At 39.0% G+C, this 57,671-nt stretch carries 52 protein-coding genes and 1 pseudogene (1 of these 53 running past the window's edge); 37 read left to right on the top strand and 16 right to left on the bottom strand.

What is annotated here, in order from left to right; genetic code table 11:
- The 3 genes and pseudogenes from FY049_RS16505 to hisC all read left to right on the top strand — a co-directional run.
- Positions 1–187, top strand: a pseudogene (locus FY049_RS16505) (DUF4272 domain-containing protein) (its annotated part extends 212 nt beyond the left edge of the window); the annotation flags it as partial.
- Positions 188–315: 128 nt separating this feature from the next.
- On the top strand, positions 316–1,617 hold the full coding sequence (hisD, locus tag FY049_RS16500; RefSeq protein ID WP_167321150.1) for a histidinol dehydrogenase: 1,302 nt from the start codon (positions 316–318) through the stop codon (positions 1,615–1,617).
- A gap of 175 nt (positions 1,618–1,792) precedes the next feature.
- Positions 1,793–2,890, top strand: coding sequence for a histidinol-phosphate transaminase (hisC, locus tag FY049_RS16495; protein WP_446084021.1), 1,098 nt, complete (start codon positions 1,793–1,795; stop codon positions 2,888–2,890).
- On the opposite strand, the gene FY049_RS16490 is transcribed toward hisC, so the two are convergent.
- Complete coding sequence (locus FY049_RS16490; protein ID WP_446084020.1) at positions 2,887–4,233, bottom strand: anthranilate synthase component I family protein; 1,347 nt, start codon at positions 4,231–4,233, stop codon at positions 2,887–2,889. The genes hisC and FY049_RS16490 overlap by 4 nt on opposite strands.
- Positions 4,234–4,497: 264 nt before the next feature.
- On the opposite strand from FY049_RS16490, the gene filA reads away from it, so the two are divergent.
- The 6 genes from filA (at position 4,498) to filF (ending at position 12,645) form a co-directional block, all read left to right on the top strand.
- The gene (gene filA, locus FY049_RS16485; RefSeq protein WP_224964208.1) at positions 4,498–5,397 is read left to right on the top strand and encodes a putative pilus system protein FilA; all 900 of its coding nucleotides are present in this window, start codon (positions 4,498–4,500) and stop codon (positions 5,395–5,397) included.
- A 209-nt stretch (positions 5,398–5,606) separates the two neighbouring features.
- Entirely contained in the window at positions 5,607–6,440 is an 834-nt protein-coding gene (gene filB / locus FY049_RS16480; protein WP_034613839.1) for a putative pilus system C39 family peptidase FilB, read from the top strand.
- Between the two features lie 54 nt (positions 6,441–6,494).
- The gene (filC, locus tag FY049_RS16475) at positions 6,495–7,721 is read left to right on the top strand and encodes a putative pilus system protein FilC (protein ID WP_224964207.1); all 1,227 of its coding nucleotides are present in this window, start codon (positions 6,495–6,497) and stop codon (positions 7,719–7,721) included.
- Between the two features lie 13 nt (positions 7,722–7,734).
- A complete protein-coding gene (gene filD, locus FY049_RS16470) occupies positions 7,735–9,399 on the top strand; it encodes a putative pilus system OmpP1/FadL family transporter FilD (RefSeq protein ID WP_224964206.1) in 1,665 nt (554 codons plus the stop codon).
- Entirely contained in the window at positions 9,399–10,688 is a 1,290-nt protein-coding gene (filE, locus tag FY049_RS16465; protein ID WP_446084019.1) for a putative pilus assembly protein FilE, read from the top strand. Before filD ends, filE begins: the two co-directional genes overlap by 1 nt.
- Positions 10,689–10,698: 10 nt before the next feature.
- Complete coding sequence (filF, locus tag FY049_RS16460; RefSeq protein ID WP_446084018.1) at positions 10,699–12,645, top strand: putative pilus system protein FilF; 1,947 nt, start codon at positions 10,699–10,701, stop codon at positions 12,643–12,645.
- 105 nt (positions 12,646–12,750) lie between these two features.
- On the opposite strand, the gene FY049_RS16455 is transcribed toward filF, so the two are convergent.
- Entirely contained in the window at positions 12,751–13,299 is a 549-nt protein-coding gene (locus FY049_RS16455; protein WP_224964203.1) for an NUDIX hydrolase, read from the bottom strand.
- 125 nt (positions 13,300–13,424) lie between these two features.
- Between FY049_RS16455 and FY049_RS16450 the strand changes: the two genes are divergently transcribed.
- The 9 genes from FY049_RS16450 to FY049_RS16410 all read left to right on the top strand — a co-directional run bounded on the left by FY049_RS16450 (position 13,425) and on the right by FY049_RS16410 (position 22,045).
- Positions 13,425–14,039: a CoA pyrophosphatase gene (locus FY049_RS16450; RefSeq protein WP_056515624.1), complete on the top strand. Its 615-nt coding sequence runs from the start codon at positions 13,425–13,427 to the stop codon at positions 14,037–14,039.
- A gap of 59 nt (positions 14,040–14,098) precedes the next feature.
- A complete protein-coding gene (locus FY049_RS16445; protein ID WP_446084017.1) occupies positions 14,099–14,632 on the top strand; it encodes a gamma carbonic anhydrase family protein in 534 nt (177 codons plus the stop codon).
- A 168-nt stretch (positions 14,633–14,800) separates the two neighbouring features.
- Positions 14,801–15,466 carry a tRNA (adenosine(37)-N6)-threonylcarbamoyltransferase complex dimerization subunit type 1 TsaB gene (tsaB, locus tag FY049_RS16440; RefSeq protein WP_151956454.1) on the top strand — a complete coding sequence of 222 codons (666 nt, stop codon included), beginning with the start codon at positions 14,801–14,803 and terminating at the stop codon, positions 15,464–15,466.
- Positions 15,467–15,498: 32 nt separating this feature from the next.
- On the top strand, positions 15,499–16,323 hold the full coding sequence (locus tag FY049_RS16435; RefSeq protein WP_004723699.1) for an undecaprenyl-diphosphate phosphatase: 825 nt from the start codon (positions 15,499–15,501) through the stop codon (positions 16,321–16,323).
- Positions 16,317–17,135: a class I SAM-dependent methyltransferase gene (locus FY049_RS16430; RefSeq protein WP_446084016.1), complete on the top strand. Its 819-nt coding sequence runs from the start codon at positions 16,317–16,319 to the stop codon at positions 17,133–17,135. The genes FY049_RS16435 and FY049_RS16430 overlap by 7 nt, the downstream gene beginning before the upstream one ends.
- Before the next feature lie 121 nt (positions 17,136–17,256).
- Positions 17,257–18,675: a C13 family peptidase gene (locus FY049_RS16425; protein WP_446084015.1), complete on the top strand. Its 1,419-nt coding sequence runs from the start codon at positions 17,257–17,259 to the stop codon at positions 18,673–18,675.
- Between the two features lie 122 nt (positions 18,676–18,797).
- Positions 18,798–19,634 (top strand): S-formylglutathione hydrolase, encoded by an 837-nt coding sequence (gene fghA / locus FY049_RS16420; RefSeq protein WP_004723693.1) that lies wholly within the window; start codon positions 18,798–18,800, stop codon positions 19,632–19,634.
- Between the two features lie 159 nt (positions 19,635–19,793).
- Entirely contained in the window at positions 19,794–20,900 is a 1,107-nt protein-coding gene (locus FY049_RS16415) for a YjgN family protein (RefSeq protein WP_446084014.1), read from the top strand.
- 20 nt (positions 20,901–20,920) lie between these two features.
- Positions 20,921–22,045 carry a M48 family metallopeptidase gene (locus FY049_RS16410; RefSeq protein ID WP_446084013.1) on the top strand — a complete coding sequence of 375 codons (1,125 nt, stop codon included), beginning with the start codon at positions 20,921–20,923 and terminating at the stop codon, positions 22,043–22,045.
- A 76-nt stretch (positions 22,046–22,121) separates the two neighbouring features.
- On the opposite strand, the gene FY049_RS16405 is transcribed toward FY049_RS16410, so the two are convergent.
- Entirely contained in the window at positions 22,122–22,325 is a 204-nt protein-coding gene (locus FY049_RS16405) for a hypothetical protein (RefSeq protein ID WP_262782370.1), read from the bottom strand.
- Here FY049_RS16405 and rpe point away from each other — a divergent pair.
- From rpe to FY049_RS16385, 4 genes are all read left to right on the top strand, one after another.
- Positions 22,324–23,010, top strand: a complete 687-nt coding sequence (gene rpe / locus FY049_RS16400; RefSeq protein WP_034613857.1) for a ribulose-phosphate 3-epimerase — start codon at positions 22,324–22,326, stop codon at positions 23,008–23,010. The two genes, FY049_RS16405 and rpe, sit on opposite strands and share 2 nt — an antisense overlap.
- Positions 23,011–23,418: 408 nt before the next feature.
- Entirely contained in the window at positions 23,419–23,829 is a 411-nt protein-coding gene (locus tag FY049_RS16395) for a hypothetical protein (protein ID WP_262782369.1), read from the top strand.
- 55 nt (positions 23,830–23,884) lie between these two features.
- The gene (locus tag FY049_RS16390) at positions 23,885–25,825 is read left to right on the top strand and encodes a multicopper oxidase domain-containing protein (RefSeq protein WP_446084012.1); all 1,941 of its coding nucleotides are present in this window, start codon (positions 23,885–23,887) and stop codon (positions 25,823–25,825) included.
- Positions 25,812–26,729: a copper resistance protein B gene (locus FY049_RS16385; protein WP_446084011.1), complete on the top strand. Its 918-nt coding sequence runs from the start codon at positions 25,812–25,814 to the stop codon at positions 26,727–26,729. Before FY049_RS16390 ends, FY049_RS16385 begins: the two co-directional genes overlap by 14 nt.
- 50 nt (positions 26,730–26,779) lie before the next feature.
- On the opposite strand, the gene FY049_RS16380 is transcribed toward FY049_RS16385, so the two are convergent.
- Positions 26,780–27,271, bottom strand: coding sequence for a DUF6985 domain-containing protein (locus FY049_RS16380; protein WP_034617607.1), 492 nt, complete (start codon positions 27,269–27,271; stop codon positions 26,780–26,782).
- A 218-nt stretch (positions 27,272–27,489) separates the two neighbouring features.
- Between FY049_RS16380 and FY049_RS16375 the strand changes: the two genes are divergently transcribed.
- The 4 genes from FY049_RS16375 (at position 27,490) to FY049_RS16360 (ending at position 29,445) form a co-directional block, all read left to right on the top strand.
- Positions 27,490–27,807 (top strand): DMT family transporter, encoded by a 318-nt coding sequence (locus tag FY049_RS16375; protein WP_004723678.1) that lies wholly within the window; start codon positions 27,490–27,492, stop codon positions 27,805–27,807.
- 109 nt (positions 27,808–27,916) lie between these two features.
- Entirely contained in the window at positions 27,917–28,234 is a 318-nt protein-coding gene (locus FY049_RS16370; RefSeq protein ID WP_034617609.1) for a DMT family transporter, read from the top strand.
- A 36-nt stretch (positions 28,235–28,270) separates the two neighbouring features.
- Positions 28,271–28,753 (top strand): methylated-DNA--[protein]-cysteine S-methyltransferase, encoded by a 483-nt coding sequence (locus FY049_RS16365; protein ID WP_056515584.1) that lies wholly within the window; start codon positions 28,271–28,273, stop codon positions 28,751–28,753.
- Positions 28,754–28,788: 35 nt separating this feature from the next.
- Positions 28,789–29,445, top strand: a complete 657-nt coding sequence (locus tag FY049_RS16360) for a nuclease-related domain-containing protein (RefSeq protein WP_446084010.1) — start codon at positions 28,789–28,791, stop codon at positions 29,443–29,445.
- Positions 29,446–29,553: 108 nt separating this feature from the next.
- On the opposite strand, the gene FY049_RS16355 is transcribed toward FY049_RS16360, so the two are convergent.
- Together FY049_RS16355 and FY049_RS16350 are read right to left on the bottom strand one after the other, a co-directional pair.
- Positions 29,554–30,099: an XAC2610-related protein gene (locus tag FY049_RS16355; RefSeq protein WP_333664776.1), complete on the bottom strand. Its 546-nt coding sequence runs from the start codon at positions 30,097–30,099 to the stop codon at positions 29,554–29,556.
- Positions 30,100–30,204: 105 nt separating this feature from the next.
- The gene (locus tag FY049_RS16350) at positions 30,205–30,972 is read right to left on the bottom strand and encodes a hydroxymethylpyrimidine/phosphomethylpyrimidine kinase (protein ID WP_056515576.1); all 768 of its coding nucleotides are present in this window, start codon (positions 30,970–30,972) and stop codon (positions 30,205–30,207) included.
- A gap of 102 nt (positions 30,973–31,074) precedes the next feature.
- Between FY049_RS16350 and FY049_RS16345 the strand changes: the two genes are divergently transcribed.
- A complete protein-coding gene (locus FY049_RS16345) occupies positions 31,075–31,722 on the top strand; it encodes an HAD-IA family hydrolase (protein ID WP_418655391.1) in 648 nt (215 codons plus the stop codon).
- Positions 31,723–31,889: 167 nt separating this feature from the next.
- On the opposite strand, the gene FY049_RS16340 is transcribed toward FY049_RS16345, so the two are convergent.
- Positions 31,890–32,021, bottom strand: a complete 132-nt coding sequence (locus FY049_RS16340) for a hypothetical protein (RefSeq protein WP_335954228.1) — start codon at positions 32,019–32,021, stop codon at positions 31,890–31,892.
- Positions 32,022–32,052: 31 nt separating this feature from the next.
- Positions 32,053–32,517 carry an Lrp/AsnC ligand binding domain-containing protein gene (locus FY049_RS16335; RefSeq protein WP_004723670.1) on the bottom strand — a complete coding sequence of 155 codons (465 nt, stop codon included), beginning with the start codon at positions 32,515–32,517 and terminating at the stop codon, positions 32,053–32,055.
- Between the two features lie 139 nt (positions 32,518–32,656).
- Between FY049_RS16335 and FY049_RS16330 the strand changes: the two genes are divergently transcribed.
- From FY049_RS16330 to FY049_RS16305, 6 genes are all read left to right on the top strand, one after another.
- Positions 32,657–33,916 (top strand): D-amino acid dehydrogenase, encoded by a 1,260-nt coding sequence (locus FY049_RS16330; RefSeq protein WP_004723669.1) that lies wholly within the window; start codon positions 32,657–32,659, stop codon positions 33,914–33,916.
- Positions 33,917–34,000: 84 nt separating this feature from the next.
- Complete coding sequence (alr, locus tag FY049_RS16325) at positions 34,001–35,125, top strand: alanine racemase (protein WP_166781905.1); 1,125 nt, start codon at positions 34,001–34,003, stop codon at positions 35,123–35,125.
- A gap of 10 nt (positions 35,126–35,135) precedes the next feature.
- Entirely contained in the window at positions 35,136–35,507 is a 372-nt protein-coding gene (locus tag FY049_RS16320) for a RidA family protein (protein ID WP_004723667.1), read from the top strand.
- A gap of 185 nt (positions 35,508–35,692) precedes the next feature.
- Positions 35,693–37,123 (top strand): amino acid permease, encoded by a 1,431-nt coding sequence (locus FY049_RS16315; protein WP_004723666.1) that lies wholly within the window; start codon positions 35,693–35,695, stop codon positions 37,121–37,123.
- Between the two features lie 252 nt (positions 37,124–37,375).
- A complete protein-coding gene (locus FY049_RS16310) occupies positions 37,376–38,485 on the top strand; it encodes an acyltransferase family protein (RefSeq protein ID WP_262782356.1) in 1,110 nt (369 codons plus the stop codon).
- A gap of 5 nt (positions 38,486–38,490) precedes the next feature.
- Positions 38,491–39,012 (top strand): SMI1/KNR4 family protein, encoded by a 522-nt coding sequence (locus tag FY049_RS16305; RefSeq protein WP_446084009.1) that lies wholly within the window; start codon positions 38,491–38,493, stop codon positions 39,010–39,012.
- A gap of 34 nt (positions 39,013–39,046) precedes the next feature.
- On the opposite strand, the gene hemJ is transcribed toward FY049_RS16305, so the two are convergent.
- The 8 genes from hemJ to FY049_RS16265 all read right to left on the bottom strand — a co-directional run bounded on the left by hemJ (position 39,047) and on the right by FY049_RS16265 (position 52,286).
- Complete coding sequence (gene hemJ / locus FY049_RS16300; RefSeq protein ID WP_004723664.1) at positions 39,047–39,499, bottom strand: protoporphyrinogen oxidase HemJ; 453 nt, start codon at positions 39,497–39,499, stop codon at positions 39,047–39,049.
- Between the two features lie 81 nt (positions 39,500–39,580).
- A complete protein-coding gene (locus FY049_RS16295; protein ID WP_004723663.1) occupies positions 39,581–40,813 on the bottom strand; it encodes a beta-ketoacyl synthase N-terminal-like domain-containing protein in 1,233 nt (410 codons plus the stop codon).
- A gap of 302 nt (positions 40,814–41,115) precedes the next feature.
- A complete protein-coding gene (locus FY049_RS16290) occupies positions 41,116–41,286 on the bottom strand; it encodes a hypothetical protein (RefSeq protein ID WP_004723662.1) in 171 nt (56 codons plus the stop codon).
- Positions 41,262–45,104, bottom strand: coding sequence for a DUF4132 domain-containing protein (locus tag FY049_RS16285; protein WP_446084008.1), 3,843 nt, complete (start codon positions 45,102–45,104; stop codon positions 41,262–41,264). The genes FY049_RS16290 and FY049_RS16285 overlap by 25 nt, the downstream gene beginning before the upstream one ends.
- A 129-nt stretch (positions 45,105–45,233) precedes the next feature.
- Positions 45,234–47,387, bottom strand: coding sequence for a hypothetical protein (locus FY049_RS16280; protein WP_446084007.1), 2,154 nt, complete (start codon positions 47,385–47,387; stop codon positions 45,234–45,236).
- Positions 47,384–48,568: a VWA domain-containing protein gene (locus FY049_RS16275; protein ID WP_105714309.1), complete on the bottom strand. Its 1,185-nt coding sequence runs from the start codon at positions 48,566–48,568 to the stop codon at positions 47,384–47,386. Before FY049_RS16275 ends, FY049_RS16280 begins: the two co-directional genes overlap by 4 nt.
- Positions 48,565–51,192 (bottom strand): DUF5682 family protein, encoded by a 2,628-nt coding sequence (locus tag FY049_RS16270; protein WP_446084006.1) that lies wholly within the window; start codon positions 51,190–51,192, stop codon positions 48,565–48,567. The genes FY049_RS16275 and FY049_RS16270 overlap by 4 nt, the downstream gene beginning before the upstream one ends.
- 2 nt (positions 51,193–51,194) lie before the next feature.
- The gene (locus FY049_RS16265) at positions 51,195–52,286 is read right to left on the bottom strand and encodes an ATP-binding protein (RefSeq protein WP_004817563.1); all 1,092 of its coding nucleotides are present in this window, start codon (positions 52,284–52,286) and stop codon (positions 51,195–51,197) included.
- 312 nt (positions 52,287–52,598) lie between these two features.
- Here FY049_RS16265 and FY049_RS16260 point away from each other — a divergent pair, with 312 nt between their 5' ends.
- The 4 genes from FY049_RS16260 (at position 52,599) to fusA (ending at position 57,578) form a co-directional block, all read left to right on the top strand.
- Complete coding sequence (locus FY049_RS16260; protein WP_446084005.1) at positions 52,599–54,080, top strand: EcsC family protein; 1,482 nt, start codon at positions 52,599–52,601, stop codon at positions 54,078–54,080.
- Positions 54,081–54,227: 147 nt separating this feature from the next.
- Positions 54,228–54,602, top strand: a complete 375-nt coding sequence (rpsL, locus tag FY049_RS16255; protein ID WP_004648013.1) for a 30S ribosomal protein S12 — start codon at positions 54,228–54,230, stop codon at positions 54,600–54,602.
- Between the two features lie 179 nt (positions 54,603–54,781).
- Positions 54,782–55,252 (top strand): 30S ribosomal protein S7, encoded by a 471-nt coding sequence (gene rpsG / locus FY049_RS16250; RefSeq protein WP_004655203.1) that lies wholly within the window; start codon positions 54,782–54,784, stop codon positions 55,250–55,252.
- Between the two features lie 187 nt (positions 55,253–55,439).
- Entirely contained in the window at positions 55,440–57,578 is a 2,139-nt protein-coding gene (gene fusA / locus FY049_RS16245) for an elongation factor G (RefSeq protein WP_004723654.1), read from the top strand.
- Positions 57,579–57,671 lie beyond the last annotated feature (93 nt).

Raw genomic sequence — 57,671 nt, 5'->3', positions numbered from 1 at the left:
TAGCGAAGAAATTTTAGATCAGGCTGATTTAATCTATCGTTATGATTGGGCATGTGTAAATGCGCGCTTAAAGCAACAGGATGCACCTGAAAATTTAAATTCATCTATTGTTGTGGAACGGCATGGTGCATTGAACTGGCTGATTCAGGCTGATAGTGACTGGGATCATCCTGATGTGAGTACCTAAATAAAAATTTGCTGTGTCAAAAGTTTTTTGCAATCAAACTTTCCTATTAAAGTAAGTTGAAATGTTGCGGTGATGTTGCCCACAAGATACTCAAAACAAGGTAAACTAAATCTTTCTTAAACAACCTTGTGGGTAAATTGATGCGACGTTTATCGACTCAAGAGCAGAACTTTAAACAAGTCTTTGCTGACTTGTTAGCTTTTGAAACAGTGAGTGATCCTGAGCTTTTAAAAACAGTAGACCAAATTATTGCAGATGTGCGTCAACATGGCGATGCACATGTACTTAAACTCACTCAACAGTTCGATCGACATCCAGCGCATCAATTTTCAGATTTAGAACTGACACAAGAACAACTTAAAGTTGCATTTGAGGGTTTAACTTCAGAAGTGCGTGAAGCTTTGGAAATGGCGGCCAATCGGGTTCGCTCATTCCATCAGGCTCAAAAACAAGACGGTTGGTCCTATGTGGATGAATTAGGAAATACCCTGGGTCAAAAAGTTACCCCTTTAGACCGTGTTGGTATTTACGTTCCAGGTGGTTTGGCTTCTTATCCATCCTCTGTGTTGATGAATGCTTTACCCGCGCACGTGGCTGGGGTAGCAGAAATTATTATGGTGGTACCTGCGCCAAATGGTGATTTAAATCCTTTGGTATTGGCAGCTGCTTATTTAGCGGGTGTAAGTCGTGTGTTTACGATTGGCGGTGCGCAAGCAGTTGCCGCACTAGCTTATGGAACAGAAACAATTCCAGCAGTGGATAAAATTACAGGACCAGGTAACCGTTTCGTTGCTGCGGCAAAACGTGCTGTTTTTGGTCAAGTCGGTATTGACATGATTGCAGGGCCTTCTGAAATTTTGGTTTATGCAGAAGGTCACAATGACCCGAAATGGTTGGCGATGGATGTTTTGTCACAAGCTGAACATGATACGGTGGCACAAGCGATTTTTATTACGCCTGATGAACAGCTGTTAAATGATGTCGAGCAAGCCATTGAAGAACATTTGGCTGCACTACCCAAAGCTGAAATTGCACGAACTTCGATTGCAAATCGTGGTGCTTTGGTCTTGGTTAAAGATCGTCAAGAAGCCATTGATTTGATTAATCAAGTTGCGCCTGAGCATTTGGAATTGTGCTTAGATGACGCTGAGCAGATGTCAGAAAGTATTCGCCATGCAGGTGCAATCTTTATGGGGCGCTATACACCAGAAGCGATTGGTGATTATTGTGCGGGACCTAACCATGTCCTACCTACTTCTGGTACAGCACGCTTTTCATCACCTTTAGGTGTTTATGATTTTCAAAAACGTTCAAGTTTGATTATGTGTTCTGAGCAAGGAGTTAAATCGCTTGCCAAGGCCGCAGATATTCTTGCACAACAAGAAAATTTAGATGCGCATGCCCGATCAGCAAGATATCGTTATCAGTAATTCACCAATGGCCCAGTATCCGTAAAAAATCCTTCTCCCTTATGGAGAGGGTGTGGATGAGGGTGTAAAAATTTAACTGACTTAGTTTGGGGATTCTATTGAAATACCCAAACCCTCTCCTAGAGTGAGAGTGCTTATATAAAGTAAGTCAAGTGAGAAAAAATACGAGATAAAAATGCCAAATATTAGCCCTGAGCAAATGCGTTTTTGGAGCCCTGATGTACGTGAATTAGAACCGTATGTTCCGGGTGAGCAGCCTAAAATCCAAAACTTATTAAAACTGAATACCAATGAAAACCCCTATCCACCATCGCCAAAAGTGGTTGCAGCGGTTCAGTCCGTACTTATAGATTCAGCAGATGTATTACGACTTTATCCAGATCCAGATGCATCGGCACTCAAACAAGCGATTGCGAAACAACAACATGTAGATGTCGCAAATGTCTTTGTTGGTAATGGATCTGATGAGGTTTTAGCCCATATTTTTAAAGCATTTTTTGTTCAAGATAAGCCGATTCTATACCCGGATATTACCTATAGCTTTTATCCTGTTTATAGTCAGTTTTTTGGAATTTCAACCCAAACTAAAATCTTGCCGTTAAATGATGATTTTGAAATTGATGTGGCTGATTATAAACAGCCGAATGGTGGGATTATCATTACCAACCCCAATGCACCAACCAGTATTGCATTAGGGCTGTCTGCAATTGAACAGGTCTTGCAAGCCAATCCTGATTCGGTGGTTGTGATTGATGAAGCATATGTGGATTTTGGTGCTGAGTCAGCTGTGCATCTGGTTGAAAAATACGAAAACTTAGTGGTTTGCCAAACGACTTCAAAATCTCGTTCTTTGGCAGGTTTACGCGTTGGTTTTGCAATTGCACAGCCACATTTGATTGCCGCATTGGAAGCTGTTAAAAATAGTTTTAACTCCTATCCAATTGATCGTTTTGCAATAGCTGCAGCTGTCGCATCATTTGAAGATCAAGAATACTTTGTAGCACAATGTCAAAAAGTCATTGTGAGCCGTGACAAACTGGTGGCAGATTTAGCGGCGCTTGGGTTTAAAGTATTACCATCTTCAGCCAACTTTATTTTTGCGTGTTTACCCTCAAAAGATGCTGGTGAACTGGCAAAAGCATTGCGTGAACGTGGCATTATTGTTCGATATTTTAATAAGCCACGGATTGATCAATTCTTACGTATCACTATTGGTACAGATGAACAAAACCAACGCCTTGTTGATACATTAAAGCATGAGATTTTAGTCTAGGATTCATGTTGAGGTTGATGCCATGTTGTATTGAGTAAATCAAGCATGGCAGCAACTTTATCAAAACATTCCTGATATTCTGCATCACAATCTGAAGCGATGGTGATTCCACCGCCTGCCCACAATGAAACATCATCTTGATATTTTTGAATTGAACGAATCAAGATGTTCCAAGAACCGGTTCCATCAAAATTAAAATAGCCCAGTGATCCGCAATAAGCGCCTCTTGGCGCACTTTCAAGTTCTTCAATAATTTGCATGGCGCGAATTTTGGGTGCACCAGTAATTGAACCACCTGGCAACGCTGAAAATAAGACATTAAATGGATTGACATCCGGTTTTAGGATGGCAGTCACCTCACTCACCATATGATGTACTTGGTTAAAAGATTCAATATTAAACAGTTTTGGGGTTTTTACTGAGCCAGTTTCAGCATAGACACTTAGATCATTGCGTAATAAGTCCACAATCATGACATTCTCTGCTTGATCTTTTTTAGATTGAATCAAAGCATTTTTTGATTGCGCATCTAAAGTTGGATCGTCATAACGAGGCATTGTCCCTTTTATGGGTTTGGTGATAATTTTACGATCAGCTTCGAAATCAATAAATAACTCAGGTGAGCAACTCAGTAATTCAAAATCATTGATTTTTAAATAACCCGAATAGGGAGCATCTGTGAGTGTCCAAAAGTTTTCGGCGGTATCTAAAAGTAAACCTTGTGCTTTTGCAGTGAATTCCTGAGTTAAATTAATTTGATAGCAATCACCCGCTTTTATATATTCTTGGACTTGTGTAAATGCTTGATCATATTGTGGCTTTGTCCACGTCGCAGTACAGTTTGATAAAAGTTTAAAGCTTTGATTTTGTGTGACTGGTCTGGTTAATAAATCTTGTATAAAGTTGAAAAACTCTTCTGCACAGGCTTCTAAACTATAAAAAAAGAATTGTTCATTTTCTCGTTTGATAAATGTTTTATAAACACCCATGTAAAAATTAGGTTGAGACTTGGTTGTAGCATCAATGTGTTGCTGAGAGGCATAGTTGTAGTCAATAAAACCCATATATCCACCCTGAAAAGCATGCTGTTTCGGGGCAGATTGAGAGCTGAAGTTAAAGAAGTGACTTAAATGAGGATCGGCTTTATCTTTTTGATAATGGGTAAAATGATTTCTGGTATAGCAAGAAAGTTGTTGCTGGATTGAGATACAGTATTGTTCAGGTGAAAAAGCAACAATATCTTCGCCCGCGTTTTTTAAATAGATACAACCGAATAATGCATCAATACGGTATAATAAATCTGTAGTGCTATTTGATGAAAAATCTAATAACTTCCGAAACATAGGGAGGGTTAACTCAAGCGCGAAAAGGGTTTATAAAGCACTATTCTACCTGAAAATAGCACTTATAAAAGTGTTTACCGTTTATCGGTTTAATTGGGTTTTTGATAAACAGCAGTTGAACAAAAAGTAACATACCGTTAATTTAAAAGGGCAAAACGGACTACTCAAGGATTGGTGTTCTAAGTTGTAAAACAACTAAAAACAACAGGGAACTATGGAGAGTGGTTAAAAATGAAAAAAAATGCTCTTGGGAGAGTACAGATTATGAAATTATTTACTAAACTTGCTTTAGTTTCTGCAGTGGCTATGAGTTCAAACGCAATGGCAATGCAAGCAATGGATGATGCAGCGCTGAGTGCAACCACTGGTCAGGATGGTATCAGTATTGGTATTGACGCATCTAAAGTTGAAATTGCAAAACTACATGTTTTTGATGGTGATGGTTTGGCGGTAAATGCAACTACTGGTGGTACTGGGAATGCTGGTGCGATTACTTTAAATAATGTAGTTGTAACTAAAACAGGCGCTACGGGTAACTTAGCTGACTTGGTCATTGATACTGATGGCGGCTCTGCTGGTAAGCCATTCTTAAACGTTGCCGCTGCAATTAATGCATTAAAAATCGAATTAGGTAAAATTGAAGTAAACGATACTACTGGTGCGGCAGGTGCATATAAGCCTGGTACTGGATCAGCTGAAATTTTAAGTGGTTTGACTGTGAATGTAGGTTCTACTACTGCAAATATTCAATTGGGTAATACGCCTCAAGGTGCAATGATTAAATTGAATGGTTCGATGATTGGTGGTTTATCAATCAGTAACTTAGCCTTGAAAGATGCTTCTGCAGCAGGTGGTGGTTATATCGTACTGGGCGGCATTAAAGTGACTGACAGTGGTTCTAGTAATTTGGCTTTAGATGCTGATGTTGCTGTTACTACACAAGGTTTGGCTGTAACTGCAATGAAAAGTACAACAGGTACAGACATTTACCTAACTAAAGTTGTGTTGGGTGGTGGTACAGGCTTTGTACCAGGCACGCCTGGAACCCCAGGTACTGGAACAGGTTCTGGTTCAATTGGTGATGTTGCGATTACAGGTATGAAATTCTATAACGGTGGTTCAGCAACGCCGAATGGTGTAAAACTGACGATTTCTGGTCACTAAGTCTAGAATTAAAATTTCAGAAAAGACGCATGCAAAGCATGCGTCTTTTTTTTACAAAAAAGCTGGGAAAAAGCGACAAAAGTTGAAAAAAAGACTGTTTTTTTTTTCAAAAACCGTTATCTTCATAATCACAGGGACGTAGAGTGTTCACTCTAAAAATAAAATCAGCACTTTAGGCAAAATACTGCCGAAACTTGATAGTTAAAATTATGATAGAAATTACTTTAGGTTCGGCATTAATGTATTATTTTGCCAACCACGCCTTAGATGTGAAACCCAAGCCAAAGGATGCGATTTACTACACTGAGCTTGCGGATTCCAGAGATAAATCATTTACACGTAATCACCGTGAAATGGTGCATGTTAAACCTGCTTTAGAAAATCAATTCCGTGGCATCGTACGTCAAGGATATGACTATAGTTGCGGTTCCGCTGCGTTAACAACACTGTTAAATGGCTATGTTGGGACGAACTTAACTGAACAACAAACCATGGAAGGCTTATTACGATTTGGAGAATACAACCGTATTATTGAGCGACGAAGTTTTTCATTGCTGGATATGAAGCGTTTTGTTGCTGCAATTGGATATGAAAGCGGTGGCTATAGAGGCGAGTTCACAGACCTAATCAATCAAAATCAACCGGTGATTGTGCCAATCTCTTATGCGGGTTTTAAACATTTTGTTGTATTTAAAGCTTATAAAGATGGCCGTGTTTATGTGGCAGATCCGGCCTTGGGGAATATTAGTTTTGATCAAGAGCGATTTAAGCAAATTTGGGAAAATAACACCTTATTTGTGATTAATGCGCCAAAAGATCAACAACGCAACCTGTTGGCACTACAAGATGCGGATATGCGCCATGTAGATGATGCAACAATTAACCGTTACGCTTTAGTTGAAGCGCAATATTCAACAGATTATACCAATAAATTAGCAGATAAGGCCTCGACAATGCGTAAGGTGATTGACCAAGATACCAAGTCTGCAACATACAATCAGCCAATTACATCTTATATGCGACTCTATTATAAACGTAAGTAAAAGATGGATTAAAAAATTACATAACTGAATTGGAATTTTTGGAATAGGAAGAATATGAATAATCAGTGGATGAAACGGACTTTACTTGCGGTGAGTATTCAGTTTGCAATTGGAAGTTTATATGCAGCTGAAACAGAGCCAAGTGCGGATGTAGTAGCAGATCAGGCTGTGAGTACAGACAATGCCAGTTCAGCAACCAGCAGTCAAACAGCTCCAGTTGCAGAGGTGGCACAAGCTACAGAAGATGTAAAAATTAATAAAGATGAAACAAAATCTTTAGCACCTAAACCAGGCACACAAGCTGCGGAAGCATTACAGAAGAAAGAAGGTGATGCTTCTCAAGAAACCAATTTACAAGAAGTTTTTACATCGAACGAACGTCAGTACTCTTTAATTAAAAAAGGTGAATTCTCAACTTTTTATGATTTGGATTATTCCTACTATCGTGATTCACAGTTAAATTTAGGAATCAATGAGGGCACAGCTTATCAGCTTCGTGTTGATGAAGATGCCAGCCATACGATTAGTAATACATTTACTGCACAGTATGGGATACGTGATAATTTAACTTTTACTGCATCTATTCCTTTTATTGCCAAATCAGATAGTTTAAAAGATGCTACGGCTGCGGGTCTAGGGGATATTAACTTTGGCGCACGTTGGGAACCTTTCCCGCTGAAAGCAGGGCGTTTACCACTTATTTTATTTGGTAGCTTATCGACCAAAACTGGTGATAGTCCATATGAGATAAACCCAGAAAAAGACCTTTCAACAGGTAAAGGCTATTATTCTGTAGGTGTTGGCGCAAGTACCCGTAAATATATCGACCCTGTTGTACTGTTTGCATCTGTTTCTGCCAATTATGGATTTAAAGAAACTGGTTTGAATCAAGTTCGTGGTGGGGGTAATGCCAATGGCGCTGGTGGTGATCAGTCCTATCAACGCGTTTTAGAAGAGTTTGATCCTGGTATGACCGGTGGTTTCTCTTTTGGTTTTGCCTATTCGTTTAACTACGATGTTTCGATGACCATGTCATATCAACAATCATTCAATATGAATACTTCATTTAAATATAGAGCTCAAGAAGGACTTGCAGATTCATATAAGGCAGCAGACCAATCTAGCGGGATGTTTTCCATTGCTTTAGGGGTACGTGTCAATCCAGATACGATTGTCAATGGTACGTTGGGGATTGGCTTAACAGAAGACTCACCAGATATTTCGCTTGGTCTATCTTTCCCATTGGATATTTTAGGCTTCGGTAAGAAGAAAGCTCACTAAAGGAGTGTAAAGTATGAAAAACATACGTTTGCGCCCAATAGTTACAGCGATTTTATTAACAGGGTGTTCAACTCAAGTATTTGCGGCGTTAGGACTTAACCTATCGGTAGATATACGCTCACTAACCATGGGGAATGCAGTAACTGCAGACCCACCAGGAATTAGTGCCATTCATTTTAACCCTGCAGCATTAACTAAACTTAAGGGCTTGCAAACTGACGTACAAGGGATTGTTGCAAACTTTGATATACAGCGTGAATTTTCTGCTCCGCCTGGTTATAACGTATTTGGTTATTCTGATGATCCATTGATTTGTAATGACGCACCAGACAATCCTTCGGGCCTTTGTACCGATTACAAAGATTCAGTACGTGGCGATGTCGAATATGCCAGTTTATATGTTCCTATTCTAAAGAAAGTGGTGGATTTAGGGCCTGGCTGGCCTGTTTTAGCACCAACAGGGGGGATTTCCTATAACCCACCTGGTTCAAAACTGACCTATGCAACTGCTGTATATGCACCAATGGTGGCTGGTTTTGGATCAGAAGACGGTAACCCTGGTAACTACATGGGGCAACAAGTTGCTATTGAACGTATAACCTACTTATCTCCATCTATTGCATACCAAGTCAGTGATGAATTGTCTATTGGTGCTTCGATCGGGATGTCATACAACGCGATGGCATTAAAAACCGATCTAAGATTTCCAAATGAAATGATTGGTGTTCTACGACTGATTGATGAATCGGTTTGTGGGCCTTTCCGAAATAATTCAAATGTGATTACTGACCTTCTATTATTTGGTATTTGTAATGCTGATGAGGGAATGAATCCATTTGGTCAATTCGGTAAGATGCAGGTTAGTCTTGAGCAGAGTTTAAGTCCAAGCTATAACTTAGGTTTAATGTGGGAACCTACGGATAACTTTGGTTTTGGTATGGTGTATCAAAGCTCTGCCAAAATGCGTATGAAAGGTAAATATTTTATCGATAATGCCAACGCACCGCGAGAACTTATAAAAGGTTTAAACTCTTCAGCAACAGGACAAATTCTTGCGGCGATTTTAGGTTTTCCAGGTTATATTCCGCCGACTGAATCTGGTTTGATTTCAATGGATTTGGAATATCCTGCTCATTTCCAAACGGGTATAAAATATAAGATTTTACCTGATTTACAGGTAAACTTTGATGTAGGTTGGACTGACTTTAAAGCATGGGAAAAGTTTCAGTTTGAATTCGATCGACAGATTTCAGCATTAAAAATTGCCAAATTATTATCCAATCAAGTTACAGATACCTCATTGGCCTTTCCTTTAGGCTTTCAGTCACCATGGAGCTGGGGAATTGGTATTGAATATTCAGCAAATGATCGTTTAAAGCTTCGTGCAGGTTATGAACCTCGTGCCAGTGCGATTCCAGATAATAAACGTAATACCATGGTGCCGATTAACAATGCGCAATTATTTGGTTTAGGTTTAGGTTATCGTTTTGATGAAGATAGTGATATTGACTTATCGATCGGTTTCTTACGTAGCCGAGATAATATCCCTGCAAACAGCAGTAGTTTGGCAAACAAGACTGGGGTAGATAACTTGTTACTCAACCCATATGCCGGTTTAAATGTAAAAACCAATACAAAAGTTACAATTCTAGGGCTTAACTACAGAACGAGATGGTAATGCGTTTGAACGTTGAAAAAAAAACAGTCGTAACTTCTTTGTGGCTAGCGTTAAGTTTTAGTCTAGCCACATCAGTTTCTTATGCTGCCAATTTTTATACAATTATTGGCCCTGATGGGCACCCAATGATTGTTCAGAAGCCTGAAACAGTTCCAAAAGTAGTAGTAAAGCAAAAAGATAAACAAGTACAAGAAGTTAAGCCAATACAAGAAGCTAAAAAAATACAAGAGGCTCAAGCTGCTAAGCCTAATGTACCAGTGATTGAAGTACCTCCCGTAGTTAAACAAAGTCAAAAAGAGATCGAGCCTAAAAATGAACCATCAGTGGTTACTACTGCTCAGCCTGCACGTCAACCCGCTTTAATGGAGCATAAAGCTAAAATTCAAAGTCCTGTTCAGATACCAGATCAGCCTTTAGCACCAGCATCACAGACAATAGTGCCTCAGCTTGTTGTGGAAAAACTGCCACAGCAGCCTGCTGATATTACTCAACAAACCAATAATGTTAATAAAGTAGAAAAAGCAACTCCAATAGACCAAAATGCAGCCAAGACCAATAAAGAAGTTGCACCGAAAAGTAATCAAACTATAGAGGATCAGCATTTCACGGTCATTGATGGTGAAAAATATGTAAATAACGAGTATTTAGAAGATCGCGAATTCAATTTAGAGGGTAAAAAAAGATTCTATATGACGCCAGAGATTGGCGCAGTACATGGACGCTATGAAACTATTGAGCGACAAAAAGGTTTAAGTGCGAGTCTTTTAAACCGTATTCGTGGTAATTCAGAATCTGAAGAAAAAAAGCCTGTTGTTTTATCTTCAACCTATTTCCGCTTACCTAAAGATGAGGTTGTTCAAAACTTAGAGCAGGCGTGCTTCTCTGGTAAAAAAATAGTCAAAGCAAAAGATTTATCAATCAAAAATCAAGAAATTGGACTTTGGCCAGTTGCTCCCATTAAAGAAAATTTTGCTTATGAAGTAGTGAAATTAGATCCTAAAGTGCAAAATGTATTATTAACATCCTATGCATCGTCTTCAAAAGTTCAAAGCTATTATTGGCCTTTGGTGGTGTTTTTAGATGGACAAGGTTGTGTCCTCGAGGGCGTTAGCGGTTTTAAAAGTGAAGAATCTCACGACAATAATTTACAATATGCAGCGATGGAAGGCGTTTTAAGAAAACCTGATCAGGCTGTATATCTATTTTTAACACCATTATCCTCAGCATTAGATGTGGAAAATAAACAGTTAACAAATCATGGACAAATTAAGCTGAGTGTAATTCAGTAAGGATGAAAATATGAAAAAAAGATTATTAACCCCTTTGGTTTTAACCAGTTTAGGTTTAGCGCTCGCAGGTTGTGGTGGTGAAAGCTCAACAGTCAATGAAGACCCGTATAAAGGCATAAAAACCTATTCAAATGGTTGTGATGCAGATTCCACAGAAAAATGTTTAGGTTTTTATGTAGACTATCCTGTGGATGGCTTAAATTTTGATTGTAGTACAGATACTAAAAATCATTATGTGACTAAACTCGAGGGTGGCTTAGCACTCGGTGGTTGTTTAATTGGTGATAAAGCGAAGTTCTTTATACAAGGTTCTCAATCGGAAAGAAAAATTATTTTAGGTGATGTTGACCTTGCCAAAATTCGTCCTTTAAAAGTGCGTGGTCAACCTGCAGCAATTGGCTTGATTGATATTGCAAGTGCTATGACAGGCAAGCCACCAACCAGTATGACCATGAGTGATGATACATTTAAAGTAATGGTTGGGTTGGTTCGCGTTTTCCAAGCGATTGGATTGGAGCAAGATGCCAATCAGATTGGCGATGTACAACCAATTGAATTAACAGATAATATTAAAAATAATTTAAAAGCAGTTGATGCCGATATTGTTGTAAGTGATTTTATTAATGGTGGTTATGTTGCAAAACTAAAACCATGGGTCAATGTAGAGGCAGTTGATGAAACTTCTGCGAGAGAGACTGCACAACGCTTGATTCAACAGTCATTGGTTAATATTTATTCGACAAACTTCCTTATTTTCAGTGGTGCGAATGTTGATATTCAAGGTTTTACAGGTAAAAGTGAGTTAAGTACCAAAAATGAATCTATTGCCAATATGTATGTCGTCACTGACCGTCAAGGTTATACCTCTGGCTATGCAATGCAATGGGTAGGTGTACCTCAAAAAGTAGAAGGCAGTACAATTGCCGACTCACTGTTAAAATTCTTATTGCTCAATCAAGTTGTTCCACAAAAGCTCAATGTAAATGGTCAACCAGATTGGATTAATCCACTCACCCGTAAAATTACCTCTCCACTTGTGTTTAAAAAAGATCAAAGTTCGACGGATAAGCTTGAAATTTATCAGGGTGCTTTGCTGAATAATACTAGTGTTGCAGGTACTGAATATATGTATAAGCGAGTAACAGGTGCAACCACGGCACCTACAGATCCAACGGTATATGGGAAATGGCGTCAAACTTTAAATGGTGATCAGCTTTCTGGGGGGATTGATATCTATAAAACTAATCCTGCCAATTACTTAGATCGAAAAGTTTTCCTCACTAAAAATACCGTGAAAACAGGTGAAAAATATTATTTCCCACTGTATGCGAATATTACATTTACCTTTGACAACAAAGAAGTTAATCCAAATACGCAAACACTCGGTATTGTGATTGATGAAAATGGAGATGTTCGTACCAACTTAGGAAAAAATAATGCACTAAATTCAACTACATGTGCTGATGTAGATCCAAGCACTTATATAGATAAAGAAACTGGGGTACAACAGTATCGTATTGGTACCACAGGTACAGCTTATATTAATGGCAATGTTGAAAAATCGATTACAATGCGTATGATCCTTGCAAACCCAGTATTTGGTAATCTTGATGGTGCATTGGCAGGTTTAAATGAAACATTAGTTATTACACCAACAAGTGGTGCATCTAACGATGAATTAGCCAAGGCTTCGGTTTCTTCTGGTGGTATACGTTTAAATCTTCAACGATTAATCAATGAGCAAAATACCACCAGTGGTGTAAACATTACCAGTTGGTCGGGGAATACGACGCTGCCAGCGACTTGGGTGAATTTACATGCGGTTTATCAGTCAATTTATAACAATGTAGAAGCTAATAAAGAGAAAGTTACACCTGAGCAAAAAGAGCTAGCGAAGCGTTTATCAGGGACTTTAACTGTAAGTTTACCGCAGTGTTATACCATTAAAACCAAGTAATTTATGTTAATTAAAAAAACCTCGATTCAAGTGATTTGAATTGAGGTTTTTTGTGCCAATATTTTTTTAATGCTCAACCATTGGTCGAAGCAATATCTGGTTTTATTATCCTGTCTGATCTAATCGGGTACCCAATGTTTCTAGATGCATTGGAAATGTATTGGTTTTTCGGTCTTCAAAATAATGTCTTAACGTGTGTTCTACACTTGGAAAAGCTAAATCGTTCCAAGGAATCTCATGCTCTTCAAATAAACGACTTTCAATGGTTTCTTCACCTGCACCAAATACGCCATCTTTTATTTGTGTTTTAAATAAAACATAAACTTGTCCGATACGTGGAATATTATACATGCAGTAAAGCTGTTCAATCTCAACCTCAGCTTCTGATTCTTCACGTGTTTCGCGTGCTGCACCTTGTTCCATGGTTTCAAAAAGTTCCATATAACCAGCAGGTAAGGTCCATAGTCCATAGCGTGGTTCTATTGCACGACGACAAAGTAAAACTTTATTTTCCCAGATCGCTAAAGCACCACAAATCACTTTAGGGTTAACATAATGAATGGTGCCGCAGTGTGTACAAACTTTACGGATTTTTTGATCACCTAAAGGAATTTTTTCTATGGTTGGATGACCACAAGCACTGCAAAAACTCATAAGCTTCATTAAAAATGTGAGATAACTCAGCATAACTGAAAAATTCTACTTTCGCATCATTTATAGCCTTATCGATAAAATTTCCTATATGATAGAACGAGAACAAAAAAGATAGAGTGAGATCAATGAAGGATGATGAGCTAACCCAAGTATTGCAAAATCGATTACGTTTTGGCAAAAGAACTTATGCCGCCAATGCCGCAGTGCTCATTGCAATTACTCAAGAAGCTGATCCTAAAATTTTACTGACCAGACGTTCTGCTTATTTATCAAATCATGCAGGAGAGGTTTCTTTTCCAGGTGGAAAGCGTGACCCAAATGATACCAGTAATATCGTTGTGGCTTTGCGAGAAGCATGGGAAGAAACAGCACTCAATCCATTTGATGTCAAGCTGATTGGTGATTTACCCATGGAACGGGCAAAAAGTGGAATGACGGTAAAACCTGTTGTTGGGTTAATCCCGCCAGATATTCAATTGATTGCTCAGCCAAGTGAAATTGATCGTATATTCTATGCGCCGATTAAAAAAATGATGGAATCACAGCCTATTCCTTATGAAGTACGTTTGGCACATCAATCGGTTTATTTTCCCAGTCTAAGAATTGAAAATGAAATCATTTGGGGTTTAACCGCCAGAATTCTAATTTCATTATTTAAATATGGTTTGGACTATCAAAAGAACTGGCCATTTTTATTGAATTCTCCATCATTTAAATCACAAATATTCAATAAAAAGTAATGCTGAAAAGTTATGATCCAAGTGAATGGTCTTAAAATATCTCAAAGGAATGTAATACCATGATGTATAAATTTAAAGGTTTTGTGCCAAAAGCGTTACATGCACCTTTTGATGGTTGGGTTGCGGATAATGCGACGGTGATTGGTCAGGTCGAATTGGGACAACAAGTCAGTGTCTGGTTTGGTGCAGTCATTCGTGCAGACAATGCCAAAATTCATATTGGGAATTTTAGTAATATTCAAGAAAATGCCGTTTTACATACAGATACAGGAATTGAATTAACCGTTGGCGATTATGTAACCATTGGGCATCAAGCTATGTTGCATGGTTGCAGCATAGGCGATAACAGTCTAATTGGTATTAACGCCGTGGTTTTAAATCATGCTGTGATTGGTAAAAATTGCATCATTGGTGCAAATAGTTTGATTCCAGAAGGTAAAGTTATTCCCGATAATTCCTTGGTGGTGGGCTCACCAGGTAAAGTCGTGCGAACTTTGGATGAGAATGCGGAGAATTTATTAAAAATGAGTGCCTTGCATTATGCGTCCCATTACAAGAATTTTATTGATTTAGAAGAATTTAAATTTGATTAAAGTCGTGGTTCTAAAATTATCAATTAAATGCCAAGCACAATGTCTTGGCATTTTTATGGATAATTTTGATCTAATGTATTTTATCTGACTGGCTTTATCTCTAAGCCCTCGCGCTATTGAAATGAGTGGAGTATCATAGGCAGCATTTTTAACACAGTAAGGTTGTGCATGAAATTGCTGGCATTGGAAACTGCCAATGAGCAGTGTTCCGTTTCGATTGTTGATGAAACTCAAACACTCTATTTTCAACTTGATACGCGAGCAAAAGCACAAACTCAAACCATTTTGCCGATGATTGAGCAAGGTTTTGAGCAAAATCAAATTTCCAGTAAAGACTTGACTGCAATTGCATTTAGCCGTGGGCCAGGTTCATTTAGTGGTGTACGTATCAATGCAGCAGTGACTCAAGCTTTAGCCTGGGCAAATGATATTCCTGTGATTCCAGTTTCAACCTTGCAAGCGCTGGCTCAAGCTGCTTATCGGCAAGCCCAATTGACTGAAGTCACTGCTGTTTTAGATGCACGTATGCAGGAAGTTTATATGGCAAGTTTTAAGCTTGACCCAAATAACATTATGCAACTTGTAGATGAAGAAAAATTATTAGACTATCAACACGCAGCAGAATATCAAAAATATACCTTGATCGGTTCAGGTTCCGCTTTGGTGAATGTAGAGGCTGTCGCGTTTCAACAGATTACTGCTTCCGCTAATGATATCGCCACAATTGCGCGTCAAAATGCACTGCAAAAGCAATGGTTGAGTGCAGAACAAGCTTTACCTGTATATTTACGTGATAATGCATGGAAGAAAATTCCAGAACAAGGTAAACCATAATCGTTTTTCGCTTTAATTTTTAGGATTTCACAATGGATCTTTTACTGCTACTCAAAGCAGCCATTATGGGTATTGTTGAAGGTATTACCGAATTCTTACCTATCTCAAGTACAGGGCATTTAATTCTTGCATCTGAATTAATGAATTTCTGGACCAAAGAAAAAAGTGACTTATTTGTCGTTGCTATTCAAATGGGCGCAATCGCTGCGGTGATTTATGAGTATTGGGGCAAGCTTTGGGGTGCAGCAATTGGTTTGTTTTCAGGTGAACCGAAAGGGCGTCATCTTGGGATCAGTATTATTGCAGCTTCAATTCCAATTATGCTAGTTGGCTTAACTTTTGGTGATATCGTAAAAGAGCTGTTGTTTAATGATATTTCTGTGGCGATTGGTTTAATCGTCGGTGGTTTAATCATTTGGTGGGTTGAAAAAAATCCACCAAAAGTCAATGCGGTGGAAGTGGAAAATATCTCGATTAAAGAAGCGATTTATATTGGTTTAATTCAGGTATTGGCGCTTATTCCAGGGACTTCACGTTCAGGTGCAACCATTATTGGCGGCATGATGCTGGGCGTATCGCGTAAGGCTGCAACAGAATTTTCGTTCTTCCTCGGTATACCAGTCATTGTTGGTGCGGGCTTATTAGATCTTTTTAAAAATTATCATATTTATGAAACAACACAAGATTGGACCGTGTTTTTTGTAGGTCTTATCGTTTCTTTTGTTTCTGCTTTAATTTTGATCCGTGTTTTGGTGGCTTATGTTTCTAAGCGTGATTTCATGGTCTTTGCTTGGTATCGTATTGCTTCAGGTTTGTTGATTTTATTGTTTGCATTAACAGGTTGGAAATTATGGTAAGCGAAATTCGCTTATTTACTGAGTCCACATTTTTTGAGAAAGCACAGTCCTACCAAACTGTGCTTTCTTTACGTGGTGTCGTGGTAAACATTGCAACGATTGAAAAACTCAATGCAAGGTTTTTAAGACTGAACCCAGAACTTGCCTTGTGTGTTGATGAACAAGGGTTAAGTCTGTGCGCCAATGGCATGAAAATGCAGCCTGATTGGAAAGCGGAGATTCCACGTTTAAAACGTGCAACTTTAAAATCTGAAATGATTGCACGGGCATGTAATATTTCAGAAAAACCAAACTTAATTGATGCAACTGCTGGTCTAGGGCATGACGCATTATTGATGGCGCACTTAGGGGCGAAAGTAACCCTGATCGAACGTCATCCAATTTTATTTACATTACTGGAAGATTCAAAAAAACTATTGGAAAATGATCCATTTTTAGCCAAAGTTGTTGAGCGTATTGATTTGGTTTTTTCTGATTCAGCTGAATATTTACAACAATTGATCATCACGCACCAAACTGTCGATGTTGTTTATTTAGATCCGATGTTTCCGCAACGGGATCAAAATCAGCAAGCCATTAAAAAACAGGCGCAAGTGAAAAAGCAAATGCAGCTATTACACATGCTTTTACCTGAAGATGGTGAAATGGATTTAGGCGATCATCTTTTAGTCTTAGCACGGCAAATTGCCAAGCGAGTTGTGGTAAAACGTCCTAGACTGGCTGTATTTTTAAATGATCAGGCAACCGATCATCAATGGCAAGGTGATGCTTGTCGTTTTGATGCCTATTTTAACAGCAATCTTATTGAGTAATTTGGTAACTGTTTCAATAATAGTCGAATTATTGATATATAGTTAAATCAAACATTGATAATTTTTTAGCCAAGCCTAAACTAGATAGGCTGATTGAAGCCACTGCCTTAACAGAATCTTTATGATAGATCTTAAACCCTCGATTAACTTTTGGCATGATTTGAAAAGTAACCAACGTGCAGGGATTTGGTTATTCTTAGGTTCGCGAAAGTCTTTACAAATTGTTCGTCCATCGATTCTTCAATTGATTTTTTGGGGGCTGTTGGGTGCAGGTGCCAATACACTATTTAGCTGGTTAGTTGCTGGTGATGGTGGTGTTTTTAATCGGCAAGGTCTTGTCAGCTATGCATTGTGGCCTTTTATTGCCTTGATTGTAGGGATTTTCCTATCACAACGGACCAATAATCCGCGTTTGATGTTGGTTCCAGCACTGTTATGGTTGGTGCTTGATACGCATATCATGTTGTTTCAATGCTTGCTGCAATATTTGGGCAATCAAGATCTACTGCCTTATTTCACTTATGATGTAATCCCTCTGTTGTTTTTTGCTTTGTTTATTTGGCAAAGTCTTGCTGTGGTGTGGGTATTTTCAAGAGAATTAAAATGGCCATGGTGGGAACGTGCTTTGATCATGTTTGCTACTGTAGCCACTTTGTTCACTTGGCAGGTTTCGATTAAGGAACAGCCGATTTGGAAAGTAGAAGACGTTCCTCCAACGATCAGTGAAAATGCTTTTTATGCACAAAGCCATTTACTCAATAAGGCATTGGAACAGGTTCAGTTTGGTGAGTTTGCTCAAACGCATTGGTACTTTTTAGGTGTTGCTGGTGCAAGTTATCAAGACGTGTTCAAATTTGAAATAGATCGAATTAAAGAACAATTTGATACCCGCTTTGGAACCTTTGGACGCTCTGTTGAGTTGGTCAATAACCCACAAAGTATTAAAGACACTCCTATTGCGTCTAAAACCAGTATCGACCTTGCTTTACGCCGTATTGGCCAACAGATGAATCGCGAAAGTGATGTATTATTTCTTTATATGACTTCTCATGGCTTACCTAATCGTTTTGAACTAGAAAATGAACCGATTAATTTGGATGATGTCGATCCAAAATGGTTAAGAGAAACCCTCGATAAATCGGGTATTCGCTGGAAAGTGATCGTGATTTCAGCCTGTTATTCCGGTAGCTTTGTTTCAGCACTCCAATCACCAGATACTTTGATTATTACTGCTTCAGCAGCAGATCGTGCCTCATTTGGATGTTCAAATGAAGCCGATTATACTTATTTTGGTCGAGCTTTCTTTGATCAGGCAATGCGTGAGCAAGGTTCTCTCAAAGCCGCATTTAAAGAGGTGACTGAAACAGTTGCAAAATGGGAAAATGCACAAGGTTTTGATCCATCTGAGCCGCAATGGGTGATTGGGAAAAATATGGAAATGATGTTACCGCAGTTGGAACAACATTTATTTCCACAACAGGGTGTTATCACTTCTGCACAAACCCAAAATGTAAAATTGGATACGCAACAAAAGCCATGATAAATAACGGCGCTTTAAATGCGGAAGCAAAAGCGCTTTAATTTATATTGAGTTGAATCTATTGATGCTATAAGACGGTAGCCCTAAACAATTTAAAGATCAAAATGTGGAGCGATGCGCTGATGGAACTTTTAAGTAAAAATATCTGTTTTGATGGTGAACAAAGAATTTACCAAACTCAGTCAAATTATTTAAAAGGGGCAACGAAGTTTGCGACATATCTTCCGCCTCAAGCATTAAAAGGGCAGAAATGTCCTGCATTATTCTATTTAGCAGGGCTGACCTGTACAGAAGAAACCTTTATCATAAAGGCGCATGCACAGCGCTTGGCATCTCAGCTTGGTTTAATCTTGATTACACCTGATACATCACCTCGTGGTGAACAGGTTGCACAAGGCGATTCATGGGATTTGGGGCAGGGTGCAGGATTCTATCTCAATGCAACTCAAGCACCTTGGGCTGAGCATTTTCAGATGGAAAGTTATATTGTAGATGAACTTTATCCATTGCTAATAAAAAACTTACCGATTCAATCTGAAGCTGTGGGAATCTTTGGTCATAGTATGGGCGGGCATGGCGCATTAACGCTGGCTTGGAAATATCCAAATTATTTTAAATCAGTATCTGCATTTGCACCGATTTGTGCACCGACAGAATGTCCTTGGGGTGAAAAGGCTTTTTCTCATTATTTAGGCGCTGATCAGTCTGAGTGGACAAAGCATGATGCGACTCAATTACTGCTTTCTAAAGGTCAGTTATTTGACGAAGTGCTTATCGATCAAGGTATAAAAGATCAGTTTTATAGTCAATTGAATCCCGAGAAATACCAACAAGCTTGTCATAAAGTTGGGCAAAAACTCACCTTAAGATTTCATGAAGGTTATGATCACGGTTATTATTTCATTCAAAGTTTTATTGATGACCATTTACAATTTCACGCTTTGCAACTACAAAAATAATTGAATCGTCTAACAAAAACTGAATTTTGAGTAAAAGTAAATCGTTGTTTGCTTTTACTCTATTTCTTTCAGCGCAGAAAAAATATAAACTGCTTTTTGAGGTTTTTTATTTCATATCATTTTAGATTGTCATCAAATAATTTGAATAAAGAGAAGAATATGCAAGAACAAATACCGCCTCCATTTCCGAGTCATTTGAGTTTGGAAAAAGGCGTTACACCACCAGAAATACAGCAACCCGTAGATCAGCAATATCCTAGAATTCACCGTTTTAAATTTCACGGTGATGCGATGGAATATTTTGGTATATGGATTGTGAATATCTTATTGACCATCATTACCTTAAGTTTGTACGCGCCTTGGGCGAAAGTACGTCGTTTACGTTATTTTTATGGTAATACTGAATTCTTTAAAAGACGTTTTGACTTTACTGGTATCCCCACCAAGATTTTAGTTGGACGTTTGATTGCATTGGGTATTTATGCCGCCTTTTCAATTTCCTCGCAGTATTCCATTATTGCGACGGTGGTTGGTTTAGTGGTGCTATATGCAGCAGTGCCATGGCTGATTCGGGCAACAATGCGCTTTACCGCAAGAAACAGTAAATTCGGCAACAGTCGGTTTTATTTTGCGGGAACCACAAAAGAATCCTATAAAGTCTTTTTTCTGAGTATTCTAATTTATATTTTTAGTTTAGGGATATTTGCTCCTGTTGGGATCTGGTTGTATAAAAAATACTACATCGATCATTTATATGCAGGGCAGTTGGATTTTAAATTGAATGCCGATTGGTCAGCCTATATGGCGGCAGTTTACATTCCAATTTTTATGTCTTTTGGAATTATGCTGGCATTTGGCATTATTTATTTCGGAATTATCGGCTTTATTGCAGGTTATACGCCAAACTTTTTTATCTTTGGTGTCTTTGCGATGTACGCTGTGGCAGGGTTGTTTATTTATCCATTAATCGCGGCACGTATTTTTATTACCACATGGAACAATACAACGGTTGGAAGCAGCCAATTTAAAACAGATTGTAATCAATGGCGTTATGCATGGATTGTGGCATCAAATTGGCTGGTTAAAATTCTAAGCATTGGTTTAATGTCTGCATGGGCGGCAATTCGTATTCACAAATATCAAGTTGATTCGATGAGTTTAATTTTGCATGATGATCCAGATCAAATGATGAATCTTGCACAGCAAGAGCAAAGTGCTTTAGCTGAAGAAATTAGTGACATCTTCGACATTGATGTTTCTTTATAATGATATGAGTTGAATAATTTATGTCACGACCAATAGAAGTCATTTTCTATGATGGTGTGGTGTCTAAACCACACCATGCCCAACTTTCTGCTCAATCTGAGTTCGAAGTGCTGATTCAGTATGGTGAGCGTTTAGAGCATCAACGCCGTTATGCATATCGCGATATGGAATTAATTGGCGCACTGGGGCAATTAAATCCTGCAATTGAACTTAAAGATGACGCACGGATTGAATTTCAGGGGGCTTTACCAGAATGGTTTAATTTTGGGACTAAAAATGTCCAGCATTCAATCTGGAAATTAGAACGTTCTCCAAGTTTAATTGTATTCAGTATCATCTTTGTGGTGGCTTTTGTTTTTGCTTTAGTAAAATGGGGTGTTCCGGCGGCATCACATTATGTTGCTTTTCAGTTGCCTGAAAATAGTTTGAATAAATTAGGTGATGAAGCGGAAAAATATGTGTTGAATAATTGGACTAATCCCAGTCATTTGGCTCAAGGTCAAAAAGATCAAATTTCCAAGCAATATCTAAATACCATCGCTGAAGGAAAGCCAGCAAAATTGGTCTTTCGTGAAGGTGGGCGATTGGGTGCCAACGCAGTGGCTTTACCCAACAATACGATTATTATCACCGATGAGCTGATTGAAATGGCGCATAGTGATCAAGAGATTTTAGGTGTATTGGCACATGAGCAAGGGCATTTGGTTGAACGCCATAGCTTACAGCAAGGCTTGACCAGTTTGGGGTTAAGTGTGTTGTATATTGCTATGACGGGAGACAGTTCAGACCTATTGACCTCGTTACCTGCTGCGATGATCGGTGCAAATTATTCACGCAAATTTGAAGCTGAGGCGGATATGTATGCGCTGAAATTGATGGATCGTAAAGGCATTGAAGTGTCTCATTTTGCGAACTTCTTACAACGCTTAGGTGATGAAACGGCGCTGGAAGAAAAACCAAAGCAAGCAGGCAAAACGGCTGAAGCTGATAAAAAAGCGGATCCAAATAAAAAACAACCTCAAAATGAATCTACTGAAAAAGAGAGTCCTTTAGAGATTTTTGATGCATTATCTTCACATCCTGCAACTGAAGAACGGGTTAAAATGGTTCGTGATTTTGAGAAAAAACAACAGGCTAAACCTTAAACAATAAAGATAAGCGATGCTTATCTATAGATTATGCAAGGTGAGGGTGACTTGATCTAGGGCTTAATTAAGCCCTTTATTTTTTTGTATTTTTCTCAAAGACCAGTGCACTCGTTAAAACCCATATCATCAAGTAATAGGCAGCCGCTGATTCAACTAGGTTGATTGCTATGATCTGATAAATTAACCAAGATGAGTAAAACTGTTGCTTTTTAAAACAACCCAGTAGGGTAAGTTTGTTATAATAGGAAAAATTTTTATCTTTGCCAGGTTGTTTCATGTCCAAGCCATATCTGATTGCACCTTCAATTTTATCTGCTGATTTTGCCCGTCTGGGTGAAGATGTGGAAAATGTATTGGCAGCTGGTGCAGATGTTGTCCACTTTGATGTCATGGATAACCACTATGTTCCAAACTTAACCTTTGGTGCGGGTATATGTAAGGCATTAAAGAAATATGGGATCAAAGCCCCGATTGATGTGCATCTTATGGTTTCGCCTGTTGATCGTATGATTGGTGATTTCTTAGAAGCAGGCGCAGATATTATTACTTTTCATCCTGAAGCAACGCATCATATCGACCGTTCATTACAATTGATTAAAGATGGTGGTGCTAAAGCAGGTTTAGTGTTTAATCCAGCAACACCTTTGCACTATCTCGACTATGTTTTAGATAAAGTGGATCAAGTGCTTTTAATGAGTGTAAACCCTGGCTTTGGCGGTCAAAAATTTATTCCTACCACTTTGGATAAATTACGTGAGGCACGTAAAATTATTGATGCTTCAGGTCGTGACATTCGTTTAGAAATTGATGGCGGTGTTGGGCCAGCAAATATCCGTGAAATTGCTGAAGCGGGAGCAGACATGTTTGTTGCTGGTTCTGCGATTTTTAGTAAACCTGATTATCAAGCTGTGATTAACGAAATGCGCGCTGAATTAGCAAAAGTTGGACAAGTTTCGGCTTAAACTTTTCCACAAATGTATTGTGTGAATTGTGGATAACTTTGATGATAACTATATGGATAACCATGTTGATAAGCATATGGATAAGCTGGGTATAGATTAATCAAAGGGTGATCAATCGTTTATCACACATGCAATTTTTGTTTAAAAAGAGCTCAAACGAGCTCTTTTTTAATAAGAATAGTCCGCTACTCATCAATTTAATTATTCATTTTTTATTCAAAGTGCAGTTGATGGAAAATTATTCAGTGATATTGACAATCTTTCCGCGTGATATTTGCCAAACTCGTCATTATTGGCTATGCTTTAGCTTCATCTTAGATTAAAACATAGGTTTTAGTTTTGTTTAGACAACTGCACAAACGGCTTTGGTTTGTTTGTCTTATGGTTTTTGCCATAGGGTGGAGCAGTGTGTCTATTGCATCTGTAAATGTGATGCAACATGAGCAAATGATGAATTCATCGCTTGTAGATGAACATCAATCGATGATGAATAGCAGTGCTGTCCAAGAAATGAAAAAGCACTGTTCAGATATAAAACAAAAGCAAAATGATCCAAATTTGCATCTCAATCATGAACAGCAGGTGCAAAATTTAAAAGATTGCCATAATCAACAGGCTCAATCTCAAGATACGCAGCTGACTAAATGCTTAGATTGTGCTGCATTCTCATGTCAATCTTCAGTGGTTTGGTTCAATCCTGATATTCCAAAATTGATTGCACCTGATCATCTGCAAAATACTCAAGCCTATCAAATCAATTACCAAGCTCAGCACCTCGCAGGGCATTGGCAAGAAATCCTACGCCCTCCAAAAGCTTAATCTGATTTTAGACACTTTTTTATTCAAAATTGCTTGTTAAAATTTAGGTTAAGTTATGTTTATTCAGTTATCTCAAAAGCGATTAGCTCAAAGCTTGATTGCGACATTGTGCTTGGTCTCCTCAACTTGGGGAATTGCCGCAATCAAAGAATATCAACTCAGCATTGATGAAGGAATCGTCAATGTAACAGGTAAACCGGTAAAACGAATTACTGTAAATGGCCAGTTTCCCGCACCACTTTTAGAATTTGAAGAAGGTGATGAAGCGGTGATTCGAGTTAAAAATAATTTAAAGAACCAAGATTCATCGATCCATTGGCATGGTCTCTTATTGCTCGGCATTATGGATGGTGTACCTGGCTTTAATGGTTATAACGGGATCAAACCCAACGAAGAATTTGTCTATAAGTTCAAAGTTCGTCAGAGTGGAACCTATTGGTATCATGCCCATTCGAAAGGCCAAGAACAGGATGGCTTATATGGTTCTTTAGTGATTTATCCAAAGAATAAAAAACCGCTGGCAGTGCATGAACGCACAGATCGTGATTATGTGGTGATGTTGTCGGATTTTCATGAGCAAACCAGTGACCAGATCCAAAAAAACCTAAAAATTTCCGCAGAATATTATCAAAATCGACGTGAAACCTTAGGGGATGTTTGGAAACAGTTACAACGTGATGGTTTAAAAGCAACGTGGTCTGATCGCAAAATGTGGAATCAGATGCGTATGTTAAAAACAGATATGTCTGATGTGACGGGTTATACCTTTCTTGTAAACGGAAAAACCCCTGAACAAAATTGGACAGGTCTGTTTAAGCCAAATGAAAAAGTTCGACTGCGCTTTGTGAATGCATCGGCAATGTCGTTCTTTGATGTACGTATACCTCAGCTAAAAATGACAGTGGTCAGTGCCGATGGGCAGCCTGTAAAGCCAGTGGCTGTGGATGAATTTCGTATAGGTACAGCTGAAACCTATGATGTAATTGTTGAACCAAAAACCAGTCATTATCAGATTGAGGCAGAGTCTATTGACCGTTCAGGATTTGCGATTGGAACACTCCACAATGAATTAACAGCAAAAAGTGCTGCTATTCATATGCCTGCTGCTCGTCCACGTGCTGTGCTAACTATGGAAGATATGGGAGGTCATGGAGGCGGAGGGATGGATCACTCTAAGATGAGTATGGGTGATATGCAAGGCATGGATCACTCGAAAATGAGTGCTGACGATATGCAAGGCATGGATCACTCGAAAATGAGTACTGATGCTATGCAAGGCATGGATCACTCGAAAATGAGTGCGAATGATATGCAGGGCATGGATCATTCAAAAATGAATGCCAACGATATGCAAGGTATGGACCATTCAAAAATGAATGCGGATGATACGCAAGCTATAGATCATTCACAGCATCGCAATTCATCGGCAGCGCAAAAAAATGACCAAGTGGTTTATGGTTGGGCAAATGCATCGACGCCGCAAGGAGATAAAGCATTGCAATACAGTGATTTAAAATCACTAACCCCTCAACCTGATACTCGTGATGCCACCAGTGAATTGGTGATTCGCTTAGGCGGAACCATGGAGCGTTATGTTTGGACGATTAATGGTAAAAAATTCAGTGATGCTGAACCACTCAAAGTGAAATATGGCGAACGTATCCGAATTAAATTTATCAATGACAGTATGATGGCGCATCCAATGCATTTACACGGCATGTTTATGCAACTGGAAAATGGTCAGCCTGCTGTGGATATGCCTAATAAACACACCATTGTTGTACCACCTGCAAAAACAGTTACAGCATTATTAACCGCTGATGAATTGGGTGAATGGGCAATCCATTGTCATTTGCTCTACCACATGAGTGCAGGGATGATGAATAAATTGATTGTTGCCAATGTGAGTGATGGCAAAGTGTCCACTCAGCCAGTTCAAACAAGCAACACCACTCAAAAGACTGAAGTGAAAGGAGACGAACATGCAAATCATTAATCTTTTTTCTAAATCAGTTCTGGCAAGTTCATTACTTATGCTGAGTGGTTTGGCTTTGGCCCATGAAGTGCATCAGATGCAAAGTGATACGAGTATTGCGACTGGATCAACTGATCATTCAAGTATGGATCATTCAAAAATGAATCAGTTGGATGAGCAAAGCAATCCTGTAGATCATACACAACATCAAGCGCCCACAACCACTATGGGGGAGGAGAGAATAGCTTCGCATAGTACCCATGATCATCGTAAAGAACATGGTGCACAGGTTTATCAGCGAGTGACTATTGATAATGCTTGGATGCTGGATGAAGATGGAAAAGGTACTTTAGATTCATCTTTAGAGTTACGCATAGGTACTGATGAAAATAAGTTATTCATTAAAGGGAGCTCCAGTAAGGCTGAATCAGACAAAATAGAATATGATCTAAGTGCCCTCTATAGCCGTAACATTGCTGATTTTTGGGATGTACAGGCGGGTGTGCGTTACAGTGATAATCCTGAACGAAGCACTGATCAGGAACGTGTAGATGCAGCTTTGGGTTTACACGGCTTGGCACAGTACTTTTTTGAAACAGATGCTTATCTGTATTTCGGACAGGACAGTCGGGTTGCATTTAGCCTAGAAACTGAACGTGATTTACTACTGACACAAAAGCTGATTTTAAAGCCTTATTTAGATTTAAATGTGGTATTTAGCGATGATTCACGTTATGCCCAAAAAACAGGCCTAAACAGTATTAAAACAGGTTTAGAAACCCGTTATGAAATCACAAAAAAGGTGATGCCTTATGTGAGTGTGGTCTATGCATATTCTAAAGGTAACAAAGAGACAGCATGGCAAACTGCAACTAACTCCGAATCAGGTTGGTTATATGGTGCAGGTCTGCGTTTTAGATTCTAAGCTTTCGTTTTTCGTATAAAGCAAAAGGTCACTTCTTTGGGAGTGACCTTTTACGTTTCTGCAATGCCAGCAACACGTTCAAGCTGGTTATTTACAAATTTAAACTCCATTCCATGCTCTGTGTCTAAATCATAGTGAATAGAGAGGGTTAAGGTATCGGGTGCACTCACACGCAAATTTAACATGGTCTGAATATAAGGATTATGAGATTCCACATCCTGAATATTCAATGCAGCCTCACCTGATTTTTCTGGATTTTCATAATAATGTGCATAAAGCTTTTGATAGCGTTCAAAAGCATGTTGCTGAATGGTCTGAATATGTTGTTCAATACTGTTGATAAATAACTGGTAGGTTTTCGCAAAAGCGTTGAGTTGATCTAGATTGGGCGCTTCTTCGATCTCATCGCCATCTTCATCAAACTCTTCCCCTAAGAAAATCTCCCGATCAGCATTTTGATTAAAAAAACAATGCGAAAAAAAAGTTTCTGAACTAAACCCAGCCCAGCTCGGGTGGATATCACCCCAATAATCATGTTTCATGGTTTTGATCCCAGATTTTTATATTTAGCATGCTTGATCATAAAGTAAGCCTCATGAAAAAAAATTATTCGAAATGTAAAAAAGGTCAAATTTTGTAAATTTTAATAAATTCCTCAACATGAGTTGATATAATTAGGTTTCTTCAGGAGGAACGACCTCCCTCAATTTGAGAAAAATCGTCAGGACGGCCTGATTCTAATTTAAATTTGGAGCTGGTCATGGCTTGGGTTTTTCTTATTTTCGCAGGTATCTTTGAAATCGTTTGGGCATATAGTATGAAATTGTCCGAAGGTTTTACAAAGCTTACACCAAGTATTGTCACCTTATTTTTCATGATTTTAAGCTTTGGTCTATTGGCATATGCGATGCGTACTTTGCCATTGGGAACTGCTTATACCATTTGGACTGGGATTGGAGCGATAGGCTCATTCTTGGTTGGTATTTTTATTTTGGGTGAACCTGCAACAGCAATGCGTATGTTCGCTGCTGTACTGATTGTTTCTGGCTTAGTTTTAATGAAACTTTCTTCGTCTTAATTTATTGAAATGTTTAAGTGCTATTTCTGTAGGAGATAGCACTTTTTTTATGTGTAGTTCATGGTGTAATCAATAGTGGAAACACCCAATAGAAAATGGTGAATGTGTAATGGCATGGGTTTTATTGGCAGTTGCGGGTGTGCTTGAGGTGGTTTGGGCATATTTTATGAAGGTGTCTGACGGGTTTACCAAGCTGACACCGAGTATCTTGACCATCATCTTTATGATTGCAAGTTTTGCATTACTTTCTTATGCAATGAAAACATTACCACTTGGTACCGCTTATACCGTGTGGACAGGGATTGGTGCGATTGGTTCTTTTGCCGTCGGAATTTTCTTTTTAGGTGAAGCAGCCTCAGCGATGCGGATGTTGGCTGCTGTATTGATTATTTCAGGTCTTATTTTGATGAAATTATCTTCAAGCTAAGTTAAGCTGTTGGTGAGTTGGAAAGGGAATAAGGACATGCAACTTTCATTTATGGAAATGAGCTCCCCAGTCGGGATATTAAAATTAGTCGCCCATGATCATGCCTTGATTGCAGTACTTTGGGAAAATGAAAATCCTAAACGGGTTCGTTTGGCTGAATTAATTAAAAACAATACACATCCAGTTTTGTTGGAGACGGCGAAACAATTGAATGAGTATTTTCAAGGAAAAAGAACCCAGTTCGATTTACCGCTAGATTTTGCGGGGACTGAGTTTCAACAGAAAGTTTGGCAAGCTTTGTTGACGATTCCATTTGGTGAAACGCGTAGCTATAAAGAGATCGCAGAACAGATTGGAAATGTCAAAGCGGTTCGGGCAGTGGGCGCAGCGAATGGTAAAAATCCGATCTCTATTATTGCGCCATGTCATCGTGTGGTCGGGGCCGATGGTAAATTGGTTGGTTTTGCGGGTGGGTTGGATAATAAGGATATTCTTTTAAAAATTGAACAAGTGCCATAGACTCAACGCTATTTATTATTACATTACAATTTAAAATGATTGCTCAAATTTTTGCACCATTGTTATCAAATTTAGGTTGGATCGTTTTACTTTTCGTTGCGATTATGCTGGTTAAATTCTTTAAGCCCTTTTTAAAAGGGAAAATAGGTGAATTTGCTGTCAGCACCCATGTCAAACTCTATTTAGACAAAGAAAATTATATTTTATTAAATGATTGTACTCTGCCTGATGAGCAAAATCAGACCACCCAAATAGATCATATTTTATTGAGCCCTTATGGTATTTTTGTCATTGAAACAAAGAATTATAAAGGTTGGATATTTGGTGGCGAGCGTCAAAAGATTTGGACACAAAAGATTTATAAAAAGAGCTATAAGTTCCAAAATCCATTACATCAAAATTATAAGCACCAAAAAGTTTTAGAAAATGTGCTCACAGATATTGTTGATTCTACTCAGATCCATTCAATCGTAGTTTTTATGCCTGATTGCGAATTTAAAACCCAAATGCCAAACAATGTCTTTCGTGGTGCAGGTTGGACAGATTATGTCAAACAATTTAAGCAAATCAACATTCCTCCAATGAAATTAAAACGTATTCAGTATCGTCTAGAGGAAGAAATTTTAGAAAAGTCGTGGAAAACCAATCGCCAACATATACAAAGCCTTAAAGATAAATATACTGAGAAATGAACAGATTATCCATAATCAACATCGTCCAGATTAAATTATATTTTTTGTATGATTGGATCCGTATGCTGTAACTGTGGCATTAAGATCAGCAGAGGATGAGGGGGGAAATCACTCATCCGCAGCTTTAGACTTTAACCATTTCCATTGCCCATTTTTAAATTGGTAAGTGTCGATCCACCATCTTGCACCACCTCGACATGAGCTGGTCATTTGTTTCTTCTGGGTAATTAGTTTGAGATCCGTCAATCCAGAACATTGTGCATGGCTAAAATCAAATTTTTCTTGGTCCAACACTTGATAATCTTTACTTTTAGGTCGAAAGAGAAAAATATCAAAAATAGAATAAACCCCCATTCCCATGTCAGGTGTAGACACAGCAATATCGGTATATCCATCAAAATTATAGTCTTGAAAATGAATCTGTCGTTTTCGTTCAAATGGTAATTCTGCAAGATCAAATGCTTGCTGTTTAGCCGCTGTTTGAATGATGAGTTGACCTGATTCGTCATCACCATCTTTAAAAATAAAATGAGTTTTTTGCCCATTGACTACATCGTTAATATTGCGACTTACAGTTTGTTGTTGAGGTTGGGCAAATGCGAATGGGGTTAAAAGTAAACTTGATAGCATTGTTGTCGTGAGTGTTTTGTGCATTATTATTCTCATTGTCTTTTCCATTGTTTTAGGGGAGTTTCCAAGTTTCAGCTGTTTAGTGAAACTTGGATGCTATTTTCAAAAGTGCAGAGCAATATTCAACATTTAAAAGCGCTTTGGAATTTTTTGGCCACCTTCAATCGGCGTTTCGGCATTTTTTAATACACCAAATAACCATGTTTCAGCATGTTGTACCGCGATTTTAAGCGGATCTCCTAGTGCTAAACGTCCTGCAATAAAGCTTGCCAATGAACAACCTGAACCATGGTATTCACCTGCCAAACGGGGACATTTAGATTCAGCGATCATTTCACCATTCACATACAAGGCGTTGCGAATATAGTCTGGGGTATCTTCATGCCCACCTTTTACCAGAACAGCTTGTGCGCCCATTTCAAACAGTTTGGCTGTGGCTTTTTCTATGTCTTGTTCTGCTGTTAAGGCGCGTAATTCCACAGTATTTGGGGTAATGATTGTTGCCAGAGGAATCAGTTCGATAAAGGCTTTAACCAAGGTCTCTTGATTACCCAGTGAACCACCACTATTTGCCACTAAAACAGGATCAAGTACATATAGATAATCTGGATGTTCACGTAAAAACTCAGCCAGTGCAGCAATATTATCTGTGGTTCCTAACATCCCCGATTTGATGGCTTTAATAGGTAAATCACCGACAACTGCATTGGCCTGAGCAAGCAGTAGTTCTTTGGAGCTGGCTTCAAAACCAAAAACTTGTTGAGAGTTTTGAATGGTTAATGCTGTACAAGCAATTGCCGCATGTGCGCCACTTTGACCAATCGCTTCAATATCAGCCTGTATACCAGCACCACCAGAAGGGTCTAGACCTGAAAAACAAAGTACAGTAGGGCGCACGATGATGTCCTTAATTCACAAATTTACGTTAGTATAGGCAAGTTTACGAGAACACTCGATAGTAATTTGATAATTGTTTCAAACACAGATTTAAAGGATTGGATGGTGATAAAGAATATTTTAATCGATCTCGACGGCACATTAACCGACCCAAAAGTAGGCATTACGACATCTGCACGTTATGGACTTGCAAAGGTTGGGCATCCGATTCCTGACAGTGAAAATATCGACTGGATTATTGGTCCACCGTTAAAGGCATCATTGGCAAAGCTACTCAATGTTGAAGCAAATGACCTCTTAGCTGAGCAAGCTTTATTGGGTTATCGTGAACGTTTTGCTGTAACAGGCTTATTTGAAAACCATGTTTTTAATGATGTTGCACAAACCTTGGAAGCCTTAAAAAGTAAGGGCTATCGACTGTTTTTAGCCACCGCAAAACCTGAAGTTTATGCACGTCAAATCTTAGATCATTTTGATTTATTAAAATATTTTGATTATCCCTATGGCAGTGAGTTAAATGGCGAGCGCACCAATAAAGGTGAGTTAATCACTTATATCCTTGAAAAAGAAAAATTAAATCCAGAAGAGTGTTTGATGGTGGGAGACCGGGAACATGATATTTTTGGTGCGCGTAAAAATGCGATTGAAACCATTGCGGTAGAATATGGATATGGCTCAAAACAAGAGTTGGATGAAGCAGCGCCGAAAGCAAGAATTGCAAAGTTCTCTGAATTGTTAAACCTGCTCTAAATCTGCTTTTAGTTCAGACTTTTGGGATAATTTGAATTTACCTTAATGATCCCCAACACATCGATAAAATATTCTCGGTTGGGGATTTTACTCGTAATCACATAGTTAGTAGTAATCACACATTTAAACAGGGACTAAATCCCCAGTAGTCTTTTAATGTTATTCACTCAATTGGGTAGAGATACTGCATGATGTGGAAGCATTAAACGCTTAGACCCATCACCGCCAAATTTACGATCTACTTCCAATAAAACATGGGTTTGATGTGGAGAGATATTCAAATGTGAAATGGGTGGCAAGTCAATCCATCTAAAGGTAAAAATGATGGAATTAACGCACATCCAAATACAATGATTCCTTAATTTCTTCCATCACAATATAACTATGTGATGAGGCTGAAGATGGAAGTTTTTTAAGTAAATCACCAAGTAAGCGTCGGTAAGCGCTCATTTCTTTTAATCGGGCTTTGACTAAATAATCAAAATCTCCCGAAATAAGATGGCACTCTTGTACTTCTGGTATTTCCATTAAGTCTTTGGCCACTTGTTCAAACACATCACCAGACTTTGCAGATAAGCTAATTTCTAGAAAAACCAATAAGTTACGATCAAGGTGTTTCGGGTTTAGACGAGCATGATAGCCCATAATGATGCCATCTCGCTCCAAACGTTTGACACGTTCAGAACAAGGTGTGGTCGATAAACTGACCCGCGAGGCCAACTCGCTGATGGCAATTCGACCCTCATTTTGAAGAATATCTAAAATCATTCGATCTATACGGTCTAATTTACGCATCAATTATTCCCTTTTTTTTAATCATTTTTCACGACAATAAATTAAAACACCTAAATTTTAGCATTAAAAATAGTGAAATAAACTATTGAACCAAAAATATACTAGTGAAATAAACTAGTAAATGCATAAAGGATAAGAAATGCGTGTAATAGTATTAGGTAGTGGTGTGATTGGCGTAGCAAGTGCATATTACCTCGCGCAGCAAGGAGCACAAGTTACAGTTTTAGACCGTCAAGCAGGTCCAGCTGAAGAAACCAGCTTTGGTAATGCAGGTCAAATTTCTCCAGGATATTCGACACCGTGGGCTGCCCCAGGTATTCCATTTAAAGCGGTTAAGTGGATGTTTCAACATCATGCGCCACTCGCGATTAATATCGATGGCAGTATGTGGCAGTTACAGTGGATGGCGCAAATGCTTAAAAACTGTAACTCAGAAAGTTATGCAATTAACAAAGAACGAATGACCCGTGTTGCAGAATATAGCCGTGACTGTTTAAGAGAACTGCGTAAAGATACTGGGATTGAATACGAAAACCGTTCAAAAGGCACGTTGCAAGTTTTCCGTAATGAAGCTCAATTAGAAATGGTTCAGCGTGATATTGCTGTACTCAAAGAATGTGGTGTTCCACATGAGTTATTGCTTAAAGATGATCTTGCTAAAGTAGAACCAGCATTAGAACATGCCAAAGATAAATTGGTCGGTGGTTTACATCTTCCAAATGATGAAACAGGCGACTGCTATTTATTTACCAATGCTTTAGCCAATTTAGCCAAAGGTTTAGGTGTCGAGTTTAAATTCAACCAAAATGTTGAAAGATTGGTGGTTGAAGGTGATGAAATCAAAGGTGTAGTGGTTAATGGTGAAGTGTTAACTGCTGATCGCTATGTATTGGCTTTTGGTAGCTATTCACGTGATTTCTTAAAGCCGCTGGAATTGAATTTACCTGTTTACCCAGTGAAGGGTTATTCTTTAACTATTCCAATTGTTGATCCAACATTTGCACCACAATCTACAGTTTTGGATGAAACCTATAAAATCGCGATTACTCGTTTTGATCAACGTATTCGTGTTGGTGGAATGGCAGAATTAAGCGGTTTTAATCATGGTTTAAATGCGGATCGCCGTGGCACCTTGGAAATGGTGACCCAAGATTTATTCCCAGGTGGTGATTTGGCACAAGCATCATTTTGGACCGGTCTTCGCCCAATGACCCCAGATAGCACACCAATTATTGGCGCAACACGTTTTAAAAACTTATTCCTCAATACTGGACATGGCACTTTAGGCTGGACGATGGCATGTGGTTCAGGAAAATTGATCAGTGACCTGGTACTTAATCATCAAACCGATATCAGTACCGAAGGTTTATCTATTCAGCGTTATCCACACGCTGCTTAAGTGCCACTTTATTAAAACAGTGATAAATAAATTGTTTAGCGATAAATAATTTACAACGCCAATCCATATTCAGGGATGAATAAAATGCCTAGACCAATTACTGCCGTCATTCATCAGGATGCTTTGTTGCATAACCTGAATGTCGCCCGTCAATTTATGCCACAAAGTAAAGTTTTTACCGTGGTCAAGGCCAATGCTTATGGACACGGTATTGAACGTGTTTATGATGCATTCAAATCCGCAGATGGTTTTGCTTTGTTGGATATCGATGAAGCAAAACGCCTAAGAACATCGGGATGGACAGGTCCAATTCTGCTCTTAGAAGGCATTTTTTCAGCAGATGATTTATTGGATTGTGAAAAGTATCAATTAAGTTTTAGCCTGCATAATGAAGATCAAGTGAATTGGCTAGAACAATTTAAAAGCCAATCTCTCAAAGACAATCCAGCACAGACGCAATTCGATGTATTTTTAAAAATGAATACAGGAATGAATCGCCTTGGTTTTAAACCTGATGCGTATCGGGCAATGTGGCAGAGATTAAAGCAATTTGATGTGGTGAAATCTATCACGCATATGATGCATTTTTCAGATGCAGATGGTGAGCGTTTGGGGCAATCTGGGATTGCCTACCAGCAGGCTATTTTTGAACAAACCATTCAAGATTTAGACGGAGAGCGTTCAGTTTCAAATAGTGCGGCCATTCTCCGACATTCACAAGATTTACGTTCAGATTATATTCGTAGCGGGATTATGCTGTACGGCAGTTCTCCAGACTATCCAACACATTCAATTCAAGATTGGAATCTTAAACCAAGCATGAGTTTACGCAGTGAAATCATTGCAATTCAAGATTTACAGCCGAGTGAAACAGTGGGTTATGGATCTAAATTCACGGCAACCCAAGCCATGAAAATCGGTATTGTGGCATGTGGTTATGCAGATGGTTACCAACGTATTTCTATGGATGCACCAGTATTGGTTAATTCTGTACGAACCCAAACTATTGGTCGTGTCAGCATGGACATGTTAGCGGTTGATTTAACCCATATCCCCGATGCTCGTGTTGGAAGTGAAGTGGTACTTTGGGGACAGTCTTCAAATGGAACTGTACTGCCGATTGATGAAGTTGCAGCAAGTTCTGGAACCGTAGGTTATGAGCTCATGTGTGGTGTAACTGCACGGGTAAATTTTAAAATTTCAAAATAAGGACATCAACATGTCAAACAACGTTCAACACGCAGACATTCAAAAACTCAACAGCAATCAAGTGATGAGTGCAGTCACCATTTTCAATAAAGTGGTTTATTTGTCAGGCCAAGTTCCTAAAAACACCCAACAGGATATTATTGGTCAAACTCAAGAAATCTTGGCAACAATTGACCAGTTATTGCTTGAGGCAAATACTGATAAATCACGTTTATTGTCTGCTCATGTCTACATCAAAAATTTAGATGATTTTGCGACGTTCAACACCATTTGGATTGATTGGTTAGAAGGCTGTGTTGCACCATCTCGCGCAACGATTCAAGCTGATTTGGTTAATCCAGATTGGTTGATTGAGATCGCAGTTATTGCGGCGCAGGCATAAATTCACCTCTTGTAATAAAGTAGAATTGATTATTGTCAATAATTAAAGCAGTATTTGCCCCGAATTAAAGCTGGTCACATGTAAACCATGTGGCCCAGTTCGCGTTAGGTAGAACAATAGAACGGGAATGTTCTTATGCCACAAGCGGGTTTTACCTCCAAAAAATTGTCAAAAAGGATATTTTTATGACAACTTCAAGCCATTCAGATGACGTACCATCGTCGCCAAATGAGCTACAACGGAAATTATCCAATCGTCACCTACAATTAATTGCGATTGGTGGTGCAATTGGTACAGGCTTATTTATGGGTTCAGGGAAAACCATTTCCCTTGCAGGCCCTTCAATTCTGATCATTTATATGATCATTGGTGCAATGTTCTTTTTCCTGATGCGCGCATTGGGTGAAATTTTACTTTCAAATCTGCACTACAAATCCTTTATTGATATGGCACATGACTTAATTGGTCCGGGTGCTGGCTATTATATTGGCTGGTCATACTGGCTCGGTTGGATCTTAGTGGGTATTGCGGATTTGGCTGCAATTATCAATTATCTTAATTTTTGGCTTCCTGACGGAACCGCCTTTACCCCCATGGGACAAGCCTTAATTAGTGCAGGATGCGTACTCTTGGTATTGGGTATTAATCTCCTCACGGTAAAGTTGTTTGGTGAAATTGAGTTTTGGTTTGCTTTGATCAAAATTTTAGCCATTGTCGGATTGATTCTTATTGGTGGCTATATGGTGTTGAGCCATTTCCAAGCACCGACAGGTTCAGTTGCAAGCTTTAGCAATGTCTGGTCGCATGGTGGCATGTTCCCGAAAGGCGCAAGTGGCTTTTTAGCAGGTTTCCAAATTGCCTTGTTTGCTTTTGTCGGTGTCGAGCTGATCGGTACTATGGCGGCAGAAACCAAAGATCCTGAAAAGAACTTACCTAAAGCGGTCAATGCGATTCCGACCCGTATTATTTTGTTTTATGTATTGGCACTCTTTATCGTGATGTCGGTAACCCCTTGGAATGAAATTCCTGCGGATCAAAGTCCATTTGTCACATTGTTTCTACATGCTGGTATTGGTGCAGCGGCTGTGATTATGAACTTGGTGGTTTTATCCTCGGTAATGTCATCGATGAACAGTGGTGTATTTTCGACCAGTCGTATGTTGTTTGGATTGGCCAAAGAAGGGCAAGCACCGACTAAGTTGGCTGAACTGTCTAAACGCGCCGTTCCTGCAAAAGGTTTATTGTTCTCTTGTGGCTTTATTATGGCAGGTGCAGCACTACAATATTTTGTTCCAAATACCGTTGAAGCATTTACCTTAGCCAGTTCTTTATGTGTGATTTTATTCATTAGTATCTGGAGTATTATTATGGTGTGTTATATACGCTACCGTAAATTACGCCCAGAATTGCATGAGAAATCAAACTTTAAAATGCCGGGTGGTGTATGGATGTCTTATCTTGTTTTGATCTTCCTTGCCTTTACTTTGGTGATTTTAAGCCTTGAGCCTGATACCTTAAAAGCTTTAATCATCAGCCCGTTGTGGGTGATTATTTTAGCGGTGACCTATCAAATGATGTATAAACCGCGTATGAAAAAGCGTAATCAGCAGCTTTAATGTTGAATATTCAATTGATCAGGAGATGGTGTTAGATCATCTCCTGAATAACTATGATATGAAAATTTTTGATATAAATTAAATTTAAAAATTAAACGCTTAGATTAAATATAACATACTCAACTTTTTGGTTTTATCCGTGATTGATTGCATAGATTCAATGTGAAATTTAACAAATTATTCAAAATAAATTACTGAAATAAAAATAAAAAGCACGTTTAATAGCATCATTTACGCTAAACAACAGCATATATGCGCAATAACAAGATCGATCTCTTACGTGGAATTTCAATTTTATTGGTACTTCTCCACCATTTTAATATTCCTTATAAACTGCATGACACATTTCTAGGTATACCAATCTTTGGCGAAAGCTTAAGTACCTTAATTGCCCGCAATGGTAATTATGGTGTGACCCTATTTTTTGTGATTTCAGGTTTTCTAATCACCCAACATACTTTACAAAGAAGTGGCACACTCGCGCAGATTAAGCTCAAAGATTTCTATATCCGCCGTATTGCCCGAATTATGCCTTGTTTGGTCCTACTGGTAGCGCTGGTGACGGCACTGGGTGCAATGGGGTTAAAACCCTTTATCAATCAAGTGCCAAACGGTATTGAAGTCTCTTATGGCTTAACTGTATTTTCTGCTTTTACGTTTTGGATGAATATCCTGATCATTGAAAATGGCTGGGTGAATTATGCGCTAGGCGTGCTATGGTCTTTATCTGTTGAGGAAGTCTTCTATTTAGCATTTCCAATTTTATGTGTTGTATTAGGCCGTGGTAAAGGCTTTATTATATTTTTATTGGCAATCATCATTTATGCACCTTATTTCCGTTCATTGCATTTTGCTGAGGAAAGCGGGGCTTATCTTTATCATTACTTCTCAAGTTTTGACGGAATTGCGATGGGTTGCTTAACTGCTTTAATGACTCAGCGGATGGGACAAAAAATACAGGTTTCAAAAATCGTGGTTCCAATCATTGTTTTGTTGATGGCCGCTGTTTATTTATATGCACCAATCAAAGAGGTTAGTACGTGGGGAATCAGCATTTTTGCCATATTGTCAGCAATGTTGATCTTCTGTTTTGCTCAGAACCCATATACTGAATCTCGCTCTATATTGTCAAAAGGTGTAGCGTGGATTGGACAACGTAGTTATGAAATGTACTTGTTTCATTTGATTATCTTGGGTTTATTTAAAGTTTTTTATTTTCCCAAAGAAACCTTAGCTGTTGAAAAATTAATGCTATTACCAATTTATTTTATTGCTGTTTTTGTATTGAGTTGGGCCATTGAAAAGTACTATTCAACACCGATGAACAGAAAAATACGCCAAGTTTTACTTAAAAATGGGTGATAAAAATGGAAATATTGCAGTTAATAGAAACCATAAAACAAGATCCAAGCTGTGAGGTGTATCCTGCACAGTTAGCACAAAATTTGCCACAAAATATTCCTGATGATGTGAAGATCTTTTATCGTGAAACCAATGGAATAAAATTTTTTCCACAAGAAGCTTATTCAATTGAAATCGTCGCGAGTCATCAATTTATACCGATTAATACTTATTTATTCTCAGACGAATCAATCGATTTGGAATTGGAAAATGATGATATCAGTCATGACTGGTTTTTAATCGCAAAGGTAGATGAAATGAGTCAATACATCAGTATTGATATGGCGCAAGCTAGACGAGGTCAATGTTATGATAGCTTTTTTGAAACCCATGCAACGATTGGTGATTCACCTATTATTGCCCAGAGCTTTACTGCGCTTTTACATCAGTTATATTTGAATAAAGGGCAATACTGGTATTGGTTACAAGATGATTTTCAATATTTAGGTGATGCTTATGATCCGCCTTTACCCAATCGAGATGTATAAAAAAACCTCCATTTAGGAGGTTTCTATCTACAATTTAAAATGTTGGTTTAACGACCACTAAAATCACCACTGCAAATAAAATCAGGGTTGGCATCTCATTGAAAAATCGCCAAAACTTATGCGATTTATAATGTGCATTGCCAATCAGTTTTTTACGGTAATAGCCACAAACAAAGTGGTAAATTACTAAAAGACCAACTAAACCGACTTTTAGATAAAACCATAAAGCTTCATGGTAATGACGTGTAGCATCACCCCAGTCTACGAGAAAATGTGCGGTGATCAATGTTGCGATCATCGAAGGCCACATAATGCCCCGATATAATTTACGCTCCATGATCTCGAAACGCTGATGACTTAGATTGTCATCGCTCATGGCATGGTAGACAAACAAACGCGGGAGATAAAACAGTGCTGCAAACCAACACACGACTGCAATGATATGTAAAGCTTTTACCCAAAGGAAAGCTTCTGAAGGAGCATCCATCAATTTACCCTTTTAAGGGCAGTGTGCGAGATGTTGATCATCCAAACTTATTTTAAATTTGAATGATCAACAATTCTTTGTTTAGCCTTCCCATTTTTTAAAAATGAGACAAGCATTGACACCGCCAAAACCGAAACTGTTACTCATCACAGTATTCAATTTTGTATCGCGTTTTTCAAGTACGATGTCATAACCTTTTGTGCCTTCATCAAGCTCAGTGACATTGATGTTTGGCGCGATAAAGTCATTTTGCATCATCAATACAGAATAAATGGCTTCTTGAACACCAGCAGCACCCAGACTGTGACCTGTCATAGACTTGGTTGAGCTTAATGGTGGAACATTACCTTCACCAAATGCACGACCCATCGCAAGAAGTTCAGTCACATCACCAGCGGGTGTTGAAGTACCATGGGTATTGACATAGTCAACCTTATCTACGCCATGTTGTTTGGCTTCTTCTAAAGCCATTAAAATACAACGGGTAGCACCTTCACCTGATGGTGCAACCATATCCGCACCATCCGAATTTGCAGCATAAGCAACCACTTCTGCAAGAATATTTGCACCACGTGCTTGAGCATGTTCAAGTGATTCAAGTACAACAAAACCACCACCACCCGCAATCACAAAACCGTCACGGTCAGCTGAGTATGGGCGTGAAGCTGTTTCTGGAGCATCATTATATTTAGAACATAGTGCGCCCATCGCATCAAACAATAAGCTTTGTGACCAGTGATCTTCTTCACCGCCACCGGCCAACATTAAATCTTGTTTACCCAATTGAATTAGGTTGTAAGCATAGCCAATCGCATCAGCTGAAGTTGCACAAGCACTGGTGATTGAATGAGCAACACCTTGTAATTTAAATGCAACACCGACATTGGCAGTAATGGTGTTTGACATATTACGTGGTACGAAGAACGGGCCAATTTTACGCGCACCTTTTTCTTCTAAAAGTTTAACCATCTCTGTAACAGACGCAGTTGAGTTACCACCTGAACCCCCTGCAATACCGTAACGTGGATTACCGCCCAATTGTTCTGGCGTTAAGCCTGCATGTTCAACGGCTGCAAGCGCAGAATTGTAGGCATACATTGCACATACGCCCATAAAGCGCTTGAGTTTACGGTCAATACCATCAAAATCTTGTTCTGCTGCGGCACTGACATGACTTTTAAAATTAAGTTCTTCGTAAGTTGAATTATGACGTGTCCCTGAAATACCATTTTCCAAAGAGTGCTTAACAGCTTCCAATGTATTACCGATACATGAGTTAATGCCCATACCAGTGATGACAACACGACGGTTCATGCAAAGTCCTTTATTTTAGAATACAGAATGAATGTTTACATTTAAACGCGTTTACTTTTTTAGTTCAATGGCGAAAGATATTGATTCTTGTGCATCATTTAAAACAATATATTGTATACTTAAAAGTTAATTAAATAACTGAAAATAAATATATTTATTATTTTTATAATAATATGAATTCATGATGGATATTTACATCAATTAGGCAAAACCATCCATAAGCAGGGCTTACTAGAGATGGTTTGAAGCACTAATTTTTGAAATAAATTTTAAATTGCTGGAACAAGCATGGTGTTTTATCCCTATTGTAGAACAAGGCTTCTCTTTACCTGCTGAGTTGAATTACCCATATAACCGATATGATGACCATCAAGACCAATCATATCGGTTGCAATACAACTGTTATAGCCTGTAGCAAGCCTAAACAAAATTTCTTTGTCTTTATGAATTACCAAGGCGTTTTCTTTTCCCACTCTGGATCAAAACCTGATGTCGATGCAGCAACTTTTAAATAATCTGCATAACTCTCAGCCAATAAAATTGGTGGAATCTGTTTAAGTGGAAGTTCATTGTTGTTCCAAGAGCGGCTGGCTTTTTTACTAAAAGTCAGTTCATAAAGTACAGCAGGAATATTTTCCTCTGGTACATAGCTTCCACTAAATGTAATTTCTACATCGATACCCAACTGTTTATACGGCTTGGTATAGCGGTCAAATGAACCACCATCTTCGATACTGGCACGTTGGTAGCCTAATTTTGTCACTACACCACGGAGGGTAAAGGTATCTGTAAGCCAGCCGTTATGATCCTTAATTTCAGTGACATTATCATCTTCAAGCTTCGGCAGGTGATGAGTCATCTGTTCAAATAAGAATTTCACTTTATAGTCTTTAAAGTGTGCAATCCAATCTTTCGCTTCCTTTTCACCGACCAAAACCGCATGAGAAATTTGAATTTTGCTGTCTGTGCTCAGCTCGACTTCATCATCATCTAAATTCAGTAATGCACCATCATCACTTGGTCTAAAACTGATTTTTTCACCATTGGTTTTGATCTCAAGCCAAATCAGCTTTTGGATTAAGCGTCTCATGATTGGGTGGGCAAAGATATACTCTTGCCATTCAGCAACATTCCACTGACGTTCGCTACACATCGCCTCATACAAACGACCTGTTTGCATATCAACCACTTGTTTAAACTCTTTTTTACTGGTGCTAAACAGTGCTTTGGCTTCTTTGATCAGGCTTTCATCATCATTTTGGCGGGCAGCAGGTAGTGCTTTAATTTCTTTACCTTCTTCATTTTTAAGAATGAATTTGTCTTTATCATCAACAATGGCGCTAAAGTTACGTGAGCCATATTGTAGCTGTAACACAGCATTTTCATCTAAACCTGCTGTTGGAATAGTACGGTCGGCCAGCTCATCACTTGTCCATTGATTGCGTTCAGCAATCTCAGCAACCAATGTGTTTGCAAGTGTTTGCACTGAAGCAGTCCGATAACGACGTGAAAGTGAAAGCAACAGTTGGATGATTAATGGGTCATTACTGATCGATAATGCACTAATCATGGCTTCAATTTGTGAGCGACGAGGGTAGTGTTGCTTCATATAGTTCTGCAATTGTTTTACTGCAAAACTTCCTTGTGCATTGGCGGTCAGTGAAAGCATACCTTTACTTTTGATCGCGGAACCCAGATAAAGTCCTAAACGTTCGCGTTTAATCTCTTCAATCACTTCTTCTAAGGTGATGGTGCCATATTTGGCATAATATTCAGGGTATTTTTCACCATAACGTTTGTATGAATCCCGATAAGAACTCAGACGGCCAGGCGCTTCTGTGGTTGCATATTGCGTTGCTTCATCCAATGGTGTTTGTAAGGTATCTTGATGAATAAAACTGTGTAATAAATGATTGGCAAGTTGTACCTGATCTTTTTGATCGAGTAAGTCACTATAGCGTTGTAATAAGGCATTGGCTCTAGGCTCTTTCAGTTTTTCAGCCAATATCACCCACCATTTAATAATTCTAGGGTCAACCTCTTTGCCATTCTGCCATTTCACTTTTGGCAATGTGTCAAAATCAAACCATGTAAAACTGCTTGAAAGTTTGCCTTTTAAACCGTCTTCTGCTTCTTTTAGCAGCACTTCTGGTTTGAGATAAGCACTAATATCCTGTCCAAGCTTTTCCAATGCCGTTAGAAGAGCAGCTCGAACGATTTCTTTCTTCTCTTTTTTAAGTAAAGCATTCAGCGGTTTTACTGCATCCTGATTTTGTAGACGTGCTAGCCATTCAATTGCAGTGATTCGAATGTCTTGTTTACCCGAATCTAGAGCTTCAATGGCACGTTGATGAATGTGTGGAAGGTGTTGTAAGGTTTCTTGCGCTTCATAACGCAAACGCTTATTTTCACCCAATGCAAATTCGAGTAAACGCGGAATAAATTGTACTGGTAAGGATGGGAAACATTTAAGTACAAAGATGGCATCGGATGGGTTAAAGCTTTGATATTCATTTTTTTCTAAAGATGGAGAAAGCCCCAACGCTTCAGTTAAATATTCTTGATTTTCCGCAAAAAATGGCCAAATTTTATCTTTTTCATAAATATGATCTTGTAAACTTTGATAATAGGATGATCCCGCTAGAATCCCTTGAGCGACTCTACGTTTGGGATTGTTAAATTTAGCCGCATCTAGGGCCTGAACGATATGACGAAGTTCATAATTGGCATATTCTTCAGGTTTAAGCATTTCAAATAAATTAGGCCAATAAATCCAATTCCGATTGCGTATCGCAATGATTCTCATGGCATGATTAATGGAAAACTCAGGATATTTTTTATATTTATTTTTATGGGTAATAATATTTTCAACTTGGTGTACATTTTTAAAAGATGCATCACCGTTCAGCTGGTCAACAATCGACGTTAAGGTTTGATGATTGATTTTTTTAAGCTGCTTTAAATGATCTTGAGCCCAAGTTCTTTTATAACTTGCTGTTTTATTCTCTTCAATTTCATCGGCAGCATTCTGTTCAGCTTTAGCCAAAATTTCTTGATAATTTTCTAAAATAACCTCGGTAAAACTTGCTGGAATTTTTTGTTCAACAAACGGTTGAAAGGTTGGTGCTTCAAAATCTTGCTGTAATTGAGCAGTATCAACAGATCTTAAGCGCTGAATTGCCATTTGTAAGATTTGTTGTACAGATTTTTGTTTTTCTTGTGCAAAAGCTTGTTCTAGTACAGTTAGATTGTCAGCACCTAAACGTGCCAATAGATCTGCAGAAAAGCCACGTTCCTGACTTGAACCTTCCAATAGATTTTGATTTAAATATTTTTGGCTATCTTCTGGATTTAAATTCGTCAATAAACTGGTGGCTTTAGTACGAATGGTTTTAGATTTCCCTACAGAAAGTTTTACAATCAAGTCAGGGATTTGTTTGATCAATGTCGTTTGTTTGGCGATATAGTCTAAAAAGTTTTCTTGTCCAATGATGCTCAGTGTTGGAATAAGTTTTCTGAGTTGATCTAATCGGGCTGAAATGAAATCTTGGGTGTCCTTGAGTAATAATATTTTATCTAATTTACTAGAATGATAACTGTCGATATTTTGGCGTTCAAATAAATAAGGCAGTAGTTCATCGCCTAAACCCTGTTGATCACTTTCAAGCAAATCAAATAGTTTCTGTTGAGTCCAATTTTGCTTTAACAATTTATTCGGATCTGCTTCGCTAAAATGATGACTATCAAAAGCAGTAATAAATGTATCTACCGTGAGATAAATAAACCAAGCGGGCACTTTTTCATAAATATTGGTGAAATTTTTCTGTTGTGTTGCCGCTTCAAGCACTTTGGCAAAACGAATAATTTGTTCAAATTCTAATTCTTCAAAGATCTCACCATAATAACGACGGCGTAGTTTTAGTGCCGCTTCAGCAAGCTTATTTTCTTTTTTATCCAGTGATTGATTGTTTTGAGGCCAATACCAGCTATAGGTACCTGGCTTTTCCAGTAAAAGCAGTGCTTTTTCATTCGGGTATTGCTGTAATTTAAGTAATATTTCTGGATTTTCTCCATCCAAAATAAACAAAACCACATTTTGATCAAGTTGGTCTTCAATGACGGCCAAAGGCTGGAAAATATGGTAGAGCTTTTCAACTTTATTTTTTAGATCTTCATTATGTTTTTGAATGTGGTCATGATCAGCGGTTGAGTTTGCTTGTTGCGTTTTCACTGCCTTATCCTCAGGCTTTAAAAACATCGACTCAATTTTTGAAAAAAGTTTATTTAACATCTGTATTCCTTTTGAGCAACTCGCTGTTGCTTTTCTATAGGCGCTAATACTTTAGGCTTTAATACTGTGCTTGGTAGTTCACTAAAATTATAGAAAAATATCATCAATTTAAATAGCAAGCTTAATTTATCACGACGTAACTTGTCCTTCTAAAGCGATTCTATGATTTAGACGTTGTAGTTGTAATAAAACATGTCGCCATTTTAAAAGCTGACTGGCTAAATTGTGCTGTGTGGAATCTGATTTGAGTGAGTTTTGAATAAAGCTTAAACCCAAATCTGCAAACTTTTCAGCAAAATCATCCAGTTTAACCAGATCATCCGTATCCAATTTTGAACGACCTGTATTTGCATAGAATTCAAACAAGGCTTGTGATTCCAAGATCAAAAGGTCTAATGCAGATAAATGTTGCTGATGTTTCCATTGTTTTTTTTGTTCGAGCAATTTTTCAATTCGACCAGTAATCAGCTCAACCAAGCTACTTTTCTTCTGTACAGGATAATCATAATCCAGACTGAATATTTTTAAACCTTTTGGCGTTGTTAAAAACACACTACATGGAATGAATTGAATCTGTTGCTGTGTTGCTTCGATACGCACCAATGTTGCGATAATTTTTTCATTATGAATCAGTTGGGTGAGATGTTTAATTCGTGTACGGTATTCTGGTTCTATCGGAAAGACCAGCTTGAGTGCTCTATTTTCATCGTCAGTAATACGGTATTCAAAATATTGCTCTAGTTCGTTGAGTTCAGGCGCTGTGATACTTTTATGGCGAAGCAGTACATAACGTGATTTAAGCTGTTCTAGGCTTGAATGCGGAACAAGCATTTCCTGTAAAGATTGCCATGTTGAAATGCCAATATTCATCTGTTCTAAGTCAGATTGGCTGAGTGCATTCAACAAGCCTTTTGGTAAAAAACGAGTATCTGTGCTGGCACTCAGTTGTGTATCTGAACTGGATTTTGCATGGGTTAGTTCAAGTTGATGTTGGAGTAAAAAGCTGAGAGAACTTCCCCAAATTCCAGTATTGGCTGCACTGTGCATATCAAAGGTACGATCTAAATGATTGGCACGTGCCTGAGTCACTTCTTTGAGTTGTTGCTCTTTTGCATCCCAGAAGCACACTGTTAGACCATGTGCACCACTCTCTGTATTCCACCATTCACAACCAAGCGGGATCAGATGTGCTATGCTTTCTTGTTGATAGTCGCGTTGTACAGCACCACGAAGTTGTCGCAATGCTTCGGCTTGAACATCTGGACCTAAATGCTCGATTTCTGACAGTGCAGCCAAATAGGCATACAAATGTGCCAATTGATTAAAAATCTGCTGCTCATCAACCTGTACATCTGCTTCCAAAAACTGCTTCATTGAGCCATGTAAGGCACGCAATAAGCTCCCTAAACGTGGTAAGTTTTGTGCGCGTGCTTGCATATTTAAAATATGCAGTGACATGACCATTTCTTTGGCCAGATGTGACAAACCTTGCTGAATAAAGTTTTGACAAATGATTTTAAGTTCTTGGATCAATACCTGATCATCCGGCGAAAGTTGCTGTGTAGGATGATGATGTTGCGCTGTTGTATCAATTGACCATTGCCATTTTTCAGGGGCATTTTTCAGAACTAAATAAGCAATACATGCCAAATGCCCAGCAACTTTTTGTTTGTCTGTAATTTCTGACAACATGCCTTCAAACCCTGTTGCGGGGTAGAGAACAACTGGATTGGGACTTAAATCGGTTTGAAAAGTGATTTTATGTTCTTGAATATCAATTTGACAGGATTCAGGTTGAAGCAACCAATTTTGTACAAATTCATGAGCCAAACGAATATTGGCTTTGCCTGCTTGTTTTTGGATTTTGCTTGGATCAAATTCTAAAACAGTTTCAAGGGCTGATGTTGCTACTTGCTCAGATGGCTCAGTATGTTGAGATGTTTCCTGTTGAGTTAGTGGTACTGCATTTTCTAGATTATTGTTAGGGCTATTTTCACTTGGGCTATTTGCGGTAGCCAGTAGTGTTTCATGTTCCTGAACCCATAAAATACTGCTGAGAATGTGTTTACAACAGCCTTGTGCTGAACAATTACACAGTGCTTTGGTGATGCCTTCAAAGGGCAGTTTAACCTCACATTCTTCGACTTTAAATACCAGTTGATCGTGCTCTTGTTGTAGTAGTTCAACAGCATCTAAGGCTTTACGGGCACGACGTAGAAGACCAGCATTGCTATGCATGGTTAGGCTGTCTTCATCGTATTGGGTATAAATATGCCAACTCATTGCATCACCTCTGCAAACCATGTTGCCAAATGTTCAGGGGTCATTGCTGCGATTTGCATACCGCGTTCTTGGAGTTTTTGTGCCATATTGATGTCATAAACAGGATTAGCTGCTTGATCCAGCGCCGCAAGCCCAAGCAGTTTGCAGCCTTGTTGGTTGAGTTGACTGGTGGTGTTGAGCATTTGTTGAACGGATGCACCTTCTTCAAAGTCACTGATCAAGACTAAAATACTGCGATTGGGTTGTTTAATCTTTTTTTGACAGTATTGCAAAGCTTGACCAATGTTGGTTCCGCCACCGAGTTGAATGGTCAGTAAGACTTCAACTGGGTCATGTGCCAAATGACTTAAATCAACAATTTGGGTGTCAAACAGGACCAGACTAATATTGACCGCAGGGAGAGCTGCCAAAATACTGGCACATACTGCTGCATACATGATCGAATCCATCATCGAGCCACTTTGGTCGACACACAGTACAATTTCCCACGGCAAATGTTTTTGTACACGGGCATTAAAATAAGGGGTTTGGATAATCAGTTTTTGTAAATCAGGCTGGTAATTCTTGAGATTGGCTTGAATGGTCCGTTTCCAATCAAAGTTTTGTGCCTGTTTAAGATGTGAACGCTTAAAACGATTACGACGACCTTGTAGCGCTTTTAAAAATTGTGTGCGGATTTTTTGTAAGAGTTCTTCCACGACTTTTTGAATTAATTCTCGAATCGCATCTTTCATTTCATTGCTTAAACGACCACGCATACTCAGCAAAGCTTTAGCCACTGCAGGGTTGGGTTCAAGTTGTCTTACATGCTCTGGGTTTTTAAATAACTCAGTTAACTCATAGCGTTCTATGGCTTGTTTTTGCATACGTTCAAAGGTCGATTTTGGGAACAGTTTTCGACTTTGGTTGAGCCAGTTAATCGCGTTAAGCTGCGAGGCTTCCAAACCGCCATGGCGATTTTTTCCTTGTTGGATACCACGACGTTTATATTCATTTTGGTAGAGATAATCGAGGTTGCGCTCAAGTTTTAGTTGATCGCCTGACAATGCCGCTGCTGATAAATTCTGGTCGGCATAGCGACCGAGCATCAAGCGCCAACGGCGTGCTTGATCCATTGCATCAAGAGAAGCGGGGGTATCTGAGTTTTCATCAAGATTTGGTTCAGGAGGTAATTGACTCATTCATTCACTCCTTGTTGTTCTGGATTGAGTTGTTTTGAGCGATTGCTTGCCCAGCGATCTAAGTGATCATATTCAAATATTTTTTGCAGTTGCTGGTTAAGTTGTATGCCTTGGAATACATCCTGTTCCCCAATATGACTGAGCACCTGATCGAGAATGACATGCTCTCCAAGTCCTGTGGTTTTTGCGATAATTTTCGATACTTTGGTGCTTTGCTTTGGGGTGAGCTGACTAAAGATATAGCGTAAATCAGGTAAAATCCGAATAAAGGTGTCTTCCGTCCAATGACTGACCAATTGGTGAAGTGCATCAATTGCAACCTTGGATTGCACAAAGATTTCAGGCGCAATAAAAAACATGCCATGTAGGTATTGCACAGCGTCTTCAGGATCACTTCCCACTGCAAAAGCCAGTTGTAATTGTTGTTGAAGCTGATTTTGCTCAATTTCATGATCTAAAAACTGTAAAGTATGTAGCGCACCTTTGAGTGAACTAAGATGAAACTCATCAATTTTTGCCAGATCAATTTGGCTATACATCAGTTCCAGTAAATCTACATCTTGTGCATTTACGACTGCATGCTGTAGTGAAAGATTTCGTTGCTTGATATTTAAAATCAGTTCATGCAAGGTTTTTAAGTTGCTAAGATTTTGTTCAACTTTTTCTTCGTGGGTATCGTAAATTTGATCAAGTAAAAAACAGGCCTGATAGACGGCAAAACTTAAACTTTGTATCACGATATTTTCGGGTAAATTTAACAGCTTGTGACCATGCCACAAATAATACAATTGCTGTGCTGCACCAATCACCGAGGCAAGATTTTGATCGCTTTCTAAAAAAGTATCGAGTTGTTGACGAAGCAATTCTAAATGTTGCTTTAATCCTAAGCGACATGCCAAAGCCAGCAATTTGGCAGTTTCAAAGGCAGATTGCCCGACACCTTTTGCTTCATTTTCTTGCTGTAGTTTAATAATTTTAAGCAGTGCAATTTGTTCGAGTTGATTGCCCATTTCTGCTAGTTCAATCAAACGTGCTTCAACACTGGGTGTCCATGCATAACGCCATTCCTCAAACAGCAAATCCAGACTGGCACCTTGAACAAAATCTGGACCCGAAATACGTTGAGCAAAATTACAGCCGACAAATTCCAATAAATGCAAATATTGACTAATGTTCTGATGTAAAGGTTTACGATAAATATCGAGTTTTCGATTGCGTAAAATGGTGTCATTTAAATTAAAACGATAGGTTTTAATCTGTTGATAGGTATTTTGTAATAAGGCAGGGCTGTGCTGATTTTGAGCAACCTTACCAAGCTGTTGCCCACTTAAAAACTGAAAAATCAGGGTAAATAAATGCTGTTGTCCATCATCCATTTCTCCTTTGATTAGGGCTGATTGTAAGGCATCGAGTAAATCATAACGGCTCGGTTGATAATGCCCTCGAAGGCAAGCCAATTGCCAAGCAAGTTCAGCGGTATTTTTTAGCGCGATATAAGGCGTTACATCCAGTGCATTTTCTTGGTTTAAAAAATGGCATAACTCATTTAAATATTGAAAAAATTGCAGTTGCGTTTGTTCAACCGTTGGATTGTTTGCAGATTTTAAATTTTGCCAATGTTGTTGATAATATGCAGGTGAGGGCATACCTGAAGCATAGCCATTTAAAGCATCTAAACGATCGAAACTATAGCGAATCAGCCAAGCTTGCTCTTGCCAGTTTTGCTTTTGATCTTGGACAATAAAACGTTCTGCTTGCTGTGGGACTGCTAGATTTTCAATTAAGGCAAGACTATGAAAGCCACCCGTGATCACCAAAATTTTATGCTTGGGATCAATACTGTCTTGGATGCAATTCCACATCACATCTTCACGATGTAATGAAGCATCTTGTAAGAGTACCTCACGCTCATAATCCAGACGTGCCAATGAACACCAAGCAAAAACATCATCAAAAAAAGTTTGAGCACGTTGCAGTTGTTCAACATTTTGCAGCTCGAATAAATGATCCCAAAGTTCATCGTGATTTCGGCAATGCATGGTTTCAGCAAGTTTTTGGATATATTGGCTATGCGCAAAATAACGTTCAGACAGCAAACTTTTTTGTTGCCAGTCCAAATCGGACTGTTGTGTTTTTAAGGCACTTTGTTTTGCCCAATCCAAGTCAATAAACTTAACTTCTGCTTGAATGAGTTTTGCCTGTTGGATGGCGACCCATTCAGGTGAGTATTCACAAAAAGGGAAGTAGGCAGAAAAGATTTCTGGTTGAACCTCGTCATCACTTTCATGTTCTTCGCCAGCACTCTCTTTATTTGTAGCGCCTTTTTTGGGTGAGGTTTTATTTGAAGAGCGTTGTGCTTGTGCAAATATAGCCACAGGAGGTTGAGTGGCTTGGTTCTGTAAGCTTTCAATTAAGAATTCAAAACTTGTTGGTGCTTCGATTAAAATGTGTGTGGGCTTCAGTTCATCGATATATTGTTTTAACGCGTATGCACAAGCGGGGCTATGATGGCGGATTGGCGCAAAAAAAACGTTTTGCTCTGCCATTTGCTGTTTCAGTTGAAATGCCTGTTTTAAGCGTTCAGGCATTTCACCTCTCTCTATATTTCGATCCAACAGCTGCATGATTAAAACTCTCGGCTGGCGTCATAGAAACTTTTCCAGTCGGCATCTTTACGTGCACGCTCTTTCACCACAGTATCCAGATAGTAACGTAGGCGTTTAGCGTCATCTGGATTATCTTTAAACACAACTCCAATCAATTGTTGTGCGAGGTGTTCTGCTTTTAATTTTCCATCACTGAGATAAATGGCTTGTAGACCTGCCGCATGGGCAATATTGACCGCTTCAGCAGTAGACATAACAGCATCAGGCGTTTTAAGTGTTGCGCCTTGCAGACTTTGTCCTGTTCTGAGCTCATTGAAAATGGTCACCAAGAGTTCGATAACTTCTGGGCGAACTTGGATTTCACTGTATAAATCAGCAAGCTGGTTCTTAAGTTGTAATCCCACCAGTTCGATTTCAAATTTTTGATCACGAATTGGTTTTACTGTTTCAAAGTTAAAGCGGCGCTTTAATGCTGCTGACATTTCATGTACGCCACGATCACGCAAGTTTGCTGTTGCGATGATGTTAAATCCTTGTGTAGCTTGCAAACTAAAATCTTGTCCCATTTCAGGGATCATCATTTGCTTCTCAGACAGTAAAGACACCAACACATCCTGAATTTCAGGTGGACAACGGGTGATTTCTTCAAAGCGGGCAATTTGTCCGTTTTTCATGGCATAGAAGAGCGGGGAGGGAATCAGTGATTTATCTGTTGGTCCTTCCGATAAAAGGAGTGCGTAGTTCCAAGAATATTTAATATGGTCTTCGGTTGTCCCTGCTGTCCCTTGAATTGTGAGCTGAGAATTGGCTGAAATGGCAGCACTAAATAGCTCTGAAAGCATCGATTTTGCTGTACCTGGTTCACCCACCAGCATCAAACCCTGATTGCCCATCAACGTAACCAAGGCGCGGTCAACTAAAGCATCATCACCATAAAACTTTTTTTGAATATCCAGCTTGGCATCACCCAAGATAAATGAGCGAACAGCGTAGGCAGAAAGTTGCCAACCTGCTGGCTTTCTATGTTGATCTTGTTCTTTTAAGCGTTCTAGTTCCGCTTGATATTTTTGTTCTGAACTGTGCTTAATTTGATTTTGAAAATTTTGCTTCATAATGATTCTATATATATTTTATCCAATGAATCTATCATAACTGGCAAAGGCTGAGATGACCACTGGTACATAAGTTGTCTGCGACAAATTGTGACATGTATTTGTTATAAAAAGTATTTTAAGTAAATTGAGTGCTGTAATTGCAAGTGAACTAGGGGTAGATTGTTTATAATTGTATAGTATGATGATCTGTATTGAAATTTTGTGAAATAGTGATTGTATTGATTCATGAATCAGTACATTAATGTAAGTGTTGAGAAACTATTTAATACAAGCTTTAGTGTTTGAAAAACCACAGTTACGAGGGTGCACATGGCAAATTCTAATAAAAAACAATCAGGCGGATTTATTTCAAATGCTTTTGGCGTGGCCAAAAAGCTAAGCGAAACAGGCTTAAGTGTGATCAATCATGTTGCTCCTGGTACGGTGAGTAAATTGAGCCACAGTCCTAAAGATGAATCCGTTGTACAAGGTACTGCTCAAGAAAAAAGTGCTTTTGAACGTAAACAATATGAAAATCCTCAACAAATGCTACGGGAACATTTACCCAATGTAACCGGGCAGCTTTTGGGGAAACATTATAAAAAAATCAATAATGTCGCTTCGTTTATTTCACCAGATTTAAACGATAAATTGTCTGATTTTATTTTTGATAAGCTCAATGAATTTGTTTCAGAACTGACTTCTGTAGATGCTGTTCTAAAAGAAGTGGGTGCAAAAAGCTTGGCAGAATTGGCCAAGGATCCTGAACGTTCACAACGGATCAGTACTGCGCTGGCGAATCAGAATAAAATTATTGCTGCAATTCAAGGTACGGTTACAGGCGCGTTCGGCGGCTTAGGCGCAATTCTTGATGTACCTAGTTCACTGGCTTTGGCACTTCGAAGTGTTTATCACACTGGGCGAGCGCATGGTTTTGAGTTGAATGCAAAAGATCACACTGTTGTTGAATACATTTTTAAACAAATTGATCTAGGCACTGTTGCTGAAAAACACGCATTAATGGCGGCAATACGAACTTTTGCAGGGGTGTTGCAAACCCACAATGTGAGTCAATTGCAACAGCTTTTAGGTTCGAGCAATGATATAGAGCTGTTAAAAAAATGGGTGGCGAATGAGGATGGTACATTTAAGTTGCCATGGATGAATAATCTTCCACATTTTAGTCTGTTGACACGACTCACCCCCTTAGCCACGATGGGCATCAGTGCTGCATATAACTGGAAACTGGTCGATGATGCAACCGATAAAGCTCAAATCGTATTTTCTGGCGCAAGGCAATATCTGCTACAGCATTCTGATGAAAAAATTGATGTATTAGATGCTTATGAAAAATTTAGTCAATTGATCTCAGACGCGCATCCCTTGCTTTTAGAAGACAGCAAAGCAGAAACGCTTGCAGAGAAAGTCGAGCCTCAGGTTGAAAATGAAGCAATTACTCATGTTGAAGTGAAGGAAAAAACCAGTGAAGCTGTTGAAGAATCCAATGCTGAGCAAAAAGTTGAGCATGGGATTCAAAAACTAGCTGAAACTCACATTGAAGATAAACATGCGACTCAACTGGAAGACAAAGCGACACCAGTAAAACCTCGACGCACTGCGCAAAAGAAAGCAGCAACAGTGGGTGCCACAACAGCGAAGGCAACTGATGTGGCGAAAACATCGACAACTGCAAAAACTGTAACAAAAAAGCGTACCCCGGTAAAAGCCAAAGCGGCTACAGAAAATACGGTAAAAGCGTCTGAAAAAACGCAAGAAGCTACTGAAACAAAATCAGAAAGTAAGCCTGAGTAAGTTGAATCATTCATTTAGCCAAAGCTTGAAATGGTCAATATTTGACACCATGTTGAATGTTGACCATTTTTACTTCTTGGCTTACAATTGCATGCCCTCAAAAAGTGGTAATTTTTTGAGGCTTTTTATTAACGGGAGAATTGCCATATGGCAACAACAAATCAGTTGATCCGTAAGGGTCGCACAACTTTGATTGAAAAATCAAAAGTTCCTGCGTTGAAGGCTTGTCCACAACGTCGTGGTGTTTGTACACGTGTTTATACAACTACACCTAAAAAACCTAACTCAGCAATGCGTAAAGTTTGCCGTGTTCGCTTAACTTCAGGTTTCGAAGTTTCTAGCTATATCGGTGGTGAAGGCCATAACCTACAAGAGCACAGTGTTGTTCTTATCCGTGGTGGTCGTGTTAAAGACTTACCAGGTGTACGTTACCATACCGTTCGTGGTTCTTTGGACTGTGCTGGTGTTAAAGATCGTAACCAGTCTCGTTCAAAATACGGTACTAAACGTCCTAAGAAATAATCTTTTAAAGATTAGCTTCTTAATAATATAGAGCCGCAATCCTTTATCGTCTCGCTTGTCTGATTTCTGCATTAATTTTGTGAAATTCAAGCGACGTGTAGTAAGGCCAGCGAATAGCACACGACACTTTGTGCTGATGCTGGATAAACCTGAAGTGTCATATTTATAGGTAGATTAAAATGCCAAGACGTCGCGTAGTCGCTGCTCGTGAAATCCTTCCGGATCCTAAGTTCAGTAGCCAAACAATCGCTAAATTCATGAACCACGTAATGCAAGATGGTAAAAAGTCTATTGCTGAAAGTATCGTTTACGGTGCTTTAGACCGCGTTCAAGAAAAAAATAAAGTAGACCCAGTTGAATTTTTCGAGACTACTCTTGAAAAAGTTCGTCCTATGGTCGAAGTAAAAGCACGCCGTGTTGGTGGTGCTACTTATCAGGTACCTATGGAAGTACGCCCATCCCGTCGTACTGCCCTAGCTATGCGTTGGTTGGTAGATGCTGCTGCTAAGCGTTCTGAAAAAACTATGGCGTTACGTCTTGCTGGTGAGTTGCTTGATGCAGCTGAAGGTAAAGGCGCAGCGATCAAAAAACGTGAAGATGTGCACCGTATGGCTGAAGCTAACAAAGCCTTCTCTCACTACCGCTTCTAAGCGGCTAAAACAGTCCCTAATCAGGAGAATACTCATGCGTACTGCAGCACGATTTAACATCGCCCTCTACCAAAGTGGGGGATTTGCGGGTATTTAAGTTGCCCATTACGTATCGAGTATCCGTACGCATCAATGCTTCATTGATGCGTCCTGTTTTAAACAACAAAATTTAGGAATGCAAGAAATCATGGCTCGTCAAACCCCAATTTCTCGTTATCGTAACATTGGTATTTCTGCGCACATTGATGCCGGTAAAACTACAACTACTGAACGTATTTTGTTCTACACAGGTGTATCTCACAAAATTGGTGAAGTACATGACGGTGCAGCAACAATGGACTGGATGGAACAAGAGCAAGAACGTGGTATTACAATCACTTCAGCTGCTACGACTTGTTTCTGGTCTGGTATGGGCAAGCAGTTCCCTGAACACCGTATCAACGTAATTGATACACCGGGACACGTAGACTTCACAATCGAAGTTGAACGTTCTATGCGTGTTCTTGACGGTGCGTGCATGGTTTACTGTGCTGTAGGTGGTGTTCAACCTCAGTCAGAAACTGTATGGCGTCAAGCAAATAAATATAAAGTGCCTCGTTTAGCATTCGTGAACAAGATGGACCGTACTGGTGCAAACTTCTTCCGTGTTGTTGAACAAATGCGTACTCGTTTAGGTGCTCATCCTGTACCTGTAGTGATTCCAATTGGTGCTGAAGAAAATTTCCAAGGTGTTGTTGACCTGATCGAAATGAAAGCAATCATTTGGGATGAAGCTTCTCAAGGTATGCAGTTCGAATATGGTGATATTCCTGCTGATCTTCAAGCATCTGCTGAAGAATGGCGCACCAATATGGTTGAAGCTGCTGCAGAAGCATCTGAAGAGTTGATGGACAAATACCTAGAAGAAGGTGATCTTTCTAAAGAAGACATCGTTGCAGGTATTCGTACGCAAACTTTGGCTGGCGAAATCCAACCAATGCTTTGTGGTACAGCATTCAAAAACAAAGGTGTTCAACGTATGTTGGATGCTGTAATTGAATTCTTACCATCACCTACAGAAGTTAAGCCTATCGAAGGTATTCTTGACGACAAAGCTGAAACTAAAGCGATTCGTGAAGCATCTGATGAAGCGCCGTTCTCTGCATTAGCGTTCAAAATCATGAACGATAAGTTCGTAGGTAACTTGACTTTCGTACGTGTTTATTCTGGTGTTCTTAAACAAGGCGACCCAGTATATAACCCAGTTAAGTCTAAACGTGAACGTATTGGCCGTATCGTACAAATGCACGCAAATGATCGTCAAGACGTTGAAGAAATTCGCGCTGGTGACATCGCTGCATGTGTAGGTCTTAAAGACGTAACAACTGGTGATACGCTTTGTGATGAGAAAAACATCATTACACTAGAGCGTATGGAATTCCCAGAGCCAGTAATTTCTCTTGCTGTTGAGCCTAAAACTAAGGCTGACCAAGAAAAAATGTCTATCGCTCTTGGTCGTTTGGCTAAAGAAGATCCATCGTTCCGTGTACGCACAGACGAAGAATCTGGTCAAACGATTATTGCGGGTATGGGTGAGCTTCACCTTGACATCCTTGTTGACCGTATGAAGCGTGAATTTAACGTTGAAGCGAACATTGGTAAACCAATGGTTGCTTACCGCGAAACAATCAAAAAGAGTGTTGAGCAAGAAGGTAAATTCGTACGTCAAACAGGTGGTAAAGGTAAATTCGGTCATGTATATGTTCGTTTAGAGCCTATGGATGTTGAAGAAGCTGGTAAAGAATACCAATTCGCTGAAGAAGTTGTAGGTGGTGTAGTACCTAAAGAATTCTTCGGTGCGGTTGACAAAGGTATTCAAGAACGTATGAAGAATGGTGTATTGGCTGGTTACCCTGTTGTGGGTATCAAAGCGACATTATTTGATGGTTCTTACCATGATGTCGATTCTGACGAATTATCGTTCAAAATGGCAGGTTCTTACGCATTCCGTGATGGTTTCATGAAAGCAGATCCTATCTTGCTTGAACCAATCATGAAAGTTGAAGTAGAAACTCCAGAAGACTACATGGGCGATATCATGGGTGACTTAAACCGTCGTCGTGGTATGGTTCAGGGTATGGATGACTTACCTGGCGGTACTAAAGCAATTCGTGCTGAAGTTCCACTTGCTGAGATGTTTGGTTACGCGACTCAAATGCGTTCTATGTCTCAAGGTCGTGCGACATATTCTATGGAATTTGCTAAATATGCTGAAACTCCACGTAACGTGGCTGAAGGCATCATTTCTAAATTCCAGTCTGGCGGTAAAAAAGGTGACGACGAGTAATCTTTCGATTACTATAAGCCCAAACTAATTCATAGTTAAAAACCAAGTGCTCATGCAGTGACCCTGCATGAGTAGTTTAAAAAGGAAGCTCTC

The organism is Acinetobacter sp. 1125_18A (assembly GCF_052824985.1).
Note: the sequence above shows the minus strand (reverse complement) of the source record. Positions and strands in the feature narration are given on the sequence as shown.

Bases quoted from the DNA above. Each gene is read 5' to 3' on its own strand.
- hisC (WP_446084021.1), top strand. From the start codon at position 1,793: ATGCCAAATATTAGCCCTGAGCAAATGCGTTTTTGGAGCCCTGATGTA.
- FY049_RS16490 (WP_446084020.1), bottom strand. From the start codon at position 4,233: ATGTTTCGGAAGTTATTAGATTTTTCATCAAATAGCACTACAGATTTA.
- filA (WP_224964208.1), top strand. From the start codon at position 4,498: ATGAAATTATTTACTAAACTTGCTTTAGTTTCTGCAGTGGCTATGAGT.
- filB (WP_034613839.1), top strand. From the start codon at position 5,607: ATGATAGAAATTACTTTAGGTTCGGCATTAATGTATTATTTTGCCAAC.
- filC (WP_224964207.1), top strand. From the start codon at position 6,495: ATGAATAATCAGTGGATGAAACGGACTTTACTTGCGGTGAGTATTCAG.
- filD (WP_224964206.1), top strand. From the start codon at position 7,735: ATGAAAAACATACGTTTGCGCCCAATAGTTACAGCGATTTTATTAACA.
- filE (WP_446084019.1), top strand. From the start codon at position 9,399: ATGCGTTTGAACGTTGAAAAAAAAACAGTCGTAACTTCTTTGTGGCTA.
- filF (WP_446084018.1), top strand. From the start codon at position 10,699: ATGAAAAAAAGATTATTAACCCCTTTGGTTTTAACCAGTTTAGGTTTA.
- FY049_RS16455 (WP_224964203.1), bottom strand. From the start codon at position 13,299: ATGAGTTTTTGCAGTGCTTGTGGTCATCCAACCATAGAAAAAATTCCT.
- FY049_RS16450 (WP_056515624.1), top strand. From the start codon at position 13,425: ATGAAGGATGATGAGCTAACCCAAGTATTGCAAAATCGATTACGTTTT.
- FY049_RS16445 (WP_446084017.1), top strand. From the start codon at position 14,099: ATGATGTATAAATTTAAAGGTTTTGTGCCAAAAGCGTTACATGCACCT.
- tsaB (WP_151956454.1), top strand. From the start codon at position 14,801: ATGAAATTGCTGGCATTGGAAACTGCCAATGAGCAGTGTTCCGTTTCG.
- FY049_RS16435 (WP_004723699.1), top strand. From the start codon at position 15,499: ATGGATCTTTTACTGCTACTCAAAGCAGCCATTATGGGTATTGTTGAA.
- FY049_RS16430 (WP_446084016.1), top strand. From the start codon at position 16,317: ATGGTAAGCGAAATTCGCTTATTTACTGAGTCCACATTTTTTGAGAAA.
- FY049_RS16425 (WP_446084015.1), top strand. From the start codon at position 17,257: ATGATAGATCTTAAACCCTCGATTAACTTTTGGCATGATTTGAAAAGT.
- fghA (WP_004723693.1), top strand. From the start codon at position 18,798: ATGGAACTTTTAAGTAAAAATATCTGTTTTGATGGTGAACAAAGAATT.
- FY049_RS16415 (WP_446084014.1), top strand. From the start codon at position 19,794: ATGCAAGAACAAATACCGCCTCCATTTCCGAGTCATTTGAGTTTGGAA.
- FY049_RS16410 (WP_446084013.1), top strand. From the start codon at position 20,921: ATGTCACGACCAATAGAAGTCATTTTCTATGATGGTGTGGTGTCTAAA.
- rpe (WP_034613857.1), top strand. From the start codon at position 22,324: ATGTCCAAGCCATATCTGATTGCACCTTCAATTTTATCTGCTGATTTT.
- FY049_RS16405 (WP_262782370.1), bottom strand. From the start codon at position 22,325: ATGAAACAACCTGGCAAAGATAAAAATTTTTCCTATTATAACAAACTT.
- FY049_RS16390 (WP_446084012.1), top strand. From the start codon at position 23,885: ATGTTTATTCAGTTATCTCAAAAGCGATTAGCTCAAAGCTTGATTGCG.
- FY049_RS16385 (WP_446084011.1), top strand. From the start codon at position 25,812: ATGCAAATCATTAATCTTTTTTCTAAATCAGTTCTGGCAAGTTCATTA.
- FY049_RS16380 (WP_034617607.1), bottom strand. From the start codon at position 27,271: ATGAAACATGATTATTGGGGTGATATCCACCCGAGCTGGGCTGGGTTT.
- FY049_RS16375 (WP_004723678.1), top strand. From the start codon at position 27,490: ATGGCTTGGGTTTTTCTTATTTTCGCAGGTATCTTTGAAATCGTTTGG.
- FY049_RS16370 (WP_034617609.1), top strand. From the start codon at position 27,917: ATGGCATGGGTTTTATTGGCAGTTGCGGGTGTGCTTGAGGTGGTTTGG.
- FY049_RS16365 (WP_056515584.1), top strand. From the start codon at position 28,271: ATGCAACTTTCATTTATGGAAATGAGCTCCCCAGTCGGGATATTAAAA.
- FY049_RS16360 (WP_446084010.1), top strand. From the start codon at position 28,789: ATGATTGCTCAAATTTTTGCACCATTGTTATCAAATTTAGGTTGGATC.
- FY049_RS16355 (WP_333664776.1), bottom strand. From the start codon at position 30,099: ATGCACAAAACACTCACGACAACAATGCTATCAAGTTTACTTTTAACC.
- FY049_RS16345 (WP_418655391.1), top strand. From the start codon at position 31,075: ATGGTGATAAAGAATATTTTAATCGATCTCGACGGCACATTAACCGAC.
- FY049_RS16335 (WP_004723670.1), bottom strand. From the start codon at position 32,517: ATGCGTAAATTAGACCGTATAGATCGAATGATTTTAGATATTCTTCAA.
- FY049_RS16330 (WP_004723669.1), top strand. From the start codon at position 32,657: ATGCGTGTAATAGTATTAGGTAGTGGTGTGATTGGCGTAGCAAGTGCA.
- alr (WP_166781905.1), top strand. From the start codon at position 34,001: ATGCCTAGACCAATTACTGCCGTCATTCATCAGGATGCTTTGTTGCAT.
- FY049_RS16320 (WP_004723667.1), top strand. From the start codon at position 35,136: ATGTCAAACAACGTTCAACACGCAGACATTCAAAAACTCAACAGCAAT.
- FY049_RS16315 (WP_004723666.1), top strand. From the start codon at position 35,693: ATGACAACTTCAAGCCATTCAGATGACGTACCATCGTCGCCAAATGAG.
- FY049_RS16310 (WP_262782356.1), top strand. From the start codon at position 37,376: ATGCGCAATAACAAGATCGATCTCTTACGTGGAATTTCAATTTTATTG.
- FY049_RS16305 (WP_446084009.1), top strand. From the start codon at position 38,491: ATGGAAATATTGCAGTTAATAGAAACCATAAAACAAGATCCAAGCTGT.
- hemJ (WP_004723664.1), bottom strand. From the start codon at position 39,499: ATGGATGCTCCTTCAGAAGCTTTCCTTTGGGTAAAAGCTTTACATATC.
- FY049_RS16295 (WP_004723663.1), bottom strand. From the start codon at position 40,813: ATGAACCGTCGTGTTGTCATCACTGGTATGGGCATTAACTCATGTATC.
- FY049_RS16285 (WP_446084008.1), bottom strand. From the start codon at position 45,104: ATGTTAAATAAACTTTTTTCAAAAATTGAGTCGATGTTTTTAAAGCCT.
- FY049_RS16280 (WP_446084007.1), bottom strand. From the start codon at position 47,387: ATGAGTTGGCATATTTATACCCAATACGATGAAGACAGCCTAACCATG.
- FY049_RS16275 (WP_105714309.1), bottom strand. From the start codon at position 48,568: ATGAGTCAATTACCTCCTGAACCAAATCTTGATGAAAACTCAGATACC.
- FY049_RS16270 (WP_446084006.1), bottom strand. From the start codon at position 51,192: ATGCAGCTGTTGGATCGAAATATAGAGAGAGGTGAAATGCCTGAACGC.
- FY049_RS16265 (WP_004817563.1), bottom strand. From the start codon at position 52,286: ATGAAGCAAAATTTTCAAAATCAAATTAAGCACAGTTCAGAACAAAAA.
- FY049_RS16260 (WP_446084005.1), top strand. From the start codon at position 52,599: ATGGCAAATTCTAATAAAAAACAATCAGGCGGATTTATTTCAAATGCT.
- rpsL (WP_004648013.1), top strand. From the start codon at position 54,228: ATGGCAACAACAAATCAGTTGATCCGTAAGGGTCGCACAACTTTGATT.
- rpsG (WP_004655203.1), top strand. From the start codon at position 54,782: ATGCCAAGACGTCGCGTAGTCGCTGCTCGTGAAATCCTTCCGGATCCT.
- fusA (WP_004723654.1), top strand. From the start codon at position 55,440: ATGGCTCGTCAAACCCCAATTTCTCGTTATCGTAACATTGGTATTTCT.